The organism is Rhizobium sp. BK251, from assembly GCF_004345245.1.
Taxonomy (GTDB): domain Bacteria; phylum Pseudomonadota; class Alphaproteobacteria; order Rhizobiales; family Rhizobiaceae; genus Rhizobium.
The window spans coordinates 1-56196 of sequence record NZ_SLUQ01000018.1 but is presented as its reverse complement, the minus strand read 5'-3'; the positions used below and the strand labels follow the sequence as shown (position 1 = coordinate 56196).

54 protein-coding genes and 2 pseudogenes are annotated in these 56196 nt (G+C 59.1%); 35 read left to right on the top strand and 21 right to left on the bottom strand.

Going from position 1 to position 56196, the window contains the following annotated elements:
* Positions 1-622: 622 nt before the first annotated feature.
* The 6 genes from EV286_RS31020 to EV286_RS30995 form a co-directional block, all read right to left on the bottom strand.
* On the bottom strand, positions 623-1864 hold the full coding sequence (locus EV286_RS31020) for a site-specific integrase (protein ID WP_132961086.1): 1242 nt from the start codon (positions 1862-1864) through the stop codon (positions 623-625).
* 264 nt (positions 1865-2128) lie between these two features.
* The gene (locus EV286_RS31015; RefSeq protein WP_132961085.1) at positions 2129-3352 is read right to left on the bottom strand and encodes an MFS transporter; all 1224 of its coding nucleotides are present in this window, start codon (positions 3350-3352) and stop codon (positions 2129-2131) included.
* Between the two features lie 57 nt (positions 3353-3409).
* Positions 3410-4144: an SDR family oxidoreductase gene (locus EV286_RS31010; RefSeq protein ID WP_132961084.1), complete on the bottom strand. Its 735-nt coding sequence runs from the start codon at positions 4142-4144 to the stop codon at positions 3410-3412.
* An 84-nt stretch (positions 4145-4228) separates the two neighbouring features.
* On the bottom strand, positions 4229-4978 hold the full coding sequence (locus EV286_RS31005) for an SDR family oxidoreductase (protein ID WP_132961083.1): 750 nt from the start codon (positions 4976-4978) through the stop codon (positions 4229-4231).
* Positions 4979-5199: 221 nt separating this feature from the next.
* Entirely contained in the window at positions 5200-6105 is a 906-nt protein-coding gene (locus EV286_RS31000) for a LysR family transcriptional regulator (RefSeq protein ID WP_132961082.1), read from the bottom strand.
* A 31-nt stretch (positions 6106-6136) separates the two neighbouring features.
* On the bottom strand, positions 6137-6733 hold the full coding sequence (locus EV286_RS30995; RefSeq protein ID WP_132961081.1) for a TetR/AcrR family transcriptional regulator: 597 nt from the start codon (positions 6731-6733) through the stop codon (positions 6137-6139).
* 522 nt (positions 6734-7255) lie between these two features.
* On the opposite strand from EV286_RS30995, the gene EV286_RS30990 reads away from it, so the two are divergent.
* Positions 7256-7582, top strand: coding sequence for a succinoglycan biosynthesis protein exoi (locus tag EV286_RS30990; protein ID WP_245500896.1), 327 nt, complete (start codon positions 7256-7258; stop codon positions 7580-7582).
* 375 nt (positions 7583-7957) lie between these two features.
* On the opposite strand, the gene gcvA is transcribed toward EV286_RS30990, so the two are convergent.
* Positions 7958-8866, bottom strand: a complete 909-nt coding sequence (gcvA, locus tag EV286_RS30985) for a transcriptional regulator GcvA (protein ID WP_132961080.1) — start codon at positions 8864-8866, stop codon at positions 7958-7960.
* Positions 8867-8995: 129 nt separating this feature from the next.
* Between gcvA and EV286_RS30980 the strand changes: the two genes are divergently transcribed.
* The 15 genes from EV286_RS30980 to EV286_RS30910 all read left to right on the top strand — a co-directional run bounded on the left by EV286_RS30980 (position 8996) and on the right by EV286_RS30910 (position 23236).
* Positions 8996-9406, top strand: a complete 411-nt coding sequence (locus tag EV286_RS30980) for a VOC family protein (RefSeq protein ID WP_132961079.1) — start codon at positions 8996-8998, stop codon at positions 9404-9406.
* Between the two features lie 37 nt (positions 9407-9443).
* A complete protein-coding gene (locus EV286_RS30975; RefSeq protein WP_132961078.1) occupies positions 9444-10628 on the top strand; it encodes a hypothetical protein in 1185 nt (394 codons plus the stop codon).
* Between the two features lie 30 nt (positions 10629-10658).
* On the top strand, positions 10659-11738 hold the full coding sequence (locus EV286_RS30970) for a 2-dehydropantoate 2-reductase N-terminal domain-containing protein (RefSeq protein WP_132961077.1): 1080 nt from the start codon (positions 10659-10661) through the stop codon (positions 11736-11738).
* Positions 11735-12847 carry a Gfo/Idh/MocA family oxidoreductase gene (locus EV286_RS30965; protein ID WP_132961076.1) on the top strand — a complete coding sequence of 371 codons (1113 nt, stop codon included), beginning with the start codon at positions 11735-11737 and terminating at the stop codon, positions 12845-12847. The genes EV286_RS30970 and EV286_RS30965 overlap by 4 nt, the downstream gene beginning before the upstream one ends.
* Before the next feature lie 2 nt (positions 12848-12849).
* Complete coding sequence (locus EV286_RS30960) at positions 12850-14472, top strand: DUF885 family protein (protein ID WP_132961075.1); 1623 nt, start codon at positions 12850-12852, stop codon at positions 14470-14472.
* Complete coding sequence (locus tag EV286_RS30955; protein WP_132961074.1) at positions 14469-15485, top strand: ABC transporter ATP-binding protein; 1017 nt, start codon at positions 14469-14471, stop codon at positions 15483-15485. Before EV286_RS30960 ends, EV286_RS30955 begins: the two co-directional genes overlap by 4 nt.
* Positions 15478-16461 carry an oligopeptide/dipeptide ABC transporter ATP-binding protein gene (locus EV286_RS30950; protein WP_132961073.1) on the top strand — a complete coding sequence of 328 codons (984 nt, stop codon included), beginning with the start codon at positions 15478-15480 and terminating at the stop codon, positions 16459-16461. Before EV286_RS30955 ends, EV286_RS30950 begins: the two co-directional genes overlap by 8 nt.
* 180 nt (positions 16462-16641) lie before the next feature.
* Complete coding sequence (locus EV286_RS30945) at positions 16642-17571, top strand: glyoxylate/hydroxypyruvate reductase A (RefSeq protein WP_132961072.1); 930 nt, start codon at positions 16642-16644, stop codon at positions 17569-17571.
* A 67-nt stretch (positions 17572-17638) separates the two neighbouring features.
* Positions 17639-19243 carry a peptide ABC transporter substrate-binding protein gene (locus EV286_RS30940; RefSeq protein ID WP_132961071.1) on the top strand — a complete coding sequence of 535 codons (1605 nt, stop codon included), beginning with the start codon at positions 17639-17641 and terminating at the stop codon, positions 19241-19243.
* Between the two features lie 75 nt (positions 19244-19318).
* Positions 19319-20272: an ABC transporter permease gene (locus EV286_RS30935; RefSeq protein WP_132961070.1), complete on the top strand. Its 954-nt coding sequence runs from the start codon at positions 19319-19321 to the stop codon at positions 20270-20272.
* Positions 20265-21146, top strand: coding sequence for an oligopeptide ABC transporter permease (opp4C, locus tag EV286_RS30930; RefSeq protein WP_132961069.1), 882 nt, complete (start codon positions 20265-20267; stop codon positions 21144-21146). Before EV286_RS30935 ends, opp4C begins: the two co-directional genes overlap by 8 nt.
* Before the next feature lie 334 nt (positions 21147-21480).
* Positions 21481-21732 carry a transcriptional regulator gene (locus EV286_RS30925; RefSeq protein WP_132961068.1) on the top strand — a complete coding sequence of 84 codons (252 nt, stop codon included), beginning with the start codon at positions 21481-21483 and terminating at the stop codon, positions 21730-21732.
* A 2-nt stretch (positions 21733-21734) separates the two neighbouring features.
* Entirely contained in the window at positions 21735-22097 is a 363-nt protein-coding gene (locus EV286_RS30920; RefSeq protein ID WP_132961067.1) for a type II toxin-antitoxin system RelE/ParE family toxin, read from the top strand.
* Between the two features lie 321 nt (positions 22098-22418).
* Positions 22419-22721, top strand: a complete 303-nt coding sequence (locus tag EV286_RS30915; RefSeq protein WP_132961066.1) for a DUF1778 domain-containing protein — start codon at positions 22419-22421, stop codon at positions 22719-22721.
* Positions 22722-22747: 26 nt separating this feature from the next.
* Positions 22748-23236 carry a GNAT family N-acetyltransferase gene (locus tag EV286_RS30910; protein WP_132961065.1) on the top strand — a complete coding sequence of 163 codons (489 nt, stop codon included), beginning with the start codon at positions 22748-22750 and terminating at the stop codon, positions 23234-23236.
* Between the two features lie 43 nt (positions 23237-23279).
* Here the strand turns inward: EV286_RS30910 and EV286_RS30905 are convergent, their stop codons facing one another.
* The 3 genes from EV286_RS30905 to EV286_RS30895 all read right to left on the bottom strand — a co-directional run bounded on the left by EV286_RS30905 (position 23280) and on the right by EV286_RS30895 (position 25954).
* Positions 23280-23486, bottom strand: coding sequence for a DUF2945 domain-containing protein (locus EV286_RS30905; RefSeq protein WP_207909955.1), 207 nt, complete (start codon positions 23484-23486; stop codon positions 23280-23282).
* A gap of 249 nt (positions 23487-23735) precedes the next feature.
* A complete protein-coding gene (locus EV286_RS30900; protein ID WP_165933004.1) occupies positions 23736-24689 on the bottom strand; it encodes an alpha/beta hydrolase in 954 nt (317 codons plus the stop codon).
* Positions 24690-24817: 128 nt separating this feature from the next.
* Entirely contained in the window at positions 24818-25954 is a 1137-nt protein-coding gene (locus tag EV286_RS30895; RefSeq protein ID WP_132961064.1) for an oxalate decarboxylase family bicupin, read from the bottom strand.
* 49 nt (positions 25955-26003) lie between these two features.
* Here EV286_RS30895 and EV286_RS32210 point away from each other — a divergent pair, with 49 nt between their 5' ends.
* The 3 genes and pseudogenes from EV286_RS32210 to EV286_RS32205 all read left to right on the top strand — a co-directional run bounded on the left by EV286_RS32210 (position 26004) and on the right by EV286_RS32205 (position 26945).
* Entirely contained in the window at positions 26004-26216 is a 213-nt protein-coding gene (locus tag EV286_RS32210) for a hypothetical protein (RefSeq protein WP_165933003.1), read from the top strand.
* A 245-nt stretch (positions 26217-26461) separates the two neighbouring features.
* Positions 26462-26583, top strand: a pseudogene (locus EV286_RS30885) (DDE-type integrase/transposase/recombinase); the annotation flags it as partial.
* Positions 26584-26807: 224 nt separating this feature from the next.
* On the top strand, positions 26808-26945 hold the full coding sequence (locus tag EV286_RS32205; protein ID WP_165933002.1) for a hypothetical protein: 138 nt from the start codon (positions 26808-26810) through the stop codon (positions 26943-26945).
* Between the two features lie 472 nt (positions 26946-27417).
* On the opposite strand, the gene EV286_RS30880 is transcribed toward EV286_RS32205, so the two are convergent.
* On the bottom strand, positions 27418-28329 hold the full coding sequence (locus EV286_RS30880; protein WP_132961062.1) for a hypothetical protein: 912 nt from the start codon (positions 28327-28329) through the stop codon (positions 27418-27420).
* Between the two features lie 142 nt (positions 28330-28471).
* Here EV286_RS30880 and EV286_RS30875 point away from each other — a divergent pair, with 142 nt between their 5' ends.
* On the top strand, positions 28472-30760 hold the full coding sequence (locus tag EV286_RS30875; protein WP_132961061.1) for a hypothetical protein: 2289 nt from the start codon (positions 28472-28474) through the stop codon (positions 30758-30760).
* A gap of 62 nt (positions 30761-30822) precedes the next feature.
* Complete coding sequence (locus EV286_RS30870; protein ID WP_132961060.1) at positions 30823-31395, top strand: hypothetical protein; 573 nt, start codon at positions 30823-30825, stop codon at positions 31393-31395.
* A 237-nt stretch (positions 31396-31632) separates the two neighbouring features.
* Here the strand turns inward: EV286_RS30870 and EV286_RS30865 are convergent, their stop codons facing one another.
* Positions 31633-32430: a hypothetical protein gene (locus EV286_RS30865; protein ID WP_132961059.1), complete on the bottom strand. Its 798-nt coding sequence runs from the start codon at positions 32428-32430 to the stop codon at positions 31633-31635.
* Positions 32431-32468: 38 nt separating this feature from the next.
* Here EV286_RS30865 and EV286_RS30860 point away from each other — a divergent pair, with 38 nt between their 5' ends.
* The 3 genes from EV286_RS30860 to EV286_RS32665 all read left to right on the top strand — a co-directional run bounded on the left by EV286_RS30860 (position 32469) and on the right by EV286_RS32665 (position 34080).
* Positions 32469-33071: a HupE/UreJ family protein gene (locus EV286_RS30860; RefSeq protein WP_132961058.1), complete on the top strand. Its 603-nt coding sequence runs from the start codon at positions 32469-32471 to the stop codon at positions 33069-33071.
* Positions 33072-33214: 143 nt separating this feature from the next.
* Positions 33215-33538, top strand: a complete 324-nt coding sequence (locus tag EV286_RS32670) for a hypothetical protein (RefSeq protein ID WP_245500894.1) — start codon at positions 33215-33217, stop codon at positions 33536-33538.
* Entirely contained in the window at positions 33511-34080 is a 570-nt protein-coding gene (locus EV286_RS32665; protein WP_245500893.1) for a serine hydrolase, read from the top strand. The genes EV286_RS32670 and EV286_RS32665 overlap by 28 nt, the downstream gene beginning before the upstream one ends.
* 237 nt (positions 34081-34317) lie before the next feature.
* Here EV286_RS32665 and EV286_RS30850 read toward each other — a convergent pair whose 3' ends face one another.
* The 5 genes and pseudogenes from EV286_RS30850 to EV286_RS30830 form a co-directional block, all read right to left on the bottom strand.
* Positions 34318-35352, bottom strand: coding sequence for a DUF4331 family protein (locus tag EV286_RS30850; protein WP_132961057.1), 1035 nt, complete (start codon positions 35350-35352; stop codon positions 34318-34320).
* A 183-nt stretch (positions 35353-35535) separates the two neighbouring features.
* Positions 35536-36558: pseudogene (locus EV286_RS30845) on the bottom strand (zinc-binding dehydrogenase); the annotation flags it as partial.
* 348 nt (positions 36559-36906) lie between these two features.
* Positions 36907-37836: a nuclear transport factor 2 family protein gene (locus EV286_RS30840; RefSeq protein ID WP_132961055.1), complete on the bottom strand. Its 930-nt coding sequence runs from the start codon at positions 37834-37836 to the stop codon at positions 36907-36909.
* Positions 37837-38332: 496 nt separating this feature from the next.
* A complete protein-coding gene (locus EV286_RS30835; protein ID WP_207909954.1) occupies positions 38333-39175 on the bottom strand; it encodes an oxidoreductase in 843 nt (280 codons plus the stop codon).
* Between the two features lie 157 nt (positions 39176-39332).
* Complete coding sequence (locus tag EV286_RS30830) at positions 39333-39782, bottom strand: nuclear transport factor 2 family protein (protein WP_132961053.1); 450 nt, start codon at positions 39780-39782, stop codon at positions 39333-39335.
* Between the two features lie 88 nt (positions 39783-39870).
* Between EV286_RS30830 and EV286_RS30825 the strand changes: the two genes are divergently transcribed.
* From EV286_RS30825 to EV286_RS30815, 3 genes are all read left to right on the top strand, one after another.
* A complete protein-coding gene (locus tag EV286_RS30825; RefSeq protein ID WP_348633596.1) occupies positions 39871-40842 on the top strand; it encodes an AraC family transcriptional regulator in 972 nt (323 codons plus the stop codon).
* Between the two features lie 54 nt (positions 40843-40896).
* Complete coding sequence (locus EV286_RS30820) at positions 40897-41691, top strand: carbon-nitrogen hydrolase family protein (RefSeq protein ID WP_132961051.1); 795 nt, start codon at positions 40897-40899, stop codon at positions 41689-41691.
* A 146-nt stretch (positions 41692-41837) separates the two neighbouring features.
* Positions 41838-47387 (top strand): trifunctional serine/threonine-protein kinase/ATP-binding protein/sensor histidine kinase, encoded by a 5550-nt coding sequence (locus tag EV286_RS30815; protein ID WP_132961050.1) that lies wholly within the window; start codon positions 41838-41840, stop codon positions 47385-47387.
* Positions 47388-47505: 118 nt separating this feature from the next.
* Here EV286_RS30815 and EV286_RS30810 read toward each other — a convergent pair whose 3' ends face one another.
* Positions 47506-48174 carry a YoaK family protein gene (locus EV286_RS30810; RefSeq protein WP_132961049.1) on the bottom strand — a complete coding sequence of 223 codons (669 nt, stop codon included), beginning with the start codon at positions 48172-48174 and terminating at the stop codon, positions 47506-47508.
* Positions 48175-48870: 696 nt separating this feature from the next.
* Here EV286_RS30810 and EV286_RS30805 point away from each other — a divergent pair.
* A complete protein-coding gene (locus EV286_RS30805; RefSeq protein ID WP_132961048.1) occupies positions 48871-49290 on the top strand; it encodes a tautomerase family protein in 420 nt (139 codons plus the stop codon).
* 176 nt (positions 49291-49466) lie between these two features.
* On the opposite strand, the gene EV286_RS30800 is transcribed toward EV286_RS30805, so the two are convergent.
* Positions 49467-49955 carry an SRPBCC family protein gene (locus EV286_RS30800; RefSeq protein WP_207909953.1) on the bottom strand — a complete coding sequence of 163 codons (489 nt, stop codon included), beginning with the start codon at positions 49953-49955 and terminating at the stop codon, positions 49467-49469.
* Positions 49956-49959: 4 nt separating this feature from the next.
* Entirely contained in the window at positions 49960-50286 is a 327-nt protein-coding gene (locus EV286_RS30795) for a metalloregulator ArsR/SmtB family transcription factor (RefSeq protein ID WP_132961047.1), read from the bottom strand.
* A 149-nt stretch (positions 50287-50435) separates the two neighbouring features.
* Here EV286_RS30795 and EV286_RS30790 point away from each other — a divergent pair, with 149 nt between their 5' ends.
* Positions 50436-51077, top strand: a complete 642-nt coding sequence (locus tag EV286_RS30790) for a dihydrofolate reductase family protein (RefSeq protein ID WP_132961046.1) — start codon at positions 50436-50438, stop codon at positions 51075-51077.
* A 38-nt stretch (positions 51078-51115) separates the two neighbouring features.
* On the opposite strand, the gene EV286_RS30785 is transcribed toward EV286_RS30790, so the two are convergent.
* Positions 51116-51328, bottom strand: coding sequence for a hypothetical protein (locus tag EV286_RS30785; protein WP_132961045.1), 213 nt, complete (start codon positions 51326-51328; stop codon positions 51116-51118).
* A 316-nt stretch (positions 51329-51644) separates the two neighbouring features.
* On the opposite strand from EV286_RS30785, the gene EV286_RS30780 reads away from it, so the two are divergent.
* From EV286_RS30780 to EV286_RS30755, 6 genes are all read left to right on the top strand, one after another.
* On the top strand, positions 51645-52292 hold the full coding sequence (locus EV286_RS30780; RefSeq protein WP_132961089.1) for a response regulator: 648 nt from the start codon (positions 51645-51647) through the stop codon (positions 52290-52292).
* Positions 52289-52660: a response regulator gene (locus EV286_RS30775; protein ID WP_132961044.1), complete on the top strand. Its 372-nt coding sequence runs from the start codon at positions 52289-52291 to the stop codon at positions 52658-52660. Before EV286_RS30780 ends, EV286_RS30775 begins: the two co-directional genes overlap by 4 nt.
* A 344-nt stretch (positions 52661-53004) precedes the next feature.
* Positions 53005-53424: a DUF488 domain-containing protein gene (locus EV286_RS30770; protein ID WP_132961043.1), complete on the top strand. Its 420-nt coding sequence runs from the start codon at positions 53005-53007 to the stop codon at positions 53422-53424.
* Between the two features lie 329 nt (positions 53425-53753).
* The gene (locus tag EV286_RS30765; protein WP_132961042.1) at positions 53754-54383 is read left to right on the top strand and encodes a winged helix-turn-helix domain-containing protein; all 630 of its coding nucleotides are present in this window, start codon (positions 53754-53756) and stop codon (positions 54381-54383) included.
* A gap of 4 nt (positions 54384-54387) precedes the next feature.
* On the top strand, positions 54388-55194 hold the full coding sequence (locus EV286_RS30760; protein WP_245500892.1) for a response regulator: 807 nt from the start codon (positions 54388-54390) through the stop codon (positions 55192-55194).
* Positions 55195-55299: 105 nt separating this feature from the next.
* Positions 55300-56196 (top strand): Gfo/Idh/MocA family oxidoreductase (locus EV286_RS30755; RefSeq protein WP_132961041.1); only part of this gene is annotated, 897 nt, incomplete at its 3' end.

Here is a 56196-nt window from a genome sequence, read left to right as displayed (position 1 = left end):
GCCCACTAATTGACGGTGCGGTCCGCACATCCGGATGGCCGGGGCTCGCCGATAAGAATATTCAAGAAGAGGCGGGCGAGCCCTGTAAGAAACCGTTCACTCGACAATCCTCCATTGATACGAACCCGTACCATTGAGCTTTTGAGGCGTTTCGGGAACCCCATTGCGAAGAAAGCGGCCCCACGCTGATCCATGGGGCCATTTCTTGATTTCGATCTGTTCTACAAGGAAGGCACTGGTCGCCGGATTCCATGAATGTCGGATCACCTTGAAGGGAAGCTTCTCGCCGCAGTCCTTCCGAAGTTGAACACGTTCTTGTCGAAAGCACTGTCGGTCATGGCCCCCGCAACCCAATCTTTGACCACCGGCTGAATATGGTCACAGGCATCGACGGCGATATCACCGATGACGCCTGACGCTGCTGCCCCGGGACAAAGAGCTTACTCCTGCAGGCTCTCAGGAGTTCTAGCGTGCGGAGAGGGGAGAAATTTTGGTGGGCCCGACAGGTTTCGACCCTTTGACCGTTGGTGGCGGAGTACAGTGAGGCAAGCCGGAACTTCTGACTTAAGACGCGTAATCATTCTAGGTGAAACTCCCCGTATGCAAGTTGTGCAAATGATACCTAGGCTGCGTTCCTGAGTTTGTTCTTGGCAAGCATCGCACGCACGAACTTATCCCACTTGGCCATACCGGCGCGCTTCTCTGGCATGTAGTTCCAGCGGTCATAGTTCTTTGAGCTGACATCCTGGAGCGCGTGGTTCTGGAGCCGGTCGCGGATCTCTTTGGATAACCCCGCCTTGCCGGCAAGCGTCTTGAATGTCCGGCGCAGATCTCGGTTCGTGGCGTGGGGAATGACCCCTCGGTCGCGCTGGCGCCAGACGAAGCTGTAGAGCGTTCCATGGCTGACAGGGATCGACGGATCCTTGGCAGACGGGAAGAACCAGCCATACTCGTTCGGCCTGATCGACGCGATGAGTTCAGCGGCGAGGGAGGGTACTAGGACAGCATGCGGCTGCAGGTTCTTGGTCTTCGACCAGTCGATAATACGCTCCTTGGCGTCCCACTGATCGACATGCAAGCGGGAGATTTCTTCCACCCGTTGACCAGTCAGCATAATGATCTGCACTGCGCGGGCATATGATGGATGAACAGGCGTGTCCGGGCATTCGAGCCAGCGATAGAGCCGCACGAACTCCTCCTCGCTGAGCCAGCGGGTGCCCTGGACCTTCGGCTCGGTTGGAATGCCCATGGCAGGATTGAAGGGAATGCGGAAGCGGCGAGGGGAGGTGTTGCGATAGTCGTTGTCGGACTTCATTCCCCAGCCGTAGGCCGCGTGAATGTAGCCTCTCACATGGTCCGCCATCGATCGGGCACCATGATCGTAGATCGGCCGGATCAGTTCGACGATTTCTTCCGACTCGACCTCGCGGGCAAGGCGACTACGCCCAAGCGTGTCGGCTATCTTGTTGAGACCCTTTTCCGTCTCCTTCCAGGATGGCTTCGCCGCTGCCTTGAGCGATTCAACGTAGCCGTCGAACAGATCGGCGACGGTACCGGGGCGGGTATCGGTTGCAATCTTGATACTGCGGCCTTTCTGAATGACGTCAGCGAAGTCACGCTTGAAGATCTCACGCGCCTGGGCGAGCGACATGGACGGATAGGCTCCGAGCTTTTTCTTGGTCCGCTTTCCATCACGCCACTGCTGTGCCATCCAGTCGGCAGTCACCCGCTTCGGCATTGGCTTGAGAACCAGGACCAGGCGGCCAGTGCCGCGACCTTCACCATCGGCGAGGTTCTCCTGCTTGCGGCTGCTCTCCACTCGCTTCAGCGCTTGCCGGATGGCGGCATCGGTAAGACTGGGCATCGCGTTTTTCCCTCTCTCGGCAACTGGGATCGGTCGAGGAAGCAGGGATCGGCGCTCGGGATCTGGAGGCGGTCCGCTACCCCTTCAACAGCACCCAGTTTGCCAAAGCGGCACCCACCACGCAAGTCGGAAAACAATTATGTTTCAATATGCTTGAGCGTGATCCAGTGTGTTCGAAACGAGGGTAGTGGGGTGGTTGTGGATCACAGTCAGTCCCGTTGAATCATGTTCGGTACCGTTGGTCCACAGACGCCTTGCTGAACATCACTTGATATGTGCCGTGGATCGAAAGATCAAAATAAGAGGAGCTGCTGCCAGGACTGCTAGACCGCCGATTGCCATGGTGCTGACCAGACCGAGGTTATCGATGACGCTGCCCCCGGCCAGGGACCCAGCCGCAACTGCGATTTCGACAGAAGAGACGAGAAGAGCCGCCCCCCGCTCGACTGCTTCTGGTGCAGCGCGCAGCATCCATGTCTGGGTGATGATGGGCAATGCGCCAAAGCCCAATCCCCATATGGCGACGATCGCCGTTGCCGCCTGGGAATTGCTGCCCCAATTGGTCAACATCAGAACGGATGCGGCAATAATCAGAGAAGTTGCTACTAGCGAATAACGCACGTTGCGGCCGGCGCCCCAACTTCCGATCATGTTTCCGAAGAACCCGGACACCCCGTAGAGGAGCAGAAGAGCATTAATCGACTGCATCTCCATTCCCGTGTAGCTGCCAAGGAATGGCGATATGTATGTATAGGCGAAGAAGTGGCCGCCGAAGGTGAAGATCGACAGAAGTAGGCCCAGCCGTGCATTGGGGATGCGCAATAACTCGGGCAGATCGGACCATTTGGTGGACTGGCGCACAAGAAGCTTCGGTAGCAGCTTCATTTGCGCAACCAGCAGGATAAGGCTCAAGCCAGCGGCTGCGAAAAAGGCCCAACGCCAGCCCATATTGTCGCCGACAAAGGTTCCGACGGGGACGCCAGCGATCGTGCCGAGCGAAATACCGCCGAAGACGATCGCCGTTCCGCGCGTTCCAGTCGGTTCGGGAATGAGCCGCGGACCTATCCCCACGCCCACCGTCCAGAACCCACCAATCGTAAAGCCGACCAAGACACGACCGAGAAGAACAATCGGAAAGGACCAGGCCAATGCTGTTATCAAGCTGGAGATTGCCAGTAAGGCGGACAGGAACATCAGCACCTTCTTGCGATCAGCCGTACCGGCCATGACACTGACGACGGGTGCGCCGATTGCGGCCATGATGCCGGCGATGGTGACGGTCAGTCCTGCCTGTCCATGGGTGATTTGTAGATCTGCCGCGATCCCTGGCAGCAGTCCGACCGGCAGGAATTCACAGGTTACCATGAGGAAAGCTGTGGCCCCGACTGACAGGGCTGAGAGCACGTGCGGGAGGGTGACAGGCATTGCCACCGACGCGTCCAGATCTACCTCATCGGCGACGACTGTTTCCGATCCACTTTCTGACATTTCGATAGTTCCTCGTGCTTGGCCGGCGCTCCTCCCTGCGCCGGCCGGTTGATCGCATCAGACCTGGGCTGCTCCGCCGTCGGCAAAAAGCTCAACGCCGGTAATAAATCGCGAGTCGTCACTTGCCAGGAAGACCGCCGAGTTCGCGATTTCCGCGGGGAGACCTACGCGACCCATGGGGATACCGGCGAGAAACTGATCGAACACTTCTGGAGGAGCAGATTCCAGCGGACCGGTGAGAATGGGCCCCGGGCTCAGGATGTTGGTCCGGATCTGCCGGTCCTTGAGTTCGAGCGTCCAAGTGCGGGCGAATGATCGCACAGCCGCCTTTGCCGCGCCGTAGACCGTCATTCCCGGAACGCCTTTGGATCCGGCCATCGAGCCGATTATGATGATCGACGCGCCATTGGACACCATGGGGAGCGCACCCTGGACTGTGAAGAGAACACCGCGGAGGTTGAGGTCTATCTGGCGGTTGTAGAACTCCTCGGTGATCTGGCCGAGCGGTGCGAAATCTCCCGCACCGGCGTTGGCGACTATGACGTCGAGCTTACCCCTTTCCGTTGCTATCACGTCGAACAGCTTCGCGAGATCGTCACTCTTCGTGACATCACCTTGGATTGCCCTAACGTTTCGGCCAATCTGCGCTGTGGCCCTGTCGAGATATTCCTGGCGGCGACCGGTAATGAAGACGTACGCGCCTTCTTCGACGAAGGCCTGGGCCGTTGCCAGGCCGATACCCGTGCTGCCTCCGGTGACAAGTGCGATTTTGCTAACGAGCTTTCCAGCCATGATCATTCCCTTTCATGGAATTGACGGCATCCCGGCTGAGGACGCGAAAATGAATGGTGTGTGGTGAGGATGTCGGACAGTCGATCAGGTCAATGAAAGGCCACCGTCGATGAAGAGATCGGCGCCTGTCGTGAAGCTGCTGTCGTCGGAGGCCAGGTGCAGAATTGCGGCGGCGACTTCGTCAGCCTCTCCCAGGCGCCCGAATGGAATGGCTGCCCTAAATGCTGCCCTAAGGCCGTCGGCCTCTTCCTTGGTTTGAAACTGCTTGTCGATGATCGGTGTTTCGATCGGCCCGGGGCTGATGGTATTTACCCGAATCTTACGTGCCGTTAGTTCGGCAGCCCAGCTCCGCGCATAGGAACGCAGCGCGGCTTTCGTCGCCAGGTAGCTCCCATATAGCGGGACGCCCTTTACGTGGCCGGATGTGGTAACGAGGATGATGCTGCCTCCCTCGCGCAGCAGCGGCAGGGCCTTGTGCACGGTGAAAAACGTTCCGCGGACATTGACGTTGAACGTCTTGTCGAAATGCTCTGGCGTCGACGCGGCCAGCGTCACGAGTTCCACGAAGGCAGCGTTTGCCACAACGATATCGAGGCCACCGAGATCATTTGCAATCCGGCCATAAATCCGGTCGAGGTCGTCGAGGCTTGCTATATCTCCTTGCAGACCGGTCACGTTCCGACCAAGTTCATGTTCAGCCTTCTCCAGGTCCGGCTGACCACGGCCGGTCACGAAGACATGTGCGCCTTCTTCCACTAACCGCTTTGCTGCCGCCAAGCCGATGCCACTGCTGCCGCCTGTGATGAGAGCGACCTTTCCTTCCAGCTTGCCCATATTTTCCGTCCTCATTAATGGCGCGATCATTCGCGACAGCAGAAATGAAGATGGCCAGGCTGGTCTGGAAGGTTGCGGGCCGGAATACGACCTATTCTGAATTGGAATGAGATCAGGCAATCACTGCCCGACCCGGCAGTTGCCGCCGGTATCGAGAGGGCATGTTCGCCCAGCGGTTTTGAGTGTATTGCTCAGGCGGTGCCGGGCGGGCACATCGCGGATTATCTTATGCGGAGATCTGTATTCGTTGCGAACGTCTGCGCAAGAAATTCAATGAAAAGCTTGACTTTGCTGGGTTGCAGGCGACCTCCAGGACTAACTGCGTTGATCGGGTGAGGCGGTGGCGCAAAGTCGGTGAGAAGCCGCTGCACGGCGCCCGATTTCAATTCATCGCGAAAAAGCCATGCGGGCCCCTGTGCAATGCCGATGTCGGATAACACGCCGGCGCGAACATGTTCGGCGTCGGAGGTTCGTACCGGCCCGGACGGTTCAAATATGATGGGTCCGGACGAGTCGCGAAACTCCCAGGTCCGCGCAGTTCCGCCTGAGACGAATGTAACGCACGCATGATCACGCAGATCGGCGGGCGAGGTTGGTCCCGGATGTTTCTCCAGATAATTGCGAAACGCGACGAGAACCGTTTCGCCACTGCCGATGCGGCGCGAAATCAGCGAGGAGTCGCCCTGCTTTCCGATCCGTATCGCCACATCGATATGGTTTTCCACGAGGTTGATGTGTTTGTCGGTGATATCTGTCTCGACGGTAATGTCCGGATAACGTTCGAAAAACATTGGTAAATGCGGCATCACGTACATTCGGCCGAAGCCTGCCGACAGCGCGACGCGAATGCGACCGGAGGGTGCCGCCTGACGAGCAACCAAATTCGACTCCGCGGCATCGAACTCCCCGAGGAGTCGGATGGCCGCGTTGTAATAGGCTTCGCCAGCATCGGTAACGCTGAGACCACGCGATGTTCTTCGCAGCAACTGGGCACCGAGCCGAGCTTCAAGGCCCGCAATTTGCTTGCTCACCGTTGGTTGGACGACGCCTTCGGCGCGTGCCGCCTTCGAGAAACTTTCGCTCTCAACCACGCGAACGAAAAGACGCATGACATCTATTCGGTCCATGAGGCTCTCCTGTGTGATGGTGCCATGCGCATCACCGCCCGGATTTGGTCAGCGATTGAAGGAGGCCGATAGCGAGGTTCGCGGATTGCCTCATCTGAATCGAGTTCGCCCCCGATTGCGCGTCGACCGCCATGCCCATTCCCACGACGTGCAACAGCCGCGCGATGGCTTCGGAGTTGGAGGTATCGGAGATCTCGCCCTCCGCCTTTGCGCGCTCAACGCGATGTCGGATTTTTGCGAGGCTCTCCGACCGACTCGTAAGCAACTCCTCGCGAACACCAATCGAATTGGCAGGACTCGGTAATCCGCAATTGATGCCGAGACAGCCTGACGGGTGAGCGGGATCCGTCTGCGCATGCGCGTGACCAAGAAGCAACCTTTCGATCACGTCGGCAAGCGTGGGCTCGGCAAGTGCCTCATCGATGTAGGCGAGGTGGTTGCGCTTGTAGCGATCGTAGACCTCCCGAAAGAGCCCCTCCTTGTTGCCAAAAGCAAAGTAGAAGCTGGGCGGCGTTACTCCCAACACATCCGTCAGTTCGGCCAAGGAGGTACCATCGTATCCTTTTTCCCAAAACAGGTTGGTGGCTTTCCAAATAGCCTGATCCCTGTCGAGCTTGCGTTGTCGCATCGTCTTTCCTCCCTATAGCAGTCACTATATTTACGATGTTCCTGATTGTCGATCGTTGTATAGTGACTGCTATGGAGCGCTCGATCGGCTTGGCGGAATAGCCGCTATTCCTGCCTGGAATTTGATGCAAGAGTGATAAAGAGGCAGAATATCCCCTTCGTCTGTCACGCGCTCTGCCGCTGCCCGTCGATGCTGTCTGAGGCATCGGGCACTTCGACCAAGCCGTCAGACGCTAGGCGCTCTGAAGTCGATGGGGCATAAGCTAATCCTCCCGTGATTAGCAAAAGCATCACCGCAACTAGAGTGCTCGTGATCATTGAGAAAGATGAATCCCATCGGCACAAAGCTCCGCGTCTAAGGCAAGGAGAAGTGAAGGACGTCGCTCCTGGTCGGGCGGACGTCAGGCACCACTCGATAAAACGGCGATGAGCCTCGACAGTGAAGATCGTCGGCCTTTTAGTCATCTCTTCAATCTCGCCTAAAGCCCCGGCATGCTACCAGTGCGCGCAATGGAGGCATCGCATGCGCAACCCTCGTAAGTATTGGAAGCCGAAGCACCAAAGCAATGTTCTCTCATACGCCAAGGCTGCCCCCGGGCTCATGGCAGCTTTCATGCTACTTGGTGTGGCCGGCCTTTATAGTGCGGCTGACATGTTGGGGTCTGTTACCGCCTCGGCAAACGGCTGCAATATCAAAGGCAACATCAGCATCAATACCGGCGAACATATCTATCACGTCCCTGGCCAAGAGGATTACTCGACAACAAAGATCAGCCCACAATATGGAGAGCGATGGTTCTGCAGTGAATCCGAGGCACGCGCCGCTGGTTGGCGAAGAGCACGGAATTGAGCTTGGAGCGTTCTTGCCACTTATGCGCACCAACTCGTGTCTTTGCCGTCGTCGACGTGTGAATCGACGCCGAAGGCCGGCCCTCGCAACATGGGCTTAAGTCTTTGAGATACAGATAGAAAATAGAAAATTGAAGGGTCGCAATCGGCGCCAGTGGTGACCCCCCGTGCCATGAATTTGCCAGCAAGCTCGTGTGTTTAATGGCGGTCGGTTCAGGGGAAGCGTTTGATGTCGATTCACAGTTTTTTGAGGTGCTCCCCGAATCTGCGTCAGCGGGAGCTGGAATTTTCCGGGGTTAAAGCTCAGATCGGCGTGGGTGCCGATGAGCCGTTCATGAGCCGGAAGTATTCGAGCGCTTCTTAACTGAAGTACAAACTATATCGGACGCGCCTCGCATTTTATCTCATCCAAAATCCAACTGCGGAAAAGCTTGACGCGCCGCAACTCCGCCTTCGCAGCCGATGTTACCAGATAGTAGGCGCCGGGGCCGGCGATACGAACGGGGAATGGCGCGACCAGCGCGCCGGTCCTGAGCTCATCCTCGACCAGAAAGCTCGGCAGCAAGGCAATGCCGAGACCGGCAATCGCCGCTTGGATGATCATGAAGAAATGTTCGAGACTTGGCCCCCAGCGCAAATTGTCACGTGAAGCGCCGACGGAGCGAAACCAGTGATCCCAGCTGTGCGGACGAGTCGAATGGCGGATGAGCGGGTGATGCTGCAGCGATGAGTAGTCGGATAGTGGCATTGGTCCCTGCATGATCTTCGGGCTGCAGACGACCAGAATCTCCTCCGACATCAGTGGGTCGATGATGGCATCCGGCCAGTTGCCATGGCCGAACCGAATGGCAACGTCGATGCGCTCCTTGGTGAAATCCAGTTCGCCGTCACTCGATATGACATTCAAGGAAATCTCGGGATATTTTTCCTGAAGGGACGGCAGACGTGGCAGCAGCCAGCGCGTGCCGAAGGTGGGCAGCATGCCGATCGAAAGCGTCCCGTTGCCTTGGCTCGACGAAATCAACTCGACCGTCCCGGCTTCGACAAGGTCCAGCGCGTCATGAACCAGCCTGTTGTAGAAACGTCCCTCGTCGGTCAGCTCGATGCGCCGGCTCTGACGGGTGAAGAGGGGGATCTGGAGGTAGTCTTCAAGGCTGCGGACAAGTCGGCTGGCGGCGCTCTGCGTTACATTCAATTCCTCGGCAGCGCGCGTGAAGCTGTTGTGGCGAGCCACCGCTTCGAAGGTCCGTAGTGCATTCAGCGAAGGCAAGAGGCGGCTGCGCATTGATTTGCATTCCTTGAGATCATTACAAACAGATTTTTATGCATCTTGAGGCGATTTGCCAAGTCGATAGTCTTTTCCGCGTACCGAGGCTTCACGCCGCGTTAACCGACCTTTGCGGAAAGAAAAATCATGATCCCGTTTCATATGGCCTTTGCGATCGACGACAAGGAAACTGCCCGTCATTTTTATGGTTCTGTCATCGGATGCAAGGTCGGGCGTGAAGCGGAGAACTGGATCGACTTCGATTTCTTCGGTCACCAGATTTCCGCGCATCTCAACAAGGATCCGAAACCCTCGGCGACTTCCAAGGTCGGCAACGACCTCGTTCCGCTTCACCATTTCGGCGCCGTCTTGCCTTGGGAAGAATGGAATGCGCTGATCGAGCGGCTGCGCAGCAACAGCTGCGCCTTCATTCTCGAACCGCATATCCGCTTTCAGGGCGAGCCGGGCGAGCAGGGCACGTTTTTCATCAAGGATCCGGCGGGCAACGCTCTTGAGTTCAAGTCCTTTCGCCACCCGGAAGGCATGTTCGATCACTGACGTCCGCCGCTCTACCCCTATCTGATCAGGATATTCCATGAACTCCTTTGAAATCGGCCACGAACTTACCGCCGTCACGATGGGTATCGACGCTTTGGAGCGTCGCCAGCCAGCAGAAGGGAGCCTTCTCGGTGGCGACGGTCTCGTGCCGATCTATCTCGGCGCGACACTCGTGGAAGCGCGCCGCTATGCCGAGCGGGATGCCATTCGTTCGGATCTCGACGCGTTGGATGCGTCTGTGGCGGCCCTCGACAATGGCCCTCGCAAAGTGTTCCTCGAAGGCATGCTGAAGTCGCTTCGCGTGGCGGTGCGGATGCTTTCCGGATCGAGCCCCTCCTTCGAGGAGAAGGTTTCCGATCTCGTTGGTGCGCCGATCGGCCGCGAAGATCCCGCGATCATAGAGGACGCCAGGACAAAGGTGGACGCGCTGCTGTCGAAAATGGGTTTCAACACCGGTTCGCTGCTCGCCCGCGTCGAGGCGTGGGAGCGCACGCGGACCATTCCTTCCGACAAGATCGAGACCGTGTTTCGCGAGCTGATGTCGGAGGCAAAGGCGCGAACCGACAGGCTGATCTTCGATACCGGCAGCTATGATATGGTGCTCAATCCTGTCCGAGGTATGATGTACACGGCGCGCTGCAGCTTTAACGAAGGCAAGATGGATCTCAATTTTGATCTCGCCTTCACGCGTGCGGCCTTGAAGCATCTCGTATGTCATGAGGTCTATCCCGGCCACTCCACGCAACTTCTCTATACCAAGGCCGAAGTCGCAGCCGGCAAGGCGCCGGCCGATGCGCTACTGATTACCACCGATGCGATTACCGGCTGCGTGCAGGAAGGAATCGGCGATCAGGGCGTTCATCTGATCGATTTCATCGAGGATGCCGATGACGAACTGCACGTCGAGCTGCGTCGTCTGCGCAGTGCCGCGCAGACGAGCGCCGCCTGGATGTTGATGGTCGAAGGCATCGCGGCCGCGGAAGTCGCGGATTATCTCCGCAACACCGCCATGGGCCAAGAGGCCTGGGTACAGGGGCGCCTACGGATGGCCGCTCATCCGTTTCGAGGGCCTTTCATCTCCTCCTATTGGGCCGGTAACGAAAGCGTGCGCCGCGTGCGCGAACGGGTGACGGCCGAACAGTGGCCCAGCTTCCTGACGGCGCTGTTCGGACGCGCCAACAGCCCGGCAAGTCTGGAGATGTTTCCGGCCGTTGCAGCCTAATCCAGCCGATTTTTGAGCAAGGATGAGATGATGAAGATTACAATTATCGGGGCGGGGGCGATCGGCGGTCTGGCCGGTGCCTATATGACCAGGGCCGGTCACGACGTGTTGCTCGTCGACCGCTGGGCCGAGCATGTGGTTGCCCTCAACAGCAGGGGTCTCAAGATCGACGGCGTCCGCGGTGATATGACCGTGCCGGTCAGGGCCGCGACGCCAGACCAGCTCGAGGGCGACCTCGGCGCCGTGCTGATCGCCACGAAGTCTCAACATGCCGTTGACGCCGTCAGGCAGCTTATCCCATTGCTGACGCCGGAAAGCCTTGTCGTATCCTACCAGAACGGGTTCAACGAGCCTGATATCGTCGCGGCCCTTGATGACGCGGGGCTACCCGGCGGCAAGATCGTCATGGGTTCGATCCCGAACTATGGCGGCGCTCTGGTCGATCCCGGCTATATCGAATTCGTCCACGAGGGGCCGATCCAGCTTGGCGAGATGGATGGCAGCGCAAGCCCCCGTCTTGCCGAGCTTGCCGATGCGCTTTCGGCGCTTACCAGTGTGCAGGTATCGAGCAACATCTGGGGCCAGATCTGGGCCAAGGAGGTTTATTCGGCCCAGGTCGTATTCTCGGCACTTGCCGACGCGCGCATCCACGAAACGCTCGGCGTCGAGCGGTATGCCCGCGTCTCCGGCGCGATCGTTCGTGAGGCGTTGGAGATCGCCGAGGCAAACGGCATCCATGTCGAAGCCTTCGATTTCTTCGATCCCGCCAACTATAAGCCGCAGACACCGGCCGATACCCAGAAACTGCTCGACAACATCAACCACGCCATCTGGCTCCTGAAGAAGGATCAGACCGGGAAGACTCATAATTTCAAGAAGAAGGGCTCCGGTATCTGGTGGGATATCGTCTATCGCAACCGCCCTTCGGAAGTGCGGTCGTCCAATGGCAAGCTGATCGCTTATGGCACGAAAGTGGGTGCTGATACGCGCCTGAACGACCGGCTCTGTTCGATGATCTACGAAATCGAAGAGGGTAAGCGCAAGCTCGGCTTCCATAACTTCGACGAGCTCGAAACCTATATCAATGAAATCGGAAGGGCATTGCCATGAGCAAGCGGAGACTGGGCGTCGGTTTGATCGGGACGCATACATGGGCAGAAAAAGCCCATCTTCCCGGCTATGCCGCTCATGAGCGGGTCGATCTCGTCGCGGTCTGTGACATCGACAAAAGCCGCGCGGACGCGATGGCCGCGAAATTCGGGGCTAAGAAGGTTTACACCGATCCGGAAGCGATGATCGCCGATCCCGACGTGGAAATGGTCGATGTCTGCACGCCAACGCATACCCATCTTCCGCTGAGTCTGGCCGCGATTGCTGCCGACCGGCATGTCCTCTCGGAAAAGCCGCTGCATACGCTGGCGGGCCCGGCCTTCGATGCTGCCGCCAAGGCGGATGCGAAGGGTGTGCGCACGAAGCTCGGCTTTACCTTCCGCTATTCGCCAGCGATCCGTCAGATCAAGGCCTGGATCGACGACGGTACGCTTGGTGAGATCTATCACATCCATGGTTTCGAGCAGAATTCGCAGTGGCTGAACCCGCAGGAGCCGCTGCGTCAGATTGCGCCTGGCATGCCGCGTGACAAGCTTATCCCGTCTTCCATCGTCGGCTACGGCTCGCATCTGATCGATCTGATGCGCTGGCTCGGTGGTGAGTTTGGATCAGTCGCGTCGACGATGAAGAACTTTATTCCAGCCCGCATTGTCCGTGGCGAAGAAGGGCTGCAGAAGATTCCGGTCGAAGACGGAACGGTAGCACTGGTCGAGTATGCCAACGGCACACAGGGCCTGCTGCAGACGAGTTATATCGCCGTCGGCAATTACCCCGGCGTCGAGCTTCGTGTCTACGGTTCCAAGGGTGCCGCCATTGCACGGCTGATTTCCGAATTCGGTACGGCCGAGACGCTGAAATTCGCTACCGCCGACGCTGTCGAATTCAAGACTGTGCCGATCACCGAGAAGGTGCTCCCGCCCGGCACGACGCTGAACACACCCTGGCCGGAACTCTACTACCGCAACCTCGTCCGTTTCTTCGTCGACGAAATTCTTGAAGACCGCCCACAGGAATGCACCTTCTTCGACGGTGCGAAGAGCCAGGAAATCGTCGATGCGATCATCAAGGCGCATTTCGAGCGGCGCTGGGTCGATCTGGCTGGAGCCTGAGCATGACGTCGACCTACGATCCTGCCTTTGTCGATCTCTTCCTATCGCATTACTGGACCTATCATCCTGTCGATGCGACCTTCATGGGTAACCGGGACAACGATGGCCGCCTGCCGCCAGTTGATGGCGACGTGCTGGAAGCAGAGCTGTCGGCGAATGCGAGATTGGTGGAACGGATTGCTGCGACAGCAGAACCGGCCACGTCGGGAGACCGGCTGGACCGGAAGATGATGCTGAGCGAGCTGGAAATGCAGGCCGAGGCGGCGCGGCATCGACCGCGTCTGCACAATCCGGCTTGGTATACCGGCGAGGCGGCATTCGGTATTATCTCACTTCTCCTGCCGCAAGCGGAGGCCGTTCGGCACGAGGCGCTGCTCGACCGGTTGGAAGCCGTTCCAGCCTTCCTGCAGGCGGCTGCAGAGAACCTAGCCGGTCGTCCAGTTCCGAAAAGCTGGGTTGCACGCGCCCAGCGTGAATGCCACGCGATGTTGTCGTTCCTGCGAGACGACATTCGACTACACGACCAATATCGCGAGACCTGGCGGGCTCCGGCAGGGCTCGCGGCGGATGCCTTCTCCGCATTTGCCGAAGCACTCAAAGACTGTCCGGATGCCGATCCGGCCTGTGGCGAGGCCTACATGGCGCGCCTCATGAAGGTCGCGCACGGCCTTGACCTCTCACCGCGCCAGGCCGTCGATCTTGCACAACACGGCTTCGACGATCTGGAAGTAGAGTTGCAGGCGATGGCGAAGCAGTTCGATCCGGCGCGGTCGTGGGAAGAGATCGTCGCATCCTTGTCGAATATCCATCCGCAGAATGAGGATGCTGTCTTTGCAAGCTATAGAGATTGGGACGACAGGGCACGCCGTGATGGTCGCAAGTTGGTGACGCCTGCGGACGATTATCAGCTCGACTATCGCTGGATGGCACTGTGCTTTCGCAACGTCTCGAAATATCTCTATTTTCTTTTCTACCGGTCGCCTCCCGGACTGAGCGCGGGCGAGGGAAGCGTCTACTGGGTCACTCCACCTGGTGAGGATTTGGCACCTTTCCTGAGCACGAATTCGACGGCCACGGTCAAGGCTATACACTCCGTCCATCATGGCAGCATCGGCCACCATACGCAGAATGCGCGAGCCCGGCAGGCGGCCTCGCGCCTCGCGAGGATTGCCGGAACGGATTGCGCAATGGGCCTCGCCTTCCTTGGCTCCGGTACGTTGATCGAGGGTTGGGCCTGTTATGCTGAGGATTTGCTGATGGAGGCACCTGGCTTCTACATGGCCGAAGAGCTTCTGCTGCTCAAGCATTTCGAGCGGCGGAATGCGGCAAGCGTGCTTGTCGATATCAAGCTGCATATTGGCGACTGGAGCATGGACGAGGCAATCGCCTTTTACCGCGACAAGGCTGGTTTTGCGCCGGCCCGTGTCGAAGGCGAGGTGGTGCGCAATTCGATGCTACCGGGGTCGCGGCTGATGTACTGGCTGGGCGTCGAAGGCATCAGGGCTTTGCGCAAGCGTTGGAAGGGCGACGCGCGCAGCTTTCACGATACGCTGCTGAGTTTCGGCCACATGCCGCTTGCCTGGATCGGCGAGGAAATGGATCGCGCGGGGTTGTTGGCGCCATGACCGATCAACCGCTGCTCCGCGTAGAGAGTCTTGTCACCGAATTCAAGACCGAGAATGGTTCCGTGCGGGCGCTGAAGGGCGTGGACCTGACTGTCGAGGCCGGTAAGACTCTCGCTCTTGTCGGGGAAAGCGGCTCGGGCAAATCGGTGACGAGCCTATCGATCATGCGGTTGATCCCGGCTGCCACCGGTTCGATGCCCGCCGGCCGCATCCTATTTTCGGGTCGCGACGACGTCGTCCGCGATCTCGCGCAACAGCCTGAGGCCGTAATGCGTAGAATACGCGGCAACGAAATCTCGATGATATTTCAAGAGCCAATGACCAGCCTCAATCCGACGCTGAAAGTCGGGGCACAGATTGCCGAGGCGGCGAGACTGCATCAGGGACTCGACGGCAGCGCCGCCAGACGCCGTGCCATTGAGATGCTGTCCCTCGTCGAGATTCCCGACGCAAAGCGCCGGGCAGATGTCTATCCGCATCAGCTTTCCGGCGGCATGCGCCAGCGTGTGATGATCGCAATGGCGCTGGTCTGTCGCCCCTCACTGCTGATTGCCGACGAGCCGACCACGGCACTCGACGTGACCGTGCAATTGCAAATTCTCGAACTGATCCGCCGCCTGCAACGCGAGATCGGCATGGGCGTTCTGTTTATCACTCACAATCTAGGCGTGGTGGCTGAACTGGCCGATCGGGTCGCCGTCATGTATAGCGGCCGGATCGTCGAAACCTCCACGACGGAAGAGCTGTTCGACCGTCCGAGCCACCCTTACACCCGTGGTCTTCTGGCCAGCATGCCGGTGATTGATCAGGAGGCCCGAAAACTCGGGGAAACACCGCGCCTGAAGGAAATTCCCGGCAGCGTCCCGGATCCCTCTTCACCGCCGTCCGGCTGCGATTTCCACCCGCGCTGTTCCTGGATGATCGACGACTGTCGCAGGGCGGTTCCGACCTTGCTCGAGGTCAAGGCCGACCATCTCTCGCGTTGCCTGCGATGGAGCGAGCTGAATGTCTGATACTCTGCTGCAAGTCCGTAATCTCAAAGTTCACTTCAGCGGCGGCAAGACGATGTTCAAGCCGGGAACGACCGTCAAAGCCGTCGATGGTGTCTCTTTCGACATTGCGCAGGGCGAAGTCGTTGGTCTGGTCGGAGAATCCGGATCGGGGAAATCGACGCTCGGGCGTTCCATCCTTCGGCTCATCGAGCCTACGGAAGGCTCGGTGCAATTTGCCGGTCAGGAACTGGTGGGATTGCCGGCCGCCGACTTAAAGGCCATGCGCAGCCGCATGCAGATCATCTTTCAGGATCCCTATGCGAGCCTAAATCCCCGCATGAGCGTCCGCCAGATCCTGGGAGAAGCGCTGCATCTGCATCATATTGGCAACCGGCGCGATCGCGAGAAGCGCGTTGGCGACCTCTTAGAAAAAGTCCGGCTGCCGCGCAGCGCCGCATCCCGCTTTCCGCATGAGTTTTCCGGCGGGCAAAGACAGCGTATCGGCATTGCCAGAGCGCTTGCGGTGAACCCGCAGTTTGTTGTCGCCGACGAGCCGGTTTCTGCACTCGACGTTTCCATTCAGGCTCAGATCATCAACCTGCTGCAGGATCTGCGGCAGGAGTTTGGACTGTCCATCCTATTCATCGGCCACGACCTGTCGGTGATCGAATTTCTCTGCGACAGGGTCATCGTTCTCTATCTCGGCCATATCATCGAAATCGCGACGGCCGCCGACCTCTACAGCAATCCGCGCCACCCCTATACGCGTGCTCTGCTGGACGCCGCGCCGGTTGCCGACCCGAGAAAGCGTCGCGAGCGGATTATGCTGAAAGGCGATCTGCCGAGCCCCATCGATCCTCCATCCGGTTGTGTTTTCCGAACACGCTGTCCCTTCGCGGTCGATCAATGCACGACGACGAAACCATCGCTCGAGGCCGTTTCGAGAAGCCATGCTGTTGCCTGTATCAGAATGAATGAACTTAACTTGAGAGAATAGGTCTTATCTACACTAAATCACGACAGGTGCATGGATGGCACTTTGAAAATGCTGCTTTTATCGGCATTTTGCGGATTTTTTGCTCAACTTTTGCGGACGGATATTCATGACTTTAAATGCTTACAAAGCTAATATTTTCGGGGATTGCATGCCTCGGTTGCTCGGCTGCATGGTGATCGGATGAAACGGATTTTGATCAGCTCCAGAGGAAAACCGGAGCAGCTTGCAGAGCTGTTTCGCAAGGCACTGCCGCAACACGAGATACTCATCGACATGCCGAATGCCGGTGACGCTCCGATCGATTATATGGTGGTGGGCAGGCCGGCGCCGGGCGTTATCGCATCAGTCGGGCCAGTCAAACTCGTTCTTAGTCTCAATGCCGGTATCGAGCATCTGCTGGAAAGCGGCGAGATCGCCGCCCACACGCCGATCGTCAGGATGGTAGATGACGGCCTTGCCGGAGGCATGACCGAATGGGTGCTGGCCGAAGCCATGGCCTGGCATCGCAATATCCGCCTTTACGAACGGCTCCAGCGCGACCTCAAGTGGGAGCCACAGCAGGAAAAACTGGCGCACGAGAGAACGGTCACCGTGCTGGGAGCGGGCGCGCTCGGAACGCCGGCAGCAAGGAACTTTGCCGCGCTCGGTTTCAAGACGAATGTTTGGAGTCGCACAGGACGGGAGGTGCCGGGAGCGCGCTCGTTCGCGGGGCCGGACGCTCTTCTGGAGGCTGCATTCGGTGCGAATATTTTGGTCAATCTGCTCCCACTGACGAAGGAGACACAGAATATTGTCGATGCAGGCCTGCTTGATGCATTGGCAAAGGGGGCATTCTTCATCAACGGCGCACGCGGCGCGCATGTCGTCGATCAGGACCTGATCGATGCTCTCGATAGTGGTCAACTAAGCGGCGCGGCACTCGACGTCTTCCGCATCGAGCCGCTCCCGGAAAACGATCCGCTGTGGCACCATCCGAAAATTCTGATCAGCCCGCATGTGGCGGCGCCGACCCATATGCATATCGCCGTTCAGGAGATTGCCACGAATATCCAGCGTTTCGAAAGAGGCGAGGCGATACCGCACCTCGTCGATAAGTCACTGGGATACTAAGACCGGAAAACCGGCTGCCAAAAGACGATCATGAAAACTCAACGCCATAAGTTGAAGGGGAACTGACATGAATCTGACACGCCGTGCAACGCTTCAAACCATCCTCGCCGGGTCGGCCGCCTTTGCCACCCTGCGCGCTTTTCCAGCCCTTGCCCAACAGAAGGGCGGGACGCTTCGGGTTGGCCTGACCTATGAAATCGACACTATGAACGTCTATTCGACGGGTTTCCTCGGTGACGCGCAAGCGGCCGTCGTCGAAGGTCTTCTCGCACCGGACACGCACGCCAAATACGTCCCCGTGCTGGCGACGGAAGTGCCAACGCTGGAGAATGGCGGGATCGTCGTTGCTGCCGACGGTAAGACGATGAAGATCACCTACAAGCTGCGCCCGGATGTCAAATGGCATGACGGCAAGCCCTTCACCTCGGCTGACGTCAAGTATACCTGGGAAGCCGTCAAGGATCCGAAGTTCGTGGCGGAATCCAAGGACGGATCCGAGGCAGTCGAAAGCATCGACACGCCGGACGATCTGACTGTGGTCGTCAATTACAAGGCCATCCTGCCGACATTTGCCTCCACCCTGTTTACCTTCGGCATCTTCCCGAAGCACATGCTTGAAGGTACGGACCTCAATACATCGAGCTACAATGAAACGCCGATCGGCACCGGGCCGTTCAAGGTCAAGGAATTCCAGCGAGGCCAGTACGTCGTCACCGAGCGCTTCGACGATTACTGGCGCAAGGCCGCGAACGGCGACAAGTTGCCTTATCTCGACCAGATCATCTTCAAGATGATCCCCGACACCAACACGCTGATTACCCAGCTGAAATCAGGTGAAATCGATCTCGTTGTGCAGTCGCCCTACAATCAGGCGAAACAGATCGAGCAGATTTCCGGCATCGAGCTTATCAAGGGTCCGCTCCTGTCGTGGCAGCACCTCGACTTCAACTTTAAGCGCCCGTCACTTGCCGATATCAATGTGCGCAAGGCGATCGCCCACGCGCTTGACCGGACCGTGCTGATCAAGGTGCAGGGCGGCTTTCCGGAGGCAATCAAATCGCCAGTCGTGCCGGTGTTCGATTTCTTCGATCCGAACACGTCGGAATATGCCTATGATGTTGAGGCCGCCAAGAAGCTGCTTGATGACGCCGGCTATGTTGTCGGTTCCGATGGTGTTCGTGCAAAGGGCTCCGAACGGCTTTCCTACGCCTTCATGATCCAGGCCGGCCGGGCCGACGACGAGCTGGCGCAGCAGGTTATCATCGCCCAGTTAAAGGCGATCGGCATCGAGGCAATGGCTGACAATAAGACCGGCGTCGCCTACCGAGAGGCGCGTTACAAGGGCGGCTACGATCTGATTTATGGCCGTTGGATCACCTCCGCCGATCCTGTCTATTCAGTGTTCTGGGGAACAGGCGGCGCCAACAACGGCCAGTCTTATTCCAATCCCATGCTCGACGAAGCCTTCGGCAAGTTCGAGAGCACGCTGGATCCGGCCGCGCGTAAGGCGGCGGCGGCCGAATTCCAGAAGATTCTGGCTGATGACGTACCTTCGATCCCGCTGACCACCAATGTCGCGCTGATTGCCAAGACCGAAAAGCTGAAGGATTTTGTTCCGAATCCCACCAACATGACGAATTTCGTCGATACCAGCGCGTGGTACATGGGCTAAACTTCTATGCAGCGAGCAAGATGCCTCCCGGTCACACCCCGCCGGGAGGTATTCATTGTCGATTAAGGCAGGCGCATGACCTTCGGTTACATCTTTCGACGGCTTTTGGGCACCATTCCGCTGCTGCTCGGCATTTCGCTAATCCTGTTCACCATCGTGCATTTCGCCCCCGGCGGGCCGCTTGATGTCTATGCGGACAATCCTTCCGTCTCGAAGGAGGCACTGGAGCAGATCGCAAAGGCCTACGGTCTCGATCAGCCGGTTCATATCCAATATCTTATGTGGCTGAAGGCGATCATTCTCGGCGATTGGGGCTATTCGATCAGAACGGGCCGCCCGGTCCTTACGGAAATTCTCCTGCGGATGCGGCCGACTTTCGAACTTGGCGGACTAGCTCTGCTGATCTCGCTGGTCATCGCCATCCCGCTCGGCATCCTGAGTGCAACCCGGCGCGGCACGAAGCTCGATGATGCACTAACGCTTGCGTCCTTTGCTGGCATATCGACGCCGGTCTTCTGGCTTGCACTTCTGCTACAACTGCTTTTCTCCGTCCAGCTCGGTTGGCTTCCGTCTGCAGGCTATCAGTCGATCGGCGATGGCTCGTTTCCCGACCGTCTGGCCCATATTCTGATGCCGGCGGCCGTCCTGTCGCTGGCAACGATCGCAAGCTGGAGCCGTTTCATCCGCTCCGGCATGGCCGATGTTCTCAATCAGGATTACATCCGCACGGCCCGCGCCAAAGGGCAGGGAGCATTCGGCGTTATCTTTCGCCATGCGCTTCGCAATGCCATGATCCCCGCCGTTACGGTCATCGCCGTCGATTTCGGGACGGTGATTTCCGGCGCTGTCATTACAGAGACGGTCTTTGCATGGCCAGGCATCGGTCGGCTTTTCATGGAAAGCATGGACGGGCGCGACTATCCGATGCTGATGGGCCTGATGATGATGGGGTCGGTCGGGATCATCACCGCCAATCTGATCGCCGATCTTGCCTATGCAGCGCTGGATCCAAGGATAAGCTATGGCTGATACAACTGCCGCCGCACTGCCTGCGGCACCACCGCAAAGCTATGGTCGCCGGGCAATCCGTCGCTTTTTCAAACGCCGGCTTGCGGTCGTGGGGTTGATCATTCTCGCGCTGATGGCACTGATCGTGATCATCGGGCCAATGTTGTCGCCCTATGCCTACGACGATCAGGACTTCAACGTCATTGGCTCGCCCGGCCCGATGTCGGCTGAACACTGGCTTGGTTCCGATGAACTTGGCCGGGATGCCCTGACACGGCTGATCTATGGGGGACGGATCTCGCTGTCGGTAGGACTTGCCGGGGCTATTCTCGCGACCTTTGTCGGAACTCTAGTCGGAGCCCTTTCCGGTTTCTATCGCGGCTGGGTCGATACCATCCTGATGCGCTTCACCGACGTGATGATGTCGATCCCGACCTTGCCGATGATCCTGCTGCTGTCGGGGCTATTTCGCCCGGGGCCGGTCGTGCTCATCGCGATTGTCGCGGGCCTGATCTGGATGGGGACGGCCCGGCTGGTCCGCAGCCAGTTCCTGGCGCTCCGCGAACGTGAATTCGTCGAGGCTGCACGCGCGCTAGGCGCTGGAAATGCGCGGCTGATGTTTCGCCACATCCTGCCCAATGCCATCGGGCCGATCACGGTCGCCGCGACACTCGCCGTCGGCAGCGCTATCATGCTGGAATCGGCACTGTCGTTTCTGGGATTTGGCATTCAGCCACCGGTGCCCACCTGGGGCAATCTGCTCAATAGCGCAAGCTCATGGTTGGGGACCGCACCCTGGCTGGCTATTCCACCCGGTCTTTGCATTCTGCTCACGGTTCTCGCCGTCAATTTCGTAGGTGATGGATTGCGCGATGCGATGGAGCCCAAGGATTGAGCCTGCCCCAAGCTCAAGCGCGACATCCCTGGCTTCGAGGTCGTGATTAGGCGCCGCGAGGAGGTTTCAGATCGAGGGTCCTGGGGCAGGGGACTGGGAGCTTGAAGTTGAGGAATGGTCGGAGATAAGCTGCCATCATCGGTCAAAAGGGCTTCGTCCCACTGTCCAAGACCGGGGCGGAATTGCTGTGCTAACTGATGTCGCACCGCTACGAACGGAGCCATGGGAGTAAGCCCGGCCGTAGGGCGCGACGCTCGGTGGTCGATTTCGTGATGAATATTGACAATATGTGCTACGCACCCCACAATTAGGTTGTAGTTAAAGGATAGTGCCGATGGCGTCAGGTAGCATTCATGTTAAGGTCAGCGGTGCGCTGCAAGATCACATCCAGCAGCAGATTGGCGACGATGGCCTTTATGAGAACGCCAGCGAATACATTCGCGCATTGATCCGCCGCGACCTGCAAACCCGTGATGAAGCGTGGGATGCGCTCCAAAAGGAGCTTGCATCGGCCATGCGGGCCGATGACAGTGAATTTGCCACGGTCACAGCCAAGGATGTTATCCGTCGCAACCAGTGCGGCTAGAAATGGTTGCATATCGGTTCTATCCGCGGGCGGACGCCGCTCAGGACAAGATCTGGCGGGATACCGTTGAGAAATGGGGTGAGAAGCAGGCGGTGACTTACATCACTGGCTTGCATAGCCATTTGCAGCGGTTGTGCGAGGACAAGGCGATATGGCGCAAGCTCCCGCAACGTCTTGCCGTTCCTGCCGATGTGAGGCGCGAGGCGTATTTCAGTCGCTACGAGCATCACTATGTATTCTTCCGGGAACTCGATAATGGCGACCTCGGTGTGATGAGCATTTTGCATGAGCGCATGGATGTGCCCGTACGGCTTGTCGAGGACTTGGCAGCACTTTCCGAGAAATCCGGGCCTTTCAAGGCATAGGGTTTGATTTCACGCAGGTCGCCAATATCGGATGCCTGCGTGGTTTTGGGATGTAACGCGCTTGAGCCGCCTCCGACGCCAGAGGCCGTGAGTAGGGAACTAGAACAAGGCATGGCGCTGCCCAGGTTTGCTCCGCCTCAGCCTCGCTGTATCGTCTGCCAGCATGTCGCACCAGCTTTCTGGGTCTGCATCCAATCAATGAACCGAGCGGCTCCCCCTCCGTGGACATGCCAGCGGTGCCATCGTGTTGGCTGACCTCCTGTATCTTGATTTTTCCGGCCATTGGCCGTACATCGATATGGTGGATTGGAGATTGGAAAAATGGCTGAATCAGCAAAGAGGTCGACGACCAGCCGCGTCCGAGGGGAGCGCCTCGAGACGCGCGTGACTGCTGACCAGAAGCGCCTGATCGAGCATGCCGCCGCCTTGCAGGGCCGCTCGGTCACGGATTTCGTTCTGACGAGCTTACAGGATGCGGCGCGGCGCGCCATCGAGGAACACCAGCATCTGGAGCTTTCGGTGCGGGACAGCCAGGCGTTCGTCCAGGCTCTGGTCGAGCCACGACCGGTCAACGAGCGGCTGCGGGACACTGTACGACGCTATCGTGAGAGAACAGGCGTCTGAGGGGTGGGGGGGGAACGGACGACATCATGCGGGTCGAGGTTCTCGGCCCGCAACATGAGCGATCGGGGTTTGAAAGCGGTGTAGAGTCGCTCGATCGATATTTCCAGACGCAGGCCGGTCAGGACGCCAAAAAGAAGATGGCGGCGCCGTTTGTCCTCGTGCTGCAAGACGGCAGCATCGCCGGATACTACACGCTTTCGTCGACGGCGGTGCGGCTTCCGGAACTACCGGAGGGCGTTGTCCGCAAGCTGCCGCGCTATCCTCTGATCCCGGCGACATTGCTGGGTCGTCTTGCCGTCGACCGGCGCTACCAGGGAAGAGGATACGGCCGGTTTCTCCTTGCGGATGCGCTCTACCGGGCAGTGCGCAGCGAGATCGCATCCTTTGCGGTGATTGTGGACGCCAAGGACGAGAGTGCGAAGCGCTTCTATGAACGCGAGAGCTTTTTGCCGTTTCCGGATCAGCCGATGAAGTTGTTCCGGCCGATGGCGGATATTGCAGCAGTGTTCAAATGAGGGGTGTTCGTTGCGGATTTCGATGAAGAAGAACCTCGTAAAGTTACATTCGGGAGAGCGCACTCTCCTTGTGGGCTGCAATGTGATCGGTCTTATCGCTCTTGATTTCATATTGCGGTTCCTGGCTGGAGGCGTGGTGGGTGTACCCCTTGAAGGTGAAATCCTTCTCGTGGATGGTCACGATCCGGCCGCTGACATATCCCGCTTCCGAGTTCCAGGTGACGTGATCTCCAATGTGATACTTGGGCATGATGCTCCTCTTTTCACCTGGACTACGCTTCCCGAAATAAGGGCTTTGGAGGTGACTCCAATCGTAAAGCAAAAAGCTCTGCGAGCGCTGGCCCACCTATGAAGTCGCGCGGCCCCGCTGATGATGCGGAGGCCGCGCTATTCTACCGTCGGGCGGGGGCAATCGTCCGACCTGCCCGACGGTCGCCGTTCGATCGGTGCTGCTGCTCGAGTTCCTGGACCAAAGTGCTTGCCGCCACCGTTCCGCGCGTCAGCTTTTGATGAAGGTGAGTAGATCCGGATTGAGGACGTCGGCATGCGTGGTGAGCATTCCATGCGGGTAACCGTCGTAGATCTTCAGGGTGCTGTTCTTGATCAGCTTCGCCTGAAGCAGGCTGGCGTCCTTGTAAGGCACGATCTGGTCGTCGCTGCCTTGGGTAACCAGCGTGGGTACCCTGAATTCCTTGAGGTCATCGGTCTGGTCGGTCTCTGAAAAGGCCTTGATGCCTTCGTAGTGGGCTTTGGCGCCGCCCATCATCCCCTGACGCCACCAGTTGTAGATGATGCCCTGCGAGACTTTCGCACCCGGACGGTTGAAGCCGTAGAACGGACCGGAGGCCACGTCGAGATAGAACTGGGCGCGGTTTGCGGCGAGCGCCTCGCGGTAACCGTTGAAGACCTCGATCGGTGTGCCGTCGGGATTGCTAGCAGTCTTGAGCATCAGCGGCGGCACCGAGCTGACCAGGATGGCCTTGGCGACGCGGCCCTGCGGCTGGCCATACCTCGCGACATAACGGGCGACTTCGCCGCCGCCGGTGGAGTGGCCGATATGGATTGCGTTGCGCAAATCGAGATGTTCAACCACGGCTGATGCGTCGGCGGCATAGTGATCCATATCGTTGCCGCCGCTTACCTGAGAGGACCGGCCGTGTCCGCGCCGGTCATGGGCGACGACCCGATAGCCCTTGTAGACAAAGAAGAGCAGTTGGGCGTCCCAGTCGTCAGAGGACAGCGGCCAACCATGATGGAAGTGGATGGGCTGCGCGTCCTTCGGACCCCAATCCTTGTAGAAGATTTCAACGCCGTCCTTCGTCCTTACAAATTCCTGAGCCATCTGGCTTGCTCCTTCGGGTGTGTTGAGGTTCGTTTCTTCCGCTGCAAATGCGGGTATCGCCATGGCAGCGGACAGAGTGGCTCCCGCAACCAAGGCCTGCCTGCGGGTCATGGGTAGGAAAAGATCAATGGTCACGAAAGTCTCCGTTTCAAAATCTGCGTCGGTCGGGCCGACAATGAACTGGGCGTAGGCGCGGCCGCAGGGGCGAGACGCACGCGCAGGAAAATCTCCCGGCTCGACTAGCGAACGACGGCCCGCACGCCAGGCCGCAGGGCCTTCATCACAGTGTCGTCGAGGTTGAGATGGCCCCGAACCAGCTCGGGAGGCGTCAGAGCGAGCCATTGGTTGAGTGAGATGTCCGTGCAGAGCCGACTGTTGAAGACATTGACCACGCGAACCGGTGTGCTGCCGATGTTTTCGATGTAGTGCCCCAGCGTTTTGGGCACGAAGCCGACATCGCCTGCGCGGTAGTTGAAGGTGCGTGCCTTCGACGTCGCGTCGAACACGGTCATCCGGGCTTCGCCTTCGATATAGTACTGCCATTCGTCGGCATCGGGGTGCCAATGCATTTCGCGCATGCCGCCCGGCTCGATCTCGATGATCAGCGCCGACAGGTTGGTCACCGGAAAAGTGCGCGAGTCGACGGTCTTGACCGTGCCGCCGCTATATTTCGTCGGCTCTATCTTGGACGCGTGCACGACATAGGGCTGCGGCGGCGGGCTGTCGGGCAATTGGCTCCGCACGACTTCAAGCGGCTGCGGCACTGGCTGGCGGAAGATGTACTTCTCCGACTTCGGGATATTGGCGAAATGCTCGGCATCCACGCCGAAGTTCTTCGCCAGCACGCTGGGCGGTGTGTGGGCCATGTATTCGGTGATCAGCAGCGTTTCGTTTTCGGAGAAATTGCCGTCGTCGAAGACCAGCAGGAATTCGGTTCCGTCTTCCATGCCCTGGATAGAGTGCGGGATGCCGGACGGTACCAGCCACATGTCACCGGGTTTCAGATCGTCGATGGAGAGGTTGCCGTCCGGATCGACCACGGTCAGCCGCGCTGTTCCCTGCAGGATATAGGCCCACTCGGCTTCCTTGTGCCAATGCAGTTCGCGCACGACGCCTGGGCCGAGGCGCATGTTGACGCCAGCCATGGATTTCGAAGCCGGGAATTCGCGAAGCGTGACCTCGCGTGCCCAGCCACCGTCTTCCAGGCGATTGTGCGCCAGGGCGAATGGAAACTTCAGGTTCGGCAGCGAACCGTTGTCGGTTTCCGGAGGAATGAAAACATCGGGGTTCTGCAGGTCGAGGATCTGATTGCGCGGGCCGGGATCGTTGGCACCTCTGGTTCCGCGGATCGGCTGTATGCCTGCTTCATTGGTCATGTTGCATCCTCTTTGACTGGATCGTCGACGCGACAAGCACGACGCCAGAATGGCGAGCACTGGCGATCGCCTTCGCGCGTCGACGGCGGATTGGGAAGAGTTCAGCAAGCTTGCAGGAGGTAACGTCGGTCCGGGCGAGAGTGCCGGCATCGACTATCATGTGTTCGTATCGGACCGGTTCGCCTTCGAGGAAATCCTGCAGAATTTCGAGCGTGCCGGCAGCCTGTATCGATACGAAGAATTTAGATCGCCGGGAGGGTAGGGACAATTATAGAAAGCTGTCGGTCGAGGGTGAGCCAGAAAACCATCCGCAGTGTTGTACCTGGGCAAACGCCACCACCCCTGTGGCGGGGATCAGGAGGACGCGTTCTTCACGTTTGGCCGCTTTGCGCAGTCAAAAGCGGTCGTCGTGCTCGCTCGCGATAGATGACGGACTCGGGGCCAAGAGCGGACTGCCTGCTCCCAGACGGAGGAACGGCATAGCCACCGTGCGCGCAGTGGCGAATCCAGGACAAGACAACGCGGCCCAACCAGCTCTGGCAACCGACTTAACCTATCTGAAGGTCATCGGTCGGGGCTGGTTCTATCTCTCCACCGTGCTTGACGACTTCTCCCGATACGTCGTCGCACCTAATTGCGGACCGTGCCGCAGCAGGCTCGTGCTCACCAATTCAGTAAATCCGGCGGTGTAGGCGTTGCGAAACGCTGCAGCAGCAGGCAGAGTCTGATCTTTCGTGCCGGAGCGGGAAAGAATTAAACGACAGCGAGCGGTCGAGAATGGAGACTAGGATGCCACAAGGTGGAAAGCACGATGTAGGCAAAGTCCGCGAGGTTGGTTCGATCGGAAAAAGCGGTGGACGACAACGAAACGTTCGGCGAAGCGCTGTCAAAAGAAGGATTCGAGTTGGCCAATGTTGGTCACAAGATTGTGTCTCAAGGAAAGCGTAGAGAAACGCTGAAAAAGAGGTTTCCCAGCGACCCAAACAAGTAGCTGCCGGAACAAATCAGGGTGCGGCGGCGAACGTCCTGGGCATGGCACTGATCCGGCCCGCGCCGTGCCAACATTCATAGTGTCTTCGCCACCCGGCGTACTGTCGCGGAACACGCGCCAATCCGGTCGCATTGACACTCCCCTCAAGTCTTTTCCGGTTGAAGTGCACGTCGATCCTGGGCCACCGTGAACGGTTCTGATCACAGTACGGCATTGAGACGCTAGTTTCTGCGAGGCGTGCCGTATGCCCGATTGGCGGGTTCGGATGTCTGCTTTGCGCCCAACCGACATCGTGAGTTCACGCAAAAGCGACGTCCAAATTGGGGTCGATGGCCGACCGTCCGCTGTTAGGAGAGCCAACACGCATTCCGGACGAAAGCCACTCTGCTTTCGGCCCAAAGGAGATACTGTCGCGTGATCGATTTGGCGGGGCGACCGAGTCTGAGACGGAAAAGCGCGCCTCGGCAGCCAACTAGCGCCCAGGCCCGGTGGGGTCGCTAATCTCTTTCTTTTTCCGTTCGGCATCGGCCTGATCAATGGACTGCTGCATCTCGGCGGACTCGCTGGAAGTGAGCGGGACCGACTTGCGGCTGTTCGGCTGGTCGCTACGGTAGGCACCTCCAGGCATCACCTTGTCCGACCGCATCGCCTCGGCGAACACCATCTCGGCCCTGCCCGAGAGGCCGGGCTCAAGGTTTGCCTTCGTGACGGCCTGCATGCTTTCCACCAGCTGATCCAGCGCGTCCGCGATAACGTCGACTTTGGTCGACTGCTCAATCGTACGCAGGCTGCTGAGGATCTTCTGGTTGTCCTTGTCGCTGAACGGTGCGACGTCTTTCATCATCGACGCCCAGTAGTCGGAAGGTTTCTCGTCCTTGCCGATGCGGGCGGTACTTGGCATGTCACCGAAGCGCTCGACATATTCGTCGCAGGTCACGGCCGCGCGAGCCCGGCTGATGACGGTTGCGATCGCGTCCGTTCGTGGGATTGTCTTCGACGCGTTCTCAGTGGCCAGCGCCATTGTGGCCATGGCGGAGAAGCAGGCGGCCTTGAACTCTTTCGCGTCGTCCATGTATTTCGGCGGAGCAGGGTTCTGCATGATCTCGTCTGCCAGACCCTCGAACTGCTGCAACAGTTGACCCGTGGCCGGCATGTTGCTCGGCTGCTTGAGCCAGGCGTTCAAGGCGGCGTTCACAAGGTTGGACGCGTCCTTCACTGCGTCCGGATAGGCCTTCCTCACGTCAGAGAACACGCGATTCTGCCAGTCGCCCAGGTCCTTCGCCGAAAGGTCGCTGAAGTCGGCCCCCGAGAAGTACTTCTCGGCGGCGGCCATTACCCTTTGACCACTGGTCGTGGTGAGAAGTGCTTCCAGGTAGGTGTTCACGTCGTTCCACCTCCGAACGGTGCCCAACGTGTGACATCGGGCCGCCACCCAATTATCGCGACACTATGCCGCATGACAGCTTGCGCGTCCATAGCGACTGCGAGACAATGGGGTTGAGGCCCGATGGATGGGGGCGGCCAAAATGGCCGGCGTGTCGGGACGATTATCGAAGCTGTCAGATACCGAGACACGAGGCGATGGCCCGTTACGGGAGGGGGAGATTCGCATGCCCACCAAACACTCACGCCAGGACATCAGCGGGCTCTGGGCGCAGGGAGTTGCCGAGATTGCCGATCCTGCACTCGGCGACCCCGCGACACACGGAACCTATACACGGAGCATCTACCTTCGACTGGCGCACGCGTCGGCCCCGGCCGACCCGGCGGCGTCCGCGGGCGCCCAAGCATCTGATCTCTATCCCGATTGCCAGATGCTCTACATTTTCAACGAAGCGGGAGAGATGGCCAGCTTCGCGTGGAGTGATGACTTCCAAACGTCAAACGGCGCATTTCAAGGTGCCTGGGTGACGTACAACCACTGGCTTACATTCTACGGCACTGCGGCGGCTCTCGGGGGAACTGACGACCTTACGCTCTCGATCCCACCTAATCTTGCATTGCGGGCTCCGAAAGACGCAGCCGTTCCCGCATGCTTCCGAGATACGGGATGCCCGATGGCGTCCGGCACCCCGACGGTCGACGCCAAACCGATCGTGGGTCTCGGGAAAGCGCCGCCGCAGCTTCCAACAAATCTCCCCGCCCGGCCCCTGGAATACATCAGGGCCGATGACGGAAACAGCCTCACCTGGGGTCAGCTCGGCGATCAGGGTGCCGTTGCATTTGAGATCTCACTAGAGCGCGCCGCAGCGCAACCACGCCCGGAAGATCCCAAGGTGGACAGTGGCGACACTTGGGGAGGGATCTTCGTCACGAGCTATCCACATGCCGACGCCGTGTTCGTCGGCTATCTGCCGGTCGGGGTTGATCTCACCCAAGGGGTGATGACCAGCACGAAGGCGGGATCCTGGCACGGCCAATCGATGTCCGGTCCGGTCATTTTCAAGTACCCGGAACTGAAGTCCCAGGATTTCCAAAAATCCCCCGCCGGGGATGGCAAATTCGTTCCGCTCGGAACGATCTATTCGAGCCTTGAGGCTGGCCAGAAGAACTCGTCCACCCTGATCGTCGCCAGCACCAACCAGCACAGCGAGTCGACGGCGCGCACGATCGGGCTCGAGGGTGGAATCGAAGGCGCGATCAACGCCAGCTTCAGCGACACGGAGGAGAACAAGACCGAAGAAAAGAGCGGTCAGGAGTTCCGCTACACCCAGAGCGCCGAGACGTTCAAGAAATATGCACTGCTCAGGGATCCGGCCAATCTCACGCTGGATGAGGACTATGCGCGATTGCTGTCGGAAAAGCTCTTGCAGCTCCTGCCGAGCGTAGTCGAAGCGGCGACGCTCGTGGCGCGGGGCGCCGATCCGAAGACCGCCAAGCCGACTTTATCCGACAATGACTGGACCAACTTCGAAAAAAACCACGGGTCACACTACGCCAACGCCGCGACCTTTGGCACGGTGAAGTCCCTCAAGACGATTCTGAAGGAGCAGACCGAAGGGTACCTCGTCGAGCACACCACCAAGCTGAAAGTGAAGGCGAGCGCCGCGTTCGATGGCGTCACCGGCGGCGGCAATGCGACTGTGACATCTACATGGGGCACCGATTTCACGAATTCGATAAATAACCAAGACCTGCACGAATACTCCGTCGGCGAGGAGCATTCCCCCGCGCCGATTTTCCTCGATCTTCGACCAGCGAACGAATTGCTAAACCCGGTTCTCTTCGCCTGGAGTGCCGATCCCCTTGCCGAGATCGACCAGGTCCGGGCGCCCTTCATGTGGTACCTGCTGCGCCAGCATTTCCTCGACTACCAGCGTCGACAACACAAGATCGGCACGCCAATCTCTGCACTGCCCGACACCGACTGGTCGCCGAAGATCGTCCGGTTCCATGCAAGTGCGCAAATGATAGGCCCGGCCCTCACCAGTACCGCCCCCTATGGGACAATTTTCTGGGCCCCCTATGGGAACGCAGTCGTGGCCGCGAACAATTCCTATTACCGAAAAGCCGTAAATGCGCACAACGTTAGCGCCAACTCGATGCTTCCGGGTGCGGAGGACCTGACCTGCACCCTCGTCGCCGACACGGCGACGTCGGCCGAAAGCGGCGTGGTGCTGACCGTCAATCTCAGGCATTCGGTTCTGATCGGCCACGATGACGGCTTCGAGGTCGTCACCCTCAAGATGCCGATGATCGGCACCGACCATCAGGAGGCCGACGGGAGGGGCTACCTCAGCGATCCGGCCACCGGAAAGCTTCCCGATCATGTTTTTGTCAAGCTCCGGCGGGAGATCGTCCAGCCCAGCATGTGATGGCGCATCTTGCGCGAGCGGTGCAAGCCCACGAGGCTTACGGGTCGAAGGAGGAGAAGCCTATGTCGACGGGTGCATTCATCAATTTTCCATTGAACTATCAGGTGACGCTGAATGATGGAGGGCTGACCCCCGACGAGCAAGCCGTTGAAATCCTGACGAAGGGCAGAGAGCTCCTCACGGCAGGATTCCCGGGCGTCGCAATCATCTATTCCGCCAATGAGGGGCAAACGCGCGACCTCATGAAGGCCTATTCCGCCGGCATCTACACGGGCAACGTTGGCGGTGCGAACCAGGCCGAGGTCATGGCCGCAATGGAAACCAGACTCGGCGAGCCGGCCTGGCAGGACCTGCAAATGAAACTGCGGATCGCACCGATCACGACGATCCCCGATCAGCCCAGCAACGCATTCCATATAGTCAAGACCGACATCGCGCGGATCCGCGGCCAGCTCGAACATGGCTGGGCCATATTGGGCTGGCAGAATCAGGAGACGGTCGGTCAGCCGGACCATCCCTATGCGATCGGCCATGGGAAGGCCAACTTGGCTCCAGATGTCGACAAGGCGATCCAGGACGGCCTGAAGGCGCTCGCGAAGGCCTATCCGGCGCCGGTACCAGCCGTTGGTCGCTAGGCAATGACGACACGCAAGTCCTGGAGCGAGGCACTGCGCTATCAGACCACCCGCTGATGCGCCATAACTGCTCATGGCACAAAGAAGGCTCGTGTTGGCACTGCGTAATGTCCGCTTTGCAGCGACAGCGATCGGCGACCCGATGACCACTATGGAGGCGCGAAGCCGTCTTTCGGCAATCGAATCCTCTATGTCCGCAATCGGCCGAAAGCAATCATGCCCGCAAAAAGATTATTATCAGGCTCTGGCCAGGAAATTGGCGACTTCGGATCTGCTCGACAGTCTATACTTACGATGTGGATGCTGCTCGAAGAACCATTGATGGCCTTCAAAGGAGTTCAGGTGGTTTCGTCTGAGGCGGTAACCCCGAGTGTACTTCAACAGCTCTTCGAACTGCTCAGGTGTTTCCCCACCCATTTGGCCTCGTTGCATCAGATTTGAAATGCACTCATCGTCGGCGACGTCGAGCCAGATCAGCGTAGTTACACGCGAAAAGACCTGTTTGAGGATTGAGCCATAGACGCCCTCAATGATCCAAGAGGAACCGTTTGCGGCTTCAGCCACGAGCCGATCACGTTCGTGACGCGGGCGCTCTCCCGCGAAACTCGGTAACCAGTGGAAATCGTCTAGATGAGTAAGCGGAAGCTGGAGCTTGGCCGCCAACTCCTCTGCAAGCCAGGTCTTGCCACTTCCGCCATTACCTACAATGAAAATCCGATCCATTACGCGCTCTGACCGCCGAAGGGTGTTTTGGTCATGAACCCCGAAATTATATCTGTCAAATTCCTCATTAGCGACCAGGTCGTGACGTCCGTTAGGGGACGACCGACGACGTTGGTGGCATTTGCTACGATAAGACAAATGATTTGAAGCGGAAGCCAAGAGCGAGATCGCGTGGAGGGAGATTTGACGCACCATGGGCAGCTCTTGTCCGTGGAAGATGCCAGCTCGACCGGCCACTTTTTCCGGGCGGGAACGGCCTGCATCGAGCAACGCATTATATGTTCTTCTATCTTTCGCCTTACTGCGCACCATGCGATTCTCGCCTAACTCGCGGAAGGAGAACGAGAGTCATGACCCTGAAAATGATGAAATTTGGTGCCTCGGTTCTTGCTGCACTTGCTGTCCCAACGCTTGCCTTCGCTCACACGGGCGTGGGTGAAACGACGGGTTTTATTCATGGATTCGGGCATCCCGTCTCAGGCCTGGATCACATCCTGGCTATGGTGATGGTCGGGGTATTTGCGTTTCAGCTCGGTGGGCGAGCGTTATGGCTCGTGCCATCAACATTCGTGTTCGTGATGGCCATTGGTGGCGCCCTGGGGGTAATGGGCGTGGCGGTACCCTTCGGCGAGACTGGCATTGCTCTCTCGGTAATCGTTCTTGGCGCGATTGTAGCGCTCGGCACCAAGGCGCCAGTCACGGTGGCGATGGGGATCGCCGGTTTGTTTGCGATTTTTCACGGACATGCCCATGGTGCCGAAGTGCCCGAAGATGCAGGTAGAGTGGCCTATGCTGCAGGCTTCATGGTCGCGACCGCGCTCCTGCACGTTGTCGGGATCGCAATCGGTTTTCTCATCGGCAAGGCTGGCGAGAGCGGTGGCCGAATTGTCACGCATTCGGCTGGCGGCATCGCTGCGACGGTGGGTGTTGGTCTTCTGACTGGCCTGCTCTAGGTCGCGTTGGCTTATCTGTTTTATGCCGGAATAAGGCTTCCCACCGTTATCAGCGGAGCAACAGTCAACGCACTGTTGCGCATCACTTCTTTTGATCCGATCGTCAACACGCCCTCGGTTGTCGCGATTCGACTGGAGAAGTGATGAGCAACCAACCTTCTATAGCTGGGAAGGACAGGATCGTTCCTGGCGCCGAGTGGGATGAACTGAAGCCGGGAGACGCTGGCTGGTCATCAGCGCATCTTGCCAGCCTTGCCCGAGATTTGGCGGATGGCCGCTCGACAGCACTCATGATCATCGACGCGGGCCACGTCGTTTTCCAATGGGGCGACGTTGCCTGCAAATCCAGTGTGGCATCAGTGCGGAAGAGCCTGATCAACATCCTGTACGGAATTTACACGCTGAAGGCAGGATCAATCCAAACGATACCCTGGCGGATTTGGAGATCAATGACATTGTGCCCCTGACGGCAATGGAGAAGACCGCGACGGTGCTTGACCTCCTGAAAGCCAGATCAGGCGTCTATCTGCCCTCGGTCTACGATACCGACGAGGGACGCCCGCCGAGAGGAAGTCACAAGCCTGGGACCCATTGGTTCTATAATAACTGGGACTTCAATGTCCGTGGAACCATCTTGGAGCGCCAAACAGGACAGACGGTATTCGAGGCGTTCGCGTCGCGCGTCGAGGTCCCTCTTTCGATGCAAGACTACAGCCAGGATGATGGCCATTTTCACTACGGCCCAGAATCGAAGCACCCTGTCTACAAGATGCGCTTGTCGACGCGCGACCTCGCTCGTGTCGGACTACTGTATCTCCGAGGCGGTCGATGGGGAGACACACAACTCGTCCCCGCGAAGTGGGTTCACGAAAGCACCCAACCCCATTCCGAAATCGGGGAAGGGAAGGGATACGGCTATCTCTGGGTGACTGCCGCCGCAAACGCCCCTGGCGACAGCATCAGCACCAACGTGCCCATGTTTTACGCTAGCGGATTCGGAGGGCAGTAGATCATCGTCTTGCCCGCGCTCGATCTCGTGGCCGTGCATAAATCGGCCCGCGTCGATCATGGTGTGAACCACGCGAGAATGGGAGAAATCATACGTCACGCGCTCGCGGCCGCGCCAGATCGTCGGCAAGCACAAGCGACGTACGTCGTTCTGACATTCATCGGGGCAAGGCGGGGACCATGACGGACATTTTCTCGGCAACGTATGGCGCGGGCAGTATGGCAGTGACCTTGGATCTCAGTCTGGGATGGGAACGTAGGGAAAGGTCTCTGACGGCTTGGCGGTGACAGATTCCTTGCCGATACCCTGGTGCACCGGTGCGCTTGCAGCAATCGAGTACATCACGTCGGGCGTGTTGTCGATCAGGGAGCGACCGTTCCATTCGGCGAAACCGAAGACGGCCTGCGTTCCAACCGCGTAGGGCAGGATGTTCGGGAAGAAGCGGCGAGCAACTCTTGAAGCATAGCCACGAGGGTCTTCGGCCGTCCCGTTGGCAGCCACCACGCCCGCGATCGCCGTAGTGACGACCTCGCCGTATGTGGCGAAGTCGTCGGCGGGCCGCCCGGCATTGAGGCGATTGCCCAGGTCCTCGTTGAACTGGGTGAAGAGCGGGTGGATCATCGGCAGTCCAATCCTATTGATGGATCGCCAACCGCCGGCATCGGTCGCGAGCGTCGCGACGGCCCATATGCCGACCTTCTTATCGGCGGTAGCGCTGTCGACGAGCTCTCTGTCCGGCACTTCCAGAACGATCGAATAGACGGTGTGGCCTGCAAACAGGTTCTTCGCCTTGGCGGGATCCCAACCAGACAGGTCGATCTTCGTGCCGTCCTGAAATGCGTGGCCGACTGCGTGCAGTACGTCGGGCTCGATCCAGAAGGGATCGCCTGCCTTGCCCGCCCATATGCGCAGGCCGGAGGGCAGCGTGGTCGTCTCGCCCGTCACGCCTTGCGCTAGAATGGTGCCCTGCGCGTCGGGATCCACCGCATCCGAACCATCTATCCTGCGCAGGACGAAGCGCTGATGGCCTTCCGCATCTAGCTCATCGAAGGTCACGCGATAAGTGATGTCCTCGATGGCATCACCGTCGAGGTCGACCTTGAATTCATACATGCCTTCGGGGTGATATCCCGGCGCCGGAATGGGGCCGAAGATCGAGTGGCAGACGTTGATGGCGAAGGCGGTCCCGACCTCACCCCGGAAAACGTAGAGATCTGTAATGTCCAGGCGGATGTCCTGCCGTGCGAGCGGCGAATCCAGATGATGTGACATTGGGTTTTTTCCTGTTTACGGAACTTGGGGGAGGGGCGGCTGTGGCGCAGGGCCTCCGGCCCTTTGCGATCGCATTTCGACGGCACTGCGTTGAATTCTGCGCGGACCTCGGCTGGTTAGGCTGAGGCCTAAAATCAAGTCGGTATTCGGTGGAGCGCACTCTGATGTTTCATCATTGTCGCCGATAACGAGAACGGAGCGTCCCAGGGTCTCGCCGGCTTCCAGCGCGCGATGGACCTCGGCGACGCCCTCGAAAGGAACGACCCGGTCGATATGTGGTCGCAGCTTTCCGGAGTCGACCAGCTCTGCAACGTTCTTCAGGATTTCGATCTGGCGAAGGCGAAGGTCATGGTTTCGGCTTATCTGGGGAAGACCGATGTTTACGAAGCCGATTTCCATGTTCTTCCATTCGGCAAGCCCGTTGCCGTCGCTTGGCCAGTCCGAGACGACAGTGTTGACCAACCTGCCGTAGTCGGCCGTATGCTTGAAGCTCTCGGCGAAGTTTGCGTGTCCAACAAAGTCGAACACGACTTTCGCGCCCGGAGCGCCGCGCCATTTCAACAGCGCGCCCTCGACGCTCTCGCTGCGATAGTTGATCGCAAGTTCCGCGCCAAGCTTGCGCACGAGATCTGCCTTGGCATCCGTAGAGACTGTCGTTGCGATCTTCGCGCCGATCAGAACGAGGTATTGGATGGCAATGTGCCCGAGGCCGCCGGCGCCACCGTGGACAAGAACGTGATCCCCATGGCCGATGTGGCCTTTGTCGAAGACAGCTTCCCATGAAGTCAGTGCGACGACGGGCAGGGCGGCGGCCTCAGCAAAACCGAGTGTCTTGGGCTTTGGTGTTACATAGTCGCCTCGCACCACCTTGTACTCGGCATAGCTGCCGGGGTTTCCGGCGTATCCGCCGTCGATGTACCAGACTTCGTCACCGACCCGGATGTTGTTGACAAGCGAACCCGTTTCCTCGACGACGCCTACGCCGTCGATACCCAGGATTGTTTTTGCTCTGCTGGTTTCGCCATCGCCGTCATAGACCGCTCCGCTCTTCCGGTTCTGCCAGTCTGCCGGATTGATGCCCGCGGCCTTCACCCGGACCAGGACGTCGTGGTCATCGCGGAGCCTCGGGCGATCGACTTCGTGGACCTCGAGCACTTCCGGTCCACCAGGACGGGTCACGACAAGGGCGCGCATTTTCTCAGACATGAATTTTCCTTCTCGTTGGGTTCGATCGCACCAGATAAAATGGTGAAGCTTGATGAGGTCCGGCGCCGTAGCGACCTCTAGTCCATAGGTAATCGGGGCATCAGGGAGCCGGCACGCCGGTTCTCGTCTCATTTCTGGTCCTGATGATCGCCGACCATTGATATCGGGGTTTGGTCAGTCAGCCTTCGAAGAAATCCAATGGCTCGCCTTGATCGATACAAGGAATCTACGGCTTCGAGCTGGTAGGGACAATTACAGAAAGCTGTCGGTCGATGGGGCCGATGAACTCGGAGGCAACATGACCGTGCCGCCTCCGATCCATCAAATCGAGTCCGGATGCGATCGCTCCTACTGTTGTTCGGCTGATAAGCCCACAAATTCCCTGTGACGGTCAGGGGACAGCAGCCTTCCGTCATACGCATGGGTAATGCGTGCCACTTTGCCAGCGACGTCCAGCTCGATCGCAGTAATTCCGCGGATGTCCTTGCCGAGCCATTCATAGCCGCCGCCGTTCTTTCCGCCGACGACGTGCAGCAACACTGAGTCCTTGGCGAAGGGTGCGACTTGGGAGACTCGGTTGAGATATCGGACCACCGCGTCGCGTCCGAGCAGCTGCGTGCGCAGTGCGAGGTCCTCGTAGACGACATCATAGGACAGCAGTTCGTCCAGCGGGCGCGGATCGCCTTTTGAGAGCGATTGCTGAAGTGTCTCTGCAGTTTTGACTATTTCGGGCGCCGCGTTGTCGCTGATGCTCCGCTCTTTGAGATCGGTGGGAAACTTCTCCGGCGGGGTGCGCATCGCGTGGTAGGCCTCAGTCGGGAAGCCGGTGCTGTCCCAGTAGTCGACCCAGCGTACGATCTTGCCGTCCTGGAAATCGACAGCACCAAGCAAACGAATCTCACCGCCAAACAGCTCCGGCGTGTCGATGAAGGCGACAACAGCACTGTCCGGGCCGCCGATGATGCGAAATGGATAGGACTGTCCCGAACCCCACTTGGGCATGGCTTCTGCAAAGACGGATTTCAAGCTGTCGAATCCATCGAGAGGCCAGCCGAGAACCGCATCGGTATAGGTGAGCAAATTTGGGGAGAAATATTCCATCGTGGCCGAGGCGTCATGTCGGCTCTTTGCGCTGAAATACTCATTGAAGAATTTTACCGTTTCTGGGGCTGCCGACGAGGTCTCGGCCGTGATCGGAAATTGTGTCGCCGAGCCGGTTTCTGTGATGGGCAAGGTGAGCAGGCCGGCGATTGCTGCGGTCGCGATCAGTTCTTTCATTCTGTCTTCCTTCGGGCATATAGGCCCCGCGTCGCAATTCAATCCTGACAGTTCGGCCGACACGGGCAAGATTCGAGCCTGTCAATCTCCAAGTCGGATTCGTGGATGGGGCTGTCGTCCTGTCAGCCTAGCGGCGTCGGAACCGAGCATAGAACGGATGGATGCGTGGGACAGAACGACGACCTGAGGATGAGTTGTGCCATGCCGGCCGCATCGAGTGGGTTCAGTTGGCCGGCGTCTGTTGGCGTATCGGTATCCTTGCCAGAGTCTCGTTTAGGATTGAGTTCTATGACGCCCGGCATCAGGCTATCGCGTATCTTGTGCGCAACAGCGGCGATGGCTCGGCTGAGTCCTTTGGGTCTTCTGGCGACCATGTGATCTCACTTGGATAAAGGATGATGGTGATCTTCCGGGACGCCGGACGTTCCTGAGGGTCCGGTCGCCGGGCAATGGAAGCCCATCCCTTGCCGGGACCGGCCTTCGGCGCGCTATGCAGTCAGCCGCGTCCAGAGAAATAGGTGCTGTACGAGACGTCCTTCCACTTCTCGTACTCGGCGCGCAATGCATCGAGCTTGGTCATGATTGCCGTCCAACTGTCGGCGCCCATGATGAGCTGTCGGGGCATGTCGCCGGACTTCACCAGCTCGACGAGTATTTCGGCCATGCGAACGGGATCGCCGGGCGCGTAGGCGTCCTCGTTTTCGGCGGTCAGGATATCCATGATCTTGTGTGCCGTGGCGTCGTAGGCTTCGATCCTGGGGCTCAGCAGATTGCGCCCGGCGATACCGGTGCGAAAACCGCCCGGCTCGATGGTCGCCACCTTGATGCCAAGCGGTGCGACCTCTACGTACAGTGCGTCGCTAACAGCTTCCAATGCATGCTTAGACGAACTGTAGTAGCCCAGTCCCGGCATGGAGACGACGCCCGCCGTCGACGATACGTTAATGATCGTGCCGCTTGCTCGGGCACGCATGCCGGGCAGAGCCGCCTGGATGGTGTTCACGACGCCAAAGACATTGGTGTCGAACAGCGTCCGGATATTGTGTTCCTCGCCTTCTTCAATGGCAGCCTTATAACCGAGGGCGGCGTTGTTCATGAGAACGTCGATGCCGCCATGCCATTCCTCTGCCGCTGCAATGGCGGCTTTGATTTCCGATGGCTTGGTGAGATCCATCGATAGCGGCAGCACGGCATCAGGATGCGCTTCGGCCAGCGTCTTGAGACGCGCCTTGTCCCTCGCAGTAACCGCCACGCGATAGCCGGCGCGCAAAGCCGCGTTGGCGGTGGCCGCTCCGAGCCCGCTCGACGCGCCGGTAATGAACCAGGTTTTAGTGCTCACAGGTTTCCTTCCTGCGGACGCGCTCGCGACCGCGGTTTGATGGATGATGGTGGTGTTGCTGAATTCAGGGTGGCGTGCCGCGGAGGCGTTCGCGGGATGGGTGCTTATCCCTTGTCCGGATGAGCGCCGACAGCGCCGGGTCTAACTGGCGAGCGGGCTATTGGAGCTGCTGCCTCGGCTTGATTTCGAGAATGGTTCGTCGGAGCTCGAGTTCGGCCAGGCGCCAGCGTCCGCCCACGAACCGCCAGGTCTCGTGATAGTGGCCGTAGCCGTGCATCGATGCGGGGCGATCGCCGCCTTCCGCGAGAATGAGATAGTCTTCCATCGACCAGATCGCACGGACCTCGCTGTCCGAGATGATCTCGATCTCGCCGTTGTGCACCTGGTGGATCGTGTGAGCTCCGTCCAGGTAGTTCCTCATGAGCTGGATCCATTCCGCCGTCGAGTCGAACCCATAGAGCAGCGTGCTGTCAGGACCGAAGAAGCGCAACTTGGGCTTTTCCACGAGAAGATCGGCTAGATCGTCCCATCTCTTTGTGTCCACGAAGCGACAGTATTTTGCCTTCTGGACCCGGATCGCATTTATCAGCGTGAGTTGGTCTTGCATTGGCAATCTCCTTTCCCGGCACCATATAGCGACCGCAGCCAGTAGCCTTCAGTCTGTATCGTCTCAATTTCTGGCGCGATCGTCCATTATGGGAACTTGTAACATGGACCCTCTGACGGAAATGTTCTCTTCTATGCGTGTTCGCAGATCGGGCTTCACGCGTCTCGACGCCCATGCCCCATGGGGCTTGGAGTCGGGCGGCGAGCCCGCGATCAAGTTCGGGCTGGTGGTGGATGGAACAGGTGTCTTGACGACGCGAAGCAACCCGGAGCCTATTCGACTGAAAAGCGGTGACGTATTCATAATCCTCGCCGACGAGCCCTATCAGCTCTACGACCACCAAGGCTCGACGAGGATGGCTTGTGTCGACGTCGAGGCCATGCGGGTAGGCAGTTACATCCGCCTTAGCGGTGACGGTCCAGCGTCCACTTTCGTCAGTGGATTTTTCGAGATCGATCGCATGGATGCGAAGCCGCTCCTATGCGTTCTTCCGCCATTGCTCCACCTCAAGCGGGAGCAGCAGAGAACGGCGGCATTTCAGTCAGTCCTCGATCTTCTTGCCGCAGAGACCGAAAACCTTCGACTGGGCTCGGAAGCGGCCGCCGCACGGCTATTCGAGCTCCTGTTCATCCATTCGGTGCGCGCGCTGATCGACGAGTGTTCAATGCCCAAAAAGGGATGGCTCGCTGCTGCCGCCGACAAGAACCTGGCTCCGGCCCTCAGAGCAATCCATGCCGACCCGAAGAGGACTTGGACCGTGGAGATGCTTGCTAAGACAGCCGGGATGTCACGCTCAGCCTTTGCCGCTCGGTTCCGCAACCTGGTCGGCCAGACGCCGCTCGGCTATGTGACGGACTGGAGGATCCACATGGCAAGCAGGCTGATGGAGACCAGCTCGCTGCGGATTGCGGGGATAGCGCGAAGCGTCGGTTACGAGTCGGAAGCGGCGTTCACGAAGGCGTTCAAGAAGGTCACCGGCTCAAAACCCAGTGCCTTCAGAAAGGCTACGATGGGACGTGAGAAGCTCCAGGTCGAGGCGGCGGCGCTCCCGGAGATCTAATCGACCTAATATGAGGAGATTGGGGTGATTGTGCGAAAGACAGATGGAGCGAGGATGACGAAAGTGGCGATCGTCGAATGGCCCGATGGCCTGCTACCAGGAGGGGCCGAGTGGGAGACGATAAGACGCGAGATCAGCGGGGCCGGTGCCGATCTTCTCGTCACCAACGAGATGCCGTTCGGACACTGGCTGCCGAAGGCCAAAGGATTCGACCGTGATGCGGCTGCGCGATGGGTAGACCTGCACGAGGAGGGGCTTCAGTCTCTGAAGCAGTTGGACGTTCCTTCCATCATCTCGTCGCGACCTGTCATGGGAGTCGAACGGCTCGCAAACGAGGCTTTCGCGCTGGAAGGCGGGCGTTATACGGTACTCCATCACAAGCACCTTTTTCCGGCCGAGCCGGGCTGGGAGGAAGCGGACTGGTTTCGCCCGCATATCCCCGGATTTGAGACGGCCCTTGTCGGCGGCCTCCGGGTCGGAGTGCTGCTCTGCACGGAGTTGATGTTCTCGAACCATGCGCGAGACCTCGGCCGGAAGGGCGTCGAACTGATCGTGGCGCCTCGGGCGACCGGCGAGAACCGGTTCCTTTGGCAGACCGCGGCAACGATGGCCGCAGTATCGGCCGGCGCCTACGTCGCAACGTCCAACCGATGGCAGCCCCGCGATTCCAGGAACAGGTTGTTCGGGGGCGGCGGTTTTGCAGTCGATCCGGCAGGTCAGATCATCGCGACAACCCAGGACACCAAGCAGGCATCTGCGTTCGAACTGGATCCGGGCTTCCCCGAAAGGGCCAAGGTCGAGTATCCAGCCTATGTCGACGAGTCGTACGCACGGGGCGCGTGGGATTGAGATCTCGCGGCGGACTATAGCGTGTCCGCAGCCTTCCTTCGCCGTCTCGGCCAACACCTAAGGCTATCTTCAAGATTGCTGACAAACGCGATAGAGTATTCGGATATCGATAGTGCGATCGCATCCAAGGGGAATGGACTGGGGACATGACTCTACCGGACTGGACACGCGACGATGAGAAAATCACCTATCATGTCGTTTCAGAGGACGGGGCACGGGTTCTTCTCAGAGGCGCAAGCACTATCGCCGGTTCGAGCTCACTTCTTGTCTCCGGCCCCGTTGCTGGGCATTCGTCGCGGGAGCTGGTGGCGCGGCTGAACAACGAGCACGGCCTCAGACCTCACCTGGACAGTTCGTGGGCAGCTCGCCCTGCAAGGCTCGTGGACACAAACGGGGTCGCATGCCTTATTCTCGAGGATCCCGGCGGCGAATGCCTGAAGCGTCTCATCGGAGCTCCCGTCGAAATCCGGTCATTTCTGCGACTTGCCATTGCGATCTCGGATGCGGTCGCACGCATGCACGAGGCCGGTTTGCTGCATAAGGATATCAAACCCGGCAACATCCTGGTCACCCCCTCGGGGGACCGCGCGTGGCTGACGGGCTTTGGCATCGCCTCACGGCTTCCAAGGGAGCGTCAGACGCCCGCGCCGCCCGAGGTGATTGCGGGCACCTTCGCCTACATGGCACCCGAGCAGACGGGCCGGATGAACCGCTCGATCGACACTCGCAGCGACCTCTATGCCCTTGGCGTTACGCTCTACGAGGCACTCACCGGCGTCCTCCCATTCGTTGCCTCCGATCCAATGGAATGGATCCATTGCCATATCGCGCGCCAACCGGCCTCTCCCAGCGACAGGCGGCCCGGAATCCCGACGCAGCTCTCTGCAATTATCATGAAGTTGCTGGCCAAGGCCGCCGAGGATCGCTACCGCAGCGCCGCGGGACTGCGGTCGGATCTTCGCCGCTGCCTGACCGAGTGGGAGGCGCACGGCACTATCCCTCCCTTCGATCTCGGAGCAAGCGAAGCTCCAGACCAGTTGATCTTTCACGAGAAGCTCTATGGTCGAGAGCAGGAGATCAACCGCCTTGGCGCCGCTTTCGAACGTGTTGTGACGACGGGCGCGCCCGGACTGGTGCTCGTGTCGGGCTATTCGGGTATCGGCAAGTCATCGGTCGTCAACGAGCTGCATAAGTCCCTGGTGCCGGCGCGCGGACTGTTCGCCGTCGGCAAGTTCGACCAATACAAGCGCGACATCCCTTACGCGACGCTCGCGCAGGCGTTTCAGGGTCTGGTTCGGCAATTGCTCGGCAAGAGCAACGTCGAGCTTGCGCCATGGCGCACTGCGCTTTCTCAAGCCCTGGGCTTCAACGGCCGCTTGATGGTGAACCTCATTCCCGAACTCACACACGTCATCGGAGAGCCGCCGCCCGTGCCAGACCTGTCCGGACCGGAGGCGCAGAAGCGCTTTCGCCAGGTGTTTCGGCAGCTTATCGGGGTGTTTGCGCGTCCTGAGCATCCTCTCGTGCTGTTCCTCGACGATCTTCAGTGGCTCGATGTCGCCACGTTGGACATATTCGAGAGCCTGACCGACGAGACCGAGCTTGGCAGCCTTTTGTTGGTCGGTGCTTACCGGGACAATGAAGTCGGTCCCGACCATCCTCTGTCCGCGCGGCTCGAAGCGATCCGTCGGTCCGGAATTCCCATCGAGGAGATCGCGTTGCGCGGCGTCGATGTGGACGACGTCGGCCGCATGATTGCCGATGCACTGGAGGATCAAGGGGAAAGAGTGAAGCCTCTTGCACGGATCGTCTTCGCTAAAACGGGGGGCAACCCGTTCTTCACCACGCAATTCGTCGCCTCCCTGGTGGACGAGAATTTGCTCTACTACGATTTAAGCGCGTCACGGTGGCAGTGGGATATCGACCGCATCGGTGCCAAGTATGTCAGTGGCAGCGTCGTGGACCTCATGGTTGAGCGGCTCAGCCGCCTCTCCGACGGTTCGCAACAGGCTCTGAAGCAACTCGCTGGCATTGGCAGCAACGTCAAGATAGCGACTTTCCAACGGATGACCGACTTCTCCGGGAACGAGACGCAGACGTTCTTGCAGGAGGCTTTTCGCGCGGGCCTGCTTCTCCAGGTCGAGGATGCGTACTCGTTTGCGCACGACCGCGTTCATGAGGCCGCCTATTCCACCATTCCCGAGCAGGAGAGGGGAGCGACCCACTGGGCAATCGGCTCTCGACTGTTGGCAACGCTCGATGAGGACGAGATCGAGGCGAATATCTTCGACATCGTCAACCAGTTCAACCGTGGCGAAACCGCCAATGCCTCCCAATCGGAAAGGGCTGCCGTCGCCTCCCTAAACCTGCGCGCAGGCCGGAAGGCGAAGGCGTCCGCGGCTTATGCCGCTGCCTGCGTCTGTATCGCACGGGGCAGGGCACAGCTCGGCGAAACAGGGTGGCGAACGGACTACGACCTTGCCTTCGCCCTGGCGCTGGAGCATGCCGAATGCGCGTTCCGCAGCGGTGACATCGATGGGACCGATCGGATAATCGAGTCGCTGCTGGCGCGACAGACAACGGATGTGGACAGGGCAGCGATCTATCGCATCAAGGTCGAACTTTGTGTCGTCAAGTCGGATAATCGCGGGGCGGTCGAGAACGCCATCGAGGGCCTGAGGCTTCTGGGAATCGAGCTGCCCTCCTCTCCGACCTGGGTCGACGTGCAGCGCGAATACGACGCGATCCTGGAAAACCTGCAAGGCCTTCCGATAGAAACCTTTGCGGATCTGCCGCCAACGACCGATCCGAAGGCGCTGGCGGCAATGCGTCTATTGGCCGAGATGCAGCCGCCGGCCTATTTCTCCAACTTCAACATGACGATCCTCGTGATCTGCCGGATGATCAATCTCTGCCTGGAACGAGGCACGGCGAGTACCTCGGCGCAGGGACTTGTCTTGCTGGGCTACGCCATTGGTCCTGCATTCGGCTGTTACGAGGACGGGTATCGAATAGCGAAGCTGGCAGGTCGTCTCGCGGCCGAACGCAATGTCGCGGTCGATATAGCGCGGGTCAATCACCTGACAGGGCTTGCGGCCGCCTGGACGGAACCCTTGCCGACGGCACTTGACTGGCTGCGGTCCGCGTTCCGAGGAGGGGTCGAGGCGGGCGACCTCTACTACGCCTGCTTCGAGGCTGCGGTGATTGTTCTGCACGTCTTCTTGAGCGGCCAGAATCTCAAGGAGGTCGATGGGGAGTGCCAGCAGGCGCTCGATTTTGCCCGTAAGACCGGCTTCCGTGCGGGGGTCGATCTCATCGTCTCCACGGAACGGGCGGTAGCGAGCCTGAGCGGGCGCACGCGTAACCTGGCCAGCTATGACGGCGACGATTTCGACGAGGCTGCGTTCGAGGAGAGCCTCGCGGCCTCGCAGAATTCGGTCGTCATATGGTGGTACTGGACACGCAAGACGATGGTGCACGTGCTGGCGGGAGAGTACGAGGCGGCCTTGGCCGCCGCCGCCAAGGTTCGTTCCAACCCCTCGATCAGGAACATGCAGATCGAGCAGATGGACTACCACTACTTCTCCGCATTGGCCCTGGCCGCGCTCGCTGATCGGGCTCCGGAAATCGAGCGCGAAGCGATGTCTGCGGAAATCGCCGGGCATCATGCCCAACTGCGCATGTGGGCGCAGGAGGCCCGCTCTCCGAGCTTCGACGACAAGCATGTTCTGGTCGCGGCGGAGATCGCCCGGCTGGAAGGCCGCGGGCACGATGCACAGCGCCTCTATGATGAGAGCATTCGCACAGCCCGCATGAATGGGTTCGTGCAGTACGAGGCCATTGCCAATGAAACGGCAGCGCGTTTTCACGCTGGGCAAGGCTCGGAAAATCTGGCGCATTCCTATCTGCTGGAGGCCCGTGCCTGCTACGCCCGCTGGGGCGCGAACGCGAAGGTGCAGCAGCTAGACGAAATGCACCGGGACCTTCGCGATGGGCAGCCCGCGACGCTTCCCACCAGCACGACCGTTGCCGCAGCAGAACAGCTTGATCTGGCCACCGTGATCAAGGTGGCGCAGACCGTCTCGGGTGAGATTGTTCTCGAAAGGCTCGTCGACACGTTGATGCGAACGGCAATCGAACACGCCGGGGCGGGGCGCGCAGTACTCATGCTTTCAAGCGGCGCGGGCCATGCAGTAGAGGCCGAGGCTCTGATGACGGGAAACGGAGTGGTCGTCCGGCACCGGGAGGATTTCCAGACCGCCATCGAGCTTCCGGAAGCCGTTGTCCAGTATGTAATCCGGACGAGGGAAACCGTGATCCTCGACAACGCCCTTGCAGACCATGCCTTCGCGTCGGACGCCTATATCCGTCAGCATCGCGTGCGCTCGCTACTGGTGCTCCCGCTTGTCAATCAAGGAAAGCTTCTCGGGCTGCTTCATCTCGAAAACAATCTGGCGGCCAACGTCTTTACCCAGAACAGGCTGTCGATCCTGAAACTGATCGCTTCGCACGCCGCCATCGCCCTTGAGAACACGCGCCTCTATCGGGATCTGGAGGAACGGGAAGCCAGGATTCGCCGTCTCGTCGACGCCAACATCATCGGTGTCTTCATGTGGACGCTCGACGGCGAGATCTTCGAGGCCAATGACTCGTTTCTCGAGATGGTGGGCTTCGACCGCGAGGATCTGGAGGCAGGTCGGCTTCGCTGGACGGATCTGTCGCCCCCGGAGGGATGGGCGAACGATGCGAGAAAGGCCGAGGAGGTAAAGACGACCGGTATTGCGAGCCCATGGGAGAAAGAGTTCCTCAGAAAGGACGGCAGTCGCGTGCCGGTCCTGATTGGCGCTGCAGCCTTCGGAGAGACGGAGTTCGAAAGCGGTGTCTCGTACGTTCTTGACTTGACCGAACGCAAACGTGCCGAAGATTCCGCCAGGACGAGCGATCGGCGCAATCGGGAGCTTCAGACGGAACTCGCGCATGCAAACAGGGTCGCCGTGGCCGGGCAATTGTCGGCGGCGATCTCGCACGACGTCATGCAGCCGTTGGTCGGCGTCGTCACCAGCGGCTCCGCCGGTTTGAACTGGCTCGCTGCAGACCCGCCGAACATCACAGCGGCTCGTCGGGCCTTCGAACGCGTCGTCAGCGAAGGACATCGCGCAGGTGAGGTGCTCGAGCGAACGCGTGCGCTTGTCAAGAAGGCGCCGCCGAAGACCGAGGCTGTGGACATAAACGGGATCATTGCCGAAACGGCATCTCTGATCAGCGCGGAGGCGCTCAAGAAGGACGTCTCGGTGCAGATCAGGCTTGGCGAGGCCCTGCCGCGTGTTGCCGCGGATCGCGTGCAAGTTCAGCAGGTCATCCTGAATCTCAGCGTCAATGCCATCGAAGCCATGGCCGCTGAGAACGATGGCACCCGCCGGGAGCTGACCATCGTCTCGGGCATGCAAGACGAAAACCTCATATCTGTCGCGGTCCATGACACCGGACCAGGAATACCACAGGAGATCCGCAACAAGGTCTTCGATGCATTCTACTCAACCAAGTCGCATGGAATGGGAATGGGGCTGGCGATCAGCAAGACCATCGCGGCATCTCATGGCGGCAGGCTATGGATCACGGCCAACGAACCGCATGGCACGATATTCTGGTTCGCCCTGCCTGCAGGCGGCGACATGGCCGTATCTTCTAGTGGGTGAGACATACGCCGAAGTTTCGATGGAAGGAAATGGATGGTCATTCCGCGCGGAAGCGAGATTGCCGCCACGTCTAACCCATGGCCTTTCGTCCGCGTGCATGCGCAAGCGTTTGAAGGGTTCATATCACCGATACCAGAATGAACATGAAGACGAGGACCAGACAGGCGAGCGTCAGCGATGGAATGACGCCCCAATGGGTGAAGCTGAGTGCGCCGCAACCGACGCCCGCGATAAACGAGAGCCATGAGACTGCGTTCACGCAAGCAGGGGCCAGCTTTGCCCGCTTCGTGAGCACGCGAGCGAGCGACTGCCCGAGGCCGAAGAGCGAACCGGTTATAAAGCTCTTGCCGGCGTCCGTGCCGGAAATATCGCGGTGCATGACATTCTGCATGCCCATCGTGGCCGCAATCAAAGTCAGGGCATGCGTCGGAAAGCCGGCCGATGCCAGAGCGATCGCGGCGACACAAAGTACAATCTCCCCGAGAAGCAAGACTCGCAGCGATCTCGAGGCTCCATCAGATATCAATGTGCCAAGGAAAGCCCCAGCAACGAAAGCACCGATGATATAGCCGGCATGGGCTGCGTCCGCCCACTCGCCGGCCGCAAAGGCCATGCCAAGATGCGTGCTGTTGCCGCTCATGAACGACACGTAGAGGTGATTGAGCTGCTGGTATCCGACAGCGTCAAGAAAGCCGGCCAAGGCCGTGGCGAGCGATGCGAAGAGCAGAGGCGAAGCGGGCGCCGCACCTCGCGCATCAGCGGCAGATTTCGGAAGATCGTGGGGCATGGGCTTCGCCTACGCGGAGGTAAATCCGTCTTGTTGCGGAGGAGTGGCTAGACTTGATCTGCTAGCAGCGGCCTATGCGGTCGGCGGCAATGCCTCCAATGACCAAGCCATTCAGGCTCGGGTGATGGCGGGTCGTCGGTAGGCTTCAGTGTCGATGGAGTGGCCAGTGTTCTGGCTCTTGCAGGTCGTTGATATGATTGTCGCGGGACGGAGTGCTTCCGCCTGTGTCTGTATGGGGGAATTTAAACAGACCGCTTGACAGGCGCAATTATAGAAAAGTGTCGCCGGACGCGGAAATGGTCGAAGGGGCCCGCAACCGACGTGCCGGGAGTTTGTCGAGATTGCGGCGCCGTCAGTCTGACGATGCCGCGCCGCCGGCCACCTCGAGCATGTTCGACGAAAGGATGCGGCGTGTTTGCGACTCTACACCCTACCTTATCGTCACGACGTGCCGAGGTGGCGGTTGTTGCTGCTTCGGATTCTCCCGCGATTATGCAGCAGTCGCCACCATGGCCGCTTCCGGCCCGAAGCTGTCATTGGATCATTGGGCTTTGGCTCGTTATTGTCGATTAACGTGCTAGTCGGGTCGTCGGTCGAACTGTCCTGAATTTCAGTACCAACGGGTCGATATTTGCTGATTTTCTGAGCGGTCAAGTTCGTGAATATACGAGGTCGCGGCTCTGCGGAACGCGCCCCATGTTCATCGAGGATCACTCAATGCCTATTTTCACCGTGACAATGAAATCAAACTGGTCAGCCCCCGAGAAAGATCGACTCTCTGCGGCTATCCACGCGGCGACCATCGCTATGGGGTATCCTGAAGGCGATTTTTTTCAGCGCTTTATTGCTCTCAGACCCGATGATTTCAGGGTTAGTCCACAATATCCGGGCCTGCCCAAGCCACGTACCGAACAGACGCTGCTTATCGAGGTTCTTCTGTCGGCGGGAACCGAGACTTCCAGGAAGAAGAAGCTGGCCCTGCATTTGGTGAAGAACCTTGCGGAAGAGGGCGTCGATGCCAATGACATTATGGTGTTTTTTGTCGAGACAGACCGGTCGAGCGGGTCGTTCGGCGGGGGGGTATTCGCGCCACCTGTGGTTTTCGATAGTCAATAAGGGCCGATCTATCACGCAAGGAGGTTTGTGCCCATTCGGAGAGGTTCTCTAGATGTCTGCTGTTGGCGCAAAGCAGTCGTCAATTCACGACAGCTCTTGGCCCGAAGCGGACAGGCAGCGTTAGCTGATCCATGTCGCGAGATTGTTATAGCTTTCGCCGATCAGTCTCCAACGGGTCAGCCATCCAGCCAGGCGGCGAGGCCGTCCAACGTCTGCTGCCCATATTCCACCGCGCCGAAGCCAATCACTACCTGGCGCCGCTCTCGGCTGAGGTGGAGCTGGCGCAAAGTCAGCACCGTTTTGCCGTCGGACTGCTCGTCGAAGGTCACCGTCATGCGGAAACGGTCCGGGTCGCTGGGCTCGGGCGTGCCGTAGTCCATCACGATCCGCTCGTTCGGCACGATCTCCAGAAAGCGCATGAGGTTTGGGAAGCGCTGCTCCCGGCCCTCGAACATGCCTACCATGTCGAACCGCCAGACCCCGCCCTCGCGGATATCGGCCTCGTGGGTCTCGATGCGGAGCCCAGCCGGACCGTACCATACGCTAAGCGCCTTGGGGTCCATCCAAGCGGCAAAGACTTTGTCGCGTGGATGGTTGAGCAGCTTCACCAACACGATTTCGCGGTCGAGCGACCATGTCTCAAACAGGCTTGCCATTTCCTTCATCACCCTATTCCGTTTCATCCAGGTAGAGTTCCAGCCGATCCAACCGCTCGGTCCAGCGTCGACGTTCCGCTTCCATCCAGTCCGCCGCCTCGTCGAACCGCGCCTGCACCATGCGGCACCAGCGGCTGCGCCCGCGCTTCTCGCTGACGATCAGCCCGCAATCCTCCAGCACCTTGATGTGCTGCGCGAAGGAGGGCAGCGCCATTTCGAAAGGCACGGCAAGATCGCTGACCGACGCCTCTCCTTCGGCAAGCCGCGACAGCACCGCGCGGCGCGTCGGGTCGCTGAGGGCATGAAACGCCAGGTCGAGGGGAGTCGAATGGTAAGGCATGAGACTCACTAGAATGCGCTGAGGGGTCAGTCAAGGACAATAAGGCACTTGCCTTAGTGTCGGGCCCAATATAAAGGCATATGCCTAAGTGTTCGCGTGTCCTCACTGTGGTACGGCCGTGGTGCAATCATTCGACAAGGAGGCTTCCAGTGGTAGTTCGCATCGATCTCCTCATCTCGCTCGATGGTTTTGCGACGACGACGGACCAGACCCCCGAAGTTCCGTTCGGCGGGGACTGGCCCCGTCTCGTCGGCGCGTACGCTGCGACGAGGACATTCCGGCAGCGGGTGCTCAGGGACACCAGCGGCAAAGGTACAACTGGCATCGACGATAGTTTTGCGAGGGAATACTTCGACAACATCGGGGCGGAAATCATGGGGGCGGGCAAGTTCGGCCTACACACCTATCCCGATGATCTGAACTGGCGTGGATGGTGGGGAGAGGTGCCTCCGTTCCGCTGCCCGGTCTTCGTCCTAACGCGCCAGCCGCGGCCCTCCATGGAGATGGCTGGCGGCACCACGTTCCACTTCCTCGATGCCACTCCGGTTGACGCTCTCCAGCAGGCCACAACGGCCGCAAACGTCAAAGATGTTAGGATAGGCGGCGGACCTACAGTCGTTCGCGACTTTCTCAAAGCCGGTCTTGTCGACCACCTCCACGTCGCCATCACCCCGATCTTGCTCGGACGCGGCATCCGCCTGTGGGACGATCTGCGCGGACTCGAAGCTGGCTACACGGTTAAGGCAGAAACGGCTGAGAGTGGCACTGTCCACATCACCTTTCGACGATAGCTGTTGATCTCTCACTCGCTTGCTCTTCTCGTGGCGACTTAGAAGCCCTCGTGTCGGTGAGGATTGTAGCCGTGCTCAGTGTACTCGCCCGCCACCTCAAGCTCGCTGTCTTCAACCTCGATGCCGGTCGATTCCTCCAAAATGAGGCCGTGTCGATCGGCGCCTTCTTTGGTCCACCACCGGTTCGACTCTCGAATGTTGTCGGTGCCGATGTCGTATTTGCCGGCTCTATAAATCTTCACCTTCGGCATTGGCGCGCTCCTTCTTGGTTGCGAAGGATATCTGGGGCTCGGGCGCAAAGCTTCCAGTAGCGTCTTGTGATAGACTGGCGATGCGGGCGGCTTTGTCGACGGCGAGAGCGCGACAAGTCGAAGAGTCGCTTTGTTATATGTTTCTGTAACATCTTCCGTAGACCGTTCTGCTAAGATTTGGCCACCGGATGGACGAGTCCCGACGCGCTGTGGGAGATTGAATTGCGCCTCTCCGGATCCCGATAGAGTGGGAGACAAGGCGATGGCCGAAGGACTTGCTGCGCAGGAACTGCTGTTGAAGCATTGGCGAACCGACATGAGCGAAAACGACCATATCGTCTTTCTCGTCGATGACGATCCCCATGTGCGGGAGTCGGTCGGTGAACTTCTCGCCTCTGTCGGCTTGAACGCCGTCGCCGCGGGCTCCGTGCGTGAATATCTGGAGCTCCCGCGACCCGATCTGCCGGGCTGCATCGTACTGGATATCGAACTGCCGGATGTCAACGGCCTGGAGTTCCAGGCGCAAATTGCGCAAGAAGACCATCCGCCCGTGGTCTTCATCACGGGCCATGGAGACATTCCGTCCTCGGTCTCCGCGATGAAGCGCGGTGCAGTTGATTTCCTGACCAAGCCGTTCGCCGCGGCGGAACTCGTCGAGGCGGTTCGCTCGGGGATCGAGCAGGACCGCCGACGCCGCGAAGAGCGCGACGATCTCGCCGATCTGCGAAAGCGGCTCGATGAGCTGACGCCTCGTGAGCGGCAGGTGCTTCCGCTTATCGTCAGCGGACTACTCAACAAGCAGGGGGCAGCGGAACTCGGCATCAGCGAGATCACTTTCCAGGTTCACCGCGGCAGGGTGATGCAGAAGATGAGGGTGGCGTCGTTCGCGGACCTCGTGCGGATCGCCACCAAGCTCGACATTCCGGTCACCCATTCGAGATACGCAGGAGTCCCCTTGAAATGAGTTTGCGAAAATCAGTGGTTGCGATCGTCGACGACGATCCGCGACTGCTTGAATCCTTGGGGGATCTGCTGGCATCCGTCGGTCACATCGTGCGCGCTTATTCGTCACCGGGTGACCTGCTGGAGGGCGACCGACTATCGGAGATCGACTGTCTGATTACCGACATCATGATGCCGGAGCTCGACGGTTTCGAGCTACAGCAAGCAACAAATGCGATACGGCCAGACCTTCCGGTCATCTTTATCACCGGTACGCACGAGGTCGCTACGCAGCAGCGCGTATTGGATCTTCCCGAGGGACGCTTCTTTAAGAAGCCCTTTAATAGCCAGGCGCTGGTCGCCGCCATCGCCGTCGCACTTCGAGGCTAAGCGCCCACCCATGCCGGAGGGCGCGTTGGAAAAGCGGGCCTGGCCTGCACGAATCCCAAAAAGCTTTGATACCTGCGGAAGACACGCGCGATGTCGTGTTGCTTGTACTGGAGACGGATAGTCACAGAAAGAGATAATGGTTTGCACTTTTCATTTCGCTAATCTGCCTTCAAGTCAGAACAACCTGATGTCGAACCCCTAGACAAACGGGCGACTGAAGCGTCGCAGTGCTACGATCGGAACCGCTTGCGCTCGACCGGATAGCGCATTCAGTCGCAGCGGGCCGAATGAAGGGCTTGATGGAGATGACTCTCTCGTGCGTCGCCGGATATGGAGAACGAAAAATGACCAATGCGTCCTCGTTCATCGGAGCGTCTGCGAGCTCACCGCGCTTGCCGTCGAAAGGATCAACGTCTCTGCAGATCAAACGAATCTACGAACCGAAGGAAGCGAGCGACGGAACTCGAATCCTGGTTGACCGCCTGTGGCCGCGGGGTCTCAGCAAAACCGCAGCGAGCGTCGATATCTGGCTGAAGGAGATCGCGCCGAGCTCGGAACTGCGTCGTTGGTTCGATCATGATCCGGCCAAGTGGGATGAGTTTCGGGCCCGGTATGATAGCGAATTAGTGCAAAATGCCTCTGTCGTCGGCACATTGATGCGGGAGATCGGGCGGGCAAAGGTAACCATTCTATATTCCGCAAAGGATGAAGAGCACAATGATGCCGTCGCACTTGCTCAATTCATCGCTGCCCGCCTGTCGTGACAAATTCTGGTTCCAATCATGCGCCTGACAATCCCACAATTGCTGAAAGAAGAAAGACGGCCACTAAGTCGCGGCGCCCGTACGGGAAATATATCATTACAGAAAGAGATAATGGTTTGCCGTTCGGCGATGGGCTAACCTCTTCTCAAGTCAGAACAAGCTGACGTCCAATCCTAAACCACGGATGACTGAACGGCCGCATCACAGCGATCGGGAGCGCCTGCGCTCACGCGGGTGTCGGACAAGCGTTGAGCCGAAGTGGACCGTGAATGCGAGGACAGGCGTGATGGAGATCACCCTTCCGTCGCCACCCCGATACGGAGGACAAAATGACCTGTGCATCCTCGTTCATCGAATTCGGACCCTTCCGCCTATACCCAGCCGAGCGGCGTCTTTGCAGAGGTGATCAACCCGTCATGCTGGACGGGCGCCCCCTCGACATACTGATACTGCTGGCAGAGAACGCTGGCAGCCTGGTTACGACGCAGCAGTTCCGGGACTACGTTTGGAAGGAAATAAACGTTTCGGAGGGATGCCTGCGGGTTCACATCGCCAGGATTCGGAAACTACTCGGCGAGAAGGTTGGCGGCGCCCGATACATTGTGAACGTAGCGGGCCGAGGCTACTGCATGGTCGCTCCTTCCGTACGAAAGCAGCATGGTGCGGATACCGCTGAACGCCGTGAGCGGAAGAGCGCGGTTGCCTCGGTCCTCGCGACGGCCGGGCAGATCTCCGTCGAGCGTCTGCAGGACAGACAGATGCTGCTCTTATTCGATGGCTGTGAGTATCTCGTGGATGTGGTCGCCGCGCTCGCGGAATCGTTGCGTCGTGGGGCACTTGGCGTTGCCGAGCCGCCTCCGTGTGAAGACACGTCGTGGGCTGAAGGCAACCACCTGTACCATTTGCGTCCCGCATTCCCGATTGCCGAAACGGCCGTAGCAAGAATGAATGAAGGCTAGGAAGATGAACTACATCGCCAAAAGATCAACCTTTGTGCATTCCTCGCTCCAAGGCAGCTTGATGATGGACGGATCCGGGAACCGTGAGATCCATATAGCGTCCCGGCATCAGGCTCATGGGCAGAGAAAATACGAATTCCGGTTCCAGGACGACTGCGCCAAGGAAGAGAAACCGGATTCGATCGTGTACATAATCGATGCCGACACTGCGGTCAGAGATGCCCTTCAGCGCCTTATGAAATCCATGAACCTCCACTCTGAAGTGTTCGAATCTCCAGATAAATTCCTCGAAACACCTCTGCCCGACATCCCGAGCTGCCTGGTCCTCGACGTTCGTCTGCCCGGACTCAGTGGGTTGGACCTGCAGTGCCAACTTGCCCATGAGGGCGACCAACTACCCATCATCTTCATGACCAGCTACGGCGATATCTCGATGACGGTAAGGGCGATGAAGGCAGGCGCGGTGGATTTCATCACGAAGCCCTACCACGATCAGGACGTCCTGGACGCCGTCATGACAGCGATCGAACGGGACAAGGAACGGCGAAACAGATTGAAGGCGCTGCGTGCGCTGGAGGACCGGTTCTTGACGCTGACAGAGCGCGAACAGCAGGTGATGCTGCTTGTGACCGAGGGTTTGATGAACAAGCAGATAGCTGGGGAACTCGGACTTCGCGAGGTCACCATCAAGCTCCATCGCGGAAGGCTCATGAGGAAGTTGAGCGCCCGCACGCTGCCGGATCTCGTGCGCATGGCCGACCTCCTGAATGATTGTGTGTCCTTTCGGTCGGAGTACTCGTCACGGCAATAGGATGAGCCCGGCATTGGGACACACACTATCACTGACCGAATTCGGGCTTGACCATCAGATGCTTTCTTCTGTCCTATGCCGCACGAGATAGCGAGGAGAAGCTTTATGAACATGCCTTTGCGGTGGGGTATTCTTGCGACTGGGTGGATTGCAGAGCTCTTCGTGACCGATCTCCGAGCGGCCGGACTGACTGTCACGGCGGTCGGCTCAAGATCGAGTGAGAAGGCAGCCGCATTCGCCAAGCGCTTTCAGATCCCAAATGCACACGGGAGTTACGAGGATCTGGTCGCCGATCCGGACGTCGACATCATCTACGTGGCAACACCGCACCCGCAGCACGTCGATACCGCGCTTCTCGCCCTCGACGCTGGCAAACACGTGCTTGTCGAAAAGCCCTTCACGCTGAACGCAAAAGAAGCCCGCGAGATTGTCGAAAAGGCACGCACGAAGAAGCTGGTCGTGCTCGAGGCGATGTGGACCCGTTTTCTGCCGCACATGAAGCGCATCCACGAGATCATCGATGCAGGGACGATCGGGGAGCTACGATCAGTTTCGGCCGAACACCTCCAGTTCTTGCCTGCCGATCCCAAGCACCGCCTCAACGCGCTCGAACTCGGCGGGGGTGCGCTTCTGGACCTCGGAATTTACCCGATCTCCTTCGTAATCGACATTCTGGGAGCGCCGACGTCGGTTTCCGCCACCGCGCGTTTCAAGGAGACGGGAGTGGATGCCGAGGTCGCCACACTCATGCGGCACGAGGGCGGCACGATTTCGACCACCGTCTCTGCGCTCGATCTCGCGGGTCCAAACCCCGCCTACGTCTACGGAGCCCAAGGTCGCATCGAGATCGCTTCAACCTGGTACACGCCTACTTCGTTTAAGGTGATCGATCATGCAGGCACGATCCTCGAGGAGTTCGAGGTCGGAGTGCCCTCGCGCGGCATGCAATTCCAGGCGTTCGAAATGGAGCGGCTTGTGAGGGAAGGCAAAGAGTCCAATCTC

What these genes read in the sequence shown, in the direction of transcription:
- EV286_RS31020 (WP_132961086.1), bottom strand. Translation starts at nt 1,864, where the DNA reads ATGCCCAGTCTTACCGATGCCGCCATCCGGCAAGCGCTGAAGCGAGTG.
- EV286_RS31015 (WP_132961085.1), bottom strand. Translation starts at nt 3,352, where the DNA reads ATGTCAGAAAGTGGATCGGAAACAGTCGTCGCCGATGAGGTAGATCTG.
- EV286_RS31010 (WP_132961084.1), bottom strand. Translation starts at nt 4,144, where the DNA reads ATGGCTGGAAAGCTCGTTAGCAAAATCGCACTTGTCACCGGAGGCAGC.
- EV286_RS31005 (WP_132961083.1), bottom strand. Translation starts at nt 4,978, where the DNA reads ATGGGCAAGCTGGAAGGAAAGGTCGCTCTCATCACAGGCGGCAGCAGT.
- EV286_RS31000 (WP_132961082.1), bottom strand. Translation starts at nt 6,105, where the DNA reads ATGGACCGAATAGATGTCATGCGTCTTTTCGTTCGCGTGGTTGAGAGC.
- EV286_RS30995 (WP_132961081.1), bottom strand. Translation starts at nt 6,733, where the DNA reads ATGCGACAACGCAAGCTCGACAGGGATCAGGCTATTTGGAAAGCCACC.
- EV286_RS30990 (WP_245500896.1), top strand. Translation starts at nt 7,256, where the DNA reads ATGCGCAACCCTCGTAAGTATTGGAAGCCGAAGCACCAAAGCAATGTT.
- gcvA (WP_132961080.1), bottom strand. Translation starts at nt 8,866, where the DNA reads ATGCGCAGCCGCCTCTTGCCTTCGCTGAATGCACTACGGACCTTCGAA.
- EV286_RS30980 (WP_132961079.1), top strand. Translation starts at nt 8,996, where the DNA reads ATGATCCCGTTTCATATGGCCTTTGCGATCGACGACAAGGAAACTGCC.
- EV286_RS30975 (WP_132961078.1), top strand. Translation starts at nt 9,444, where the DNA reads ATGAACTCCTTTGAAATCGGCCACGAACTTACCGCCGTCACGATGGGT.
- EV286_RS30970 (WP_132961077.1), top strand. Translation starts at nt 10,659, where the DNA reads ATGAAGATTACAATTATCGGGGCGGGGGCGATCGGCGGTCTGGCCGGT.
- EV286_RS30965 (WP_132961076.1), top strand. Translation starts at nt 11,735, where the DNA reads ATGAGCAAGCGGAGACTGGGCGTCGGTTTGATCGGGACGCATACATGG.
- EV286_RS30960 (WP_132961075.1), top strand. Translation starts at nt 12,850, where the DNA reads ATGACGTCGACCTACGATCCTGCCTTTGTCGATCTCTTCCTATCGCAT.
- EV286_RS30955 (WP_132961074.1), top strand. Translation starts at nt 14,469, where the DNA reads ATGACCGATCAACCGCTGCTCCGCGTAGAGAGTCTTGTCACCGAATTC.
- EV286_RS30950 (WP_132961073.1), top strand. Translation starts at nt 15,478, where the DNA reads ATGTCTGATACTCTGCTGCAAGTCCGTAATCTCAAAGTTCACTTCAGC.
- EV286_RS30945 (WP_132961072.1), top strand. Translation starts at nt 16,642, where the DNA reads ATGAAACGGATTTTGATCAGCTCCAGAGGAAAACCGGAGCAGCTTGCA.
- EV286_RS30940 (WP_132961071.1), top strand. Translation starts at nt 17,639, where the DNA reads ATGAATCTGACACGCCGTGCAACGCTTCAAACCATCCTCGCCGGGTCG.
- EV286_RS30935 (WP_132961070.1), top strand. Translation starts at nt 19,319, where the DNA reads ATGACCTTCGGTTACATCTTTCGACGGCTTTTGGGCACCATTCCGCTG.
- opp4C (WP_132961069.1), top strand. Translation starts at nt 20,265, where the DNA reads ATGGCTGATACAACTGCCGCCGCACTGCCTGCGGCACCACCGCAAAGC.
- EV286_RS30925 (WP_132961068.1), top strand. Translation starts at nt 21,481, where the DNA reads ATGGCGTCAGGTAGCATTCATGTTAAGGTCAGCGGTGCGCTGCAAGAT.
- EV286_RS30920 (WP_132961067.1), top strand. Translation starts at nt 21,735, where the DNA reads ATGGTTGCATATCGGTTCTATCCGCGGGCGGACGCCGCTCAGGACAAG.
- EV286_RS30915 (WP_132961066.1), top strand. Translation starts at nt 22,419, where the DNA reads ATGGCTGAATCAGCAAAGAGGTCGACGACCAGCCGCGTCCGAGGGGAG.
- EV286_RS30910 (WP_132961065.1), top strand. Translation starts at nt 22,748, where the DNA reads ATGCGGGTCGAGGTTCTCGGCCCGCAACATGAGCGATCGGGGTTTGAA.
- EV286_RS30905 (WP_207909955.1), bottom strand. Translation starts at nt 23,486, where the DNA reads ATGCCCAAGTATCACATTGGAGATCACGTCACCTGGAACTCGGAAGCG.
- EV286_RS30900 (WP_165933004.1), bottom strand. Translation starts at nt 24,689, where the DNA reads ATGACCCGCAGGCAGGCCTTGGTTGCGGGAGCCACTCTGTCCGCTGCC.
- EV286_RS30895 (WP_132961064.1), bottom strand. Translation starts at nt 25,954, where the DNA reads ATGACCAATGAAGCAGGCATACAGCCGATCCGCGGAACCAGAGGTGCC.
- EV286_RS32210 (WP_165933003.1), top strand. Translation starts at nt 26,004, where the DNA reads ATGGCGAGCACTGGCGATCGCCTTCGCGCGTCGACGGCGGATTGGGAA.
- EV286_RS30875 (WP_132961061.1), top strand. Translation starts at nt 28,472, where the DNA reads ATGGCCGGCGTGTCGGGACGATTATCGAAGCTGTCAGATACCGAGACA.
- EV286_RS30870 (WP_132961060.1), top strand. Translation starts at nt 30,823, where the DNA reads ATGTCGACGGGTGCATTCATCAATTTTCCATTGAACTATCAGGTGACG.
- EV286_RS30865 (WP_132961059.1), bottom strand. Translation starts at nt 32,430, where the DNA reads ATGGTGCGCAGTAAGGCGAAAGATAGAAGAACATATAATGCGTTGCTC.
- EV286_RS30860 (WP_132961058.1), top strand. Translation starts at nt 32,469, where the DNA reads ATGACCCTGAAAATGATGAAATTTGGTGCCTCGGTTCTTGCTGCACTT.
- EV286_RS32670 (WP_245500894.1), top strand. Translation starts at nt 33,215, where the DNA reads ATGAGCAACCAACCTTCTATAGCTGGGAAGGACAGGATCGTTCCTGGC.
- EV286_RS30850 (WP_132961057.1), bottom strand. Translation starts at nt 35,352, where the DNA reads ATGTCACATCATCTGGATTCGCCGCTCGCACGGCAGGACATCCGCCTG.
- EV286_RS30840 (WP_132961055.1), bottom strand. Translation starts at nt 37,836, where the DNA reads ATGAAAGAACTGATCGCGACCGCAGCAATCGCCGGCCTGCTCACCTTG.
- EV286_RS30830 (WP_132961053.1), bottom strand. Translation starts at nt 39,782, where the DNA reads ATGCAAGACCAACTCACGCTGATAAATGCGATCCGGGTCCAGAAGGCA.
- EV286_RS30825 (WP_348633596.1), top strand. Translation starts at nt 39,871, where the DNA reads ATGGGAACTTGTAACATGGACCCTCTGACGGAAATGTTCTCTTCTATG.
- EV286_RS30820 (WP_132961051.1), top strand. Translation starts at nt 40,897, where the DNA reads ATGACGAAAGTGGCGATCGTCGAATGGCCCGATGGCCTGCTACCAGGA.
- EV286_RS30815 (WP_132961050.1), top strand. Translation starts at nt 41,838, where the DNA reads ATGACTCTACCGGACTGGACACGCGACGATGAGAAAATCACCTATCAT.
- EV286_RS30810 (WP_132961049.1), bottom strand. Translation starts at nt 48,174, where the DNA reads ATGCCCCACGATCTTCCGAAATCTGCCGCTGATGCGCGAGGTGCGGCG.
- EV286_RS30805 (WP_132961048.1), top strand. Translation starts at nt 48,871, where the DNA reads ATGTTCATCGAGGATCACTCAATGCCTATTTTCACCGTGACAATGAAA.
- EV286_RS30800 (WP_207909953.1), bottom strand. Translation starts at nt 49,955, where the DNA reads ATGAAGGAAATGGCAAGCCTGTTTGAGACATGGTCGCTCGACCGCGAA.
- EV286_RS30795 (WP_132961047.1), bottom strand. Translation starts at nt 50,286, where the DNA reads ATGCCTTACCATTCGACTCCCCTCGACCTGGCGTTTCATGCCCTCAGC.
- EV286_RS30785 (WP_132961045.1), bottom strand. Translation starts at nt 51,328, where the DNA reads ATGCCGAAGGTGAAGATTTATAGAGCCGGCAAATACGACATCGGCACC.
- EV286_RS30780 (WP_132961089.1), top strand. Translation starts at nt 51,645, where the DNA reads ATGAGCGAAAACGACCATATCGTCTTTCTCGTCGATGACGATCCCCAT.
- EV286_RS30775 (WP_132961044.1), top strand. Translation starts at nt 52,289, where the DNA reads ATGAGTTTGCGAAAATCAGTGGTTGCGATCGTCGACGACGATCCGCGA.
- EV286_RS30770 (WP_132961043.1), top strand. Translation starts at nt 53,005, where the DNA reads ATGACCAATGCGTCCTCGTTCATCGGAGCGTCTGCGAGCTCACCGCGC.
- EV286_RS30765 (WP_132961042.1), top strand. Translation starts at nt 53,754, where the DNA reads ATGACCTGTGCATCCTCGTTCATCGAATTCGGACCCTTCCGCCTATAC.
- EV286_RS30760 (WP_245500892.1), top strand. Translation starts at nt 54,388, where the DNA reads ATGAACTACATCGCCAAAAGATCAACCTTTGTGCATTCCTCGCTCCAA.